We start from the raw sequence: 57,671 nt of genomic DNA, 5'->3' as shown, positions 1-57,671 counted from the left end.
TCGCGGGGTCTCTCATCATCGTGCCCCTGACTTACCTGCAGGTGTTCGCCGGCATCGCCCACGTTTATCTCGTCGCGGCGACGCTCGGGTTGTGGTTCCTGCAGTGCGTTGTTCCCCTCATCGTCGTCCGCAAGCCTGGCGCGAGCCTCATCGCATGCCTTGCCATGGGCGTCGTGTCCGCGGCGACCACCCCATTCGGCGTCGCCGCAATCGGGGCGCTGATTGTGGAAGGATTGCTCATCGAGCTTCCGTTCATGGTCACCCTGTACCGGCGGTGGACGCGTCCCCAGTTCGTGGCATCGGCGATGTTGTTCTCCGCGCTGATGGGAACGATGGCCCCGCGCGCAGTCGGCGTCGACTCGCTGACCACGCCCATGGCCCTGATCAGCTTCGCCGTAGCCTTGGCATCGAGCCTGGTGTTTTTGGTCCTGGGCTTTGCCGTCGCAAAGGGGCTTCGCAGCCGCGGGGTCACCCGGTGACCGCCGGAGCACCCGCGTGCGCCGGTGCGACACGCGGGACGGCCCCGGCCCGGTTACGGGTTAGTGGCGCGGGCGTGCGGCATGCCGATGGGCGATGGGCACCCGACATGGTGGATCTCTCCTTCGATTTCGGCACGATCAACGCCATCACGGGACCCGTGGGATGCGGAAAGACGAGCCTGGCCCACCTTATCGCTGGACTGATCCCCTCGCACATCCCCATCGACCATGCCGGATTCGTGCACATCGTCGATGCCGACGGCACCGAACGCCCCGTGGACGGGGATCGGGTCACCTTCGTCGGGCAAGACCCGGCGACGCAGGTGCTCACGCTCCGAGTCGTCGATGACGTGTCCATGGCCCTCGAGTTTTCCCTCGTGGAAGCCGGCATCGTCGCCAAGCGATCAGCCGAGGCCCTATCGGAGCTCGGGCTGTCAGAGCTCGCGGAGAAGGATCCGTGGGCTTTGTCGGGTGGGCAACGCCAGCGGATGGCCATCGCCGGTGCGGTGGCCAGGGCGCCGGAGGTCATGATCTTCGACGAGCCCGCGGCCCACGTCGACGAGGACGGTCGCCGGTCGCTGTTCGCCGCCATCCGTGATTTGCGGGCCCCGGGTCGCGTCATCCTGCTCATCGAGCACGACCTCCGCCCGTTCGACGGGTGGGTCGATACGGTGACAATCCTCGATGCGGACGGGAGCGTCGCCGCGCACGGAGCGCCGGAGGGCATCGGGGTGAAGGGCATTGCGACGTCGGCCGCGACCGCCGGAGCGCCGGACGCCAGTACGCCGGGCACGGGGGCACCGGACCGTCTCAGTCCGGACCGGCGGCGAAGGCCCCGGGGAGCCGGGGATGGCGCCGATCCGGAATCGGAGGCGGACGCCGTTCCACTGCTGGCCTTGACCGGAGCCCATGTGGCCCGGGGCAGGGAGCGGATCCTGAATGGGGCCGATCTGACACTGGAACGGGGCGAGATCCATGCCCTGGTCGGCACCAACGGAGCCGGTAAGTCCACCTTGCTGGCGGTGCTGTCGGGCCAGATGAAGGCGGGAGCGGACCTCCGGATCGACGGCGAGCCAGCCCGGCGCGCCCCCGACGCCTTCGCGTCGTGGGCGTTCCAGAACCCCGAGCACCAGTTCACCCGCGCGACCGTCGCCGCAGAAATCGACTCCGCGCTGGCCGGCACGGACCCGCACGGGCCACTCGGCGCCGATGAGCTGCGGAAACTGCGGGAAACCCTGTGCCCCCGGGCACTTGACCCCGTCTCGCCGTTCGTCCTGTCGGGCGGACAGAAAAGACGGTTGGGCATCTTCCTGGCGGTGGCGGCCAATCGCCGTTTGCTGCTTCTCGACGAGCCGTTGGCGCACCTGGATTCGCCGAGCTCGCGCATCGTGCTGGATGCGCTGGCGGAATACGCTGGGGCCGGCGGAACCGTTGTGTTCACGTGCCACGACCGCCGTGTCGCGCGAACGTGGGCGGATCGGGCGAGCATCGTCGCCGAAGGGAAGGTCGCCTGGTCCGGTCCCGCGACCGACGTGCCGGCTGCCCCGGAGTCGTCCCGGCGGGATCGCGCACTGCCCGCGGCCGGCGCACGGACGTCCGGGGACGAAAGCCCCTGGACCGGTGAATCCGACGCTCGGAGGCGCGCGGGGTTGAACGCCATCACGATCGTCGCGGCGGTGATGCTCGTTCTCGTCGCCGGGCTGCTCTCCGGCGGAGACGCCGTTCTCGCGCTGACGGGGGTTGCGTTCCTCGCACTCGCTGCGATCGCGGAACGCGACGTTCGGGCGACGGCGGGGAAGGTCCTCCTCGTCCTGTTGATCGGGGTGTTCTTCGGCCTGCTCGGGTGGCGCTCCGAGTTCTACGGCGGTGGGGATCCGGCGGAGGCCGTCCGCCACGGCATCCATCACGGACTGCTGCTGACGGCCGTGTTCGCGGGGACGGTCCTGGTCTCCGCGTGCATGCGCGTCGAGGAGCTTTTCGACGCCATGGTGCAACGCCTCCGGGTTCCCTACACATGGTGCACCATAGCGATTTCCGGGGTGAGCATCGCGGCGTTCCTGCGCAGCGAAATCCCCCATCTGACATGGGCGATTAGATTGCGCTCGATGCGACCGGGGCAGTCTTTCCGCTCCGGCTTCATTCGCGCGACGACGCCCGCGTGCATCGCCTTTCCCTTGTTCGTCAGCGCTGTGCGCTGCGCCGAAAAGCTGTCCATGACCCTGGCGATGCGCAACTTCGGCCGTCATCCGCGGCGCACCTTCCGCACCGATCACCCCTGGCGAGTGCGTGACGGGTTCGCGGCCGCAGCGTCCGCCGCGGCCTTCGTCGCCGCCCTGGTGTCCGCAGTGACTTGACGGGCACCCGGAACCGGCGGGTCCCGGGCCCCCGAGCGTTTCCGAGCTTGTGCGGAGACGCGCCCCACCCAGTTGCTTCACCCTTTCAACCCTTCAGACACATCCTCCGGGTCACGCCATGCGGGCCCGGTCCGCCCGGCACCGGCATGGCGCCGACAACCGAAAGAGGTACCAATGAACACGATCCGGACCATCAGCGACGTGCTTCGGGACAAGGCCGATGAGACGAAAAAGGGGATCACCTTCGTCGAGAATCGGCGGGACGTCTTCGTCCCGTATGGCCGGGTCCACGCGGAGGCGGTGGCGGCTGCGACTCGGTTGGCTGAAGCCGGCATCGGCCCCGGTGATCGCGTGATCTTCCAAGTTTCGGAGAACCGCGGGCTCATCCGGGCGTTCTGGGGCTGCGTCTACGCCGGCGCGGTTCCGGCGCTTGCGCCGCCGGTGTCGGGCCCGGTTGACGTCGACAGGGTGCGGACGCTCTCGGACATGATGCCCGGGGCCCCGATCCTGGTCGACGAACGCAGTCACACGCTGCTCACCGGCGCAAACGGTGCCGTGGTCGTGGGCGAGGACCGGCTGCTCGACGTGTCCATCGTCAATGACGCTGCCGCGGATCCGGGTGCGGCGATGCCGGGTGATGCTGAATCGGACTTCTCCCAGGCGGGGGACGTGGATTCCGGGGATGGCGACGGGGCGGTCCCTGCGTTCCCGGTGCGAGGTGGGACGGCCGGCGAAGCCCTCATCCAGTTTTCGTCCGGCTCCACGGGATCGCCAAAGGGCGTCATCGTAACCAACGAGTCCGTGCTGAACGGTCTGCGCGCGACGATCCCACGCCACGCGCACCGGTACGAGAACAAGATGCTCACGTGGCTGCCTTTGACCCACAACCTTTCGCTGATCGGTTTCCACGTCTACGCCCTTTTTCGTGGGTACGACCAGGTGTTGCTGCCGGTTTCCGAGGTGGTCGCCGATCCCCCGAGGTGGTTCGAGGCCGTGACCAGGCACCAGCCGACGGTGACAGTGTGCCCGAACTTCGCGTTCAAGCATTTCCTGCGCCATCTCGAGCGCCGGCCCCTCGGGGATGACCACGGTTACGACTTCTCCAACGTCCAGAAGCTGATGAGCGGTTCTGAACCCATCGACGCTCCATTGGCCCGGAAGTTCCTCGCGGCGATGTCCGCCATGGGCCTCCGGGAGGATGCCCTGACCTCCGCCTACGGAATGTCCGAAGCTTGCCTCCTGGTTACGACCCGGGACATCTACTCGGGTCTGTCCACGGTGCGACTTGACCGGACGGGCATCGCCACGGGGCAGCGTTTCGAGGACATCGAGAGCGAGTCCGGAGCTGAGTTCGTCGCCTTGGGCAAGGCCGTCCCGGGGATCTCGTTGACCATCCGCGATGACGGGGGCGGGGTCCTCGGCGACGGCACCGTCGGTGAAATCCACATCGCCGGCGCTCCGATGACCCGAGCCGCGATCACAGCAGAGGGGATCGTGGAGCACGAGCTCACCGATGACGGGGCGTTCGCAACGGGGGACATGGGCATTCTCCGCGACGGCGAGTTGTTCGTCCTCGGCCGGAAGAAGGACATCATCTTCGTCAACGGCCGGAACTACTATTCGGCTGATTTGGAAGCCGTGCTGGAGAATGCGCTTGACCGCGATGTTGCCGTTCTCGGCCGGAGCAACCCAGCCACGGGCGAAGAGGAGATCGCCGTGTTCTTGGCCAGGCGGACCCCGACCGATCGTAAGGCCGACGATGCGACCGGTGCCGGGCGATCGGACGGGGATGAACCTCCGATCTCTGAACAGGCGGTGGCCCGGTCCGCGACGACCGAACTGATGCGCGTCGCCGGGGTGCCCGTCTCCCGGGTTCTGTGGGTCGACGAGCTGCCCGTCGCGTCGAACGGCAAGAAGCTCCGTCGCAAGCTCGAGGCTTTGCTCTGAGGAGATGACGATGACCAATGAAACGATCGCGCCGGCCGTCGCATCTACCGCCGTGGGAGGAGCTCGCACCGGGGACCGAGTCGCCCCCGAACAGCTGTCGGAGTCCATCGCCGACGCCATCGGCGTGCACCTGGATTCGGCGGACGTGAAACTCCGCGACCACATCCCGAACTCCCTGACTTTCCTCCAGATGCTGCTGGCGCTGGAGGACGAGTACGGGGTGACCATCGATTACGCGGCGATGGACCCCGGGGTCACGGTCGCTGATTTGGCGGCCGTCATCGACGCCGCCCGGGGTGGCGCTGATGCCGGATCTGCCGCAGGCGCCGCTGCCGGGGCCGACCCCGCTGTAGCGACGGGTGAGTCGGATGACGGCTGTGCCGGCAAAAATGGGGCCGGTCCCGCGGATGCGGTCCCGCTCAATCCAATCCAGACCGCCTACCTGCTCGGCGCGGACGAGGACATCGAGCTTGGCGGCCAAGCGACGTACATTTACGCGGAATCCCGGCACGACTATTCGTTGCCGCAGGTGGAGGAGGCCGTGCGGGTGGTCTTCGGGCGTCACGACGTACTGTTCCATCGGCTCGACGTCGATGCCGGGGTCTTGAGCCCGACCGGCGCGTGCCTCGCCACCGTCGAGGTAGTCGGGTCCGGCGACGATGTCGACGCGGCGGTGGGGGAGAGCCGTCGGGACATGCGAACCGCGGCGCGATCGTCGAACGAGGACGGTCCCATGGTCGCCGCGAGGCTGCTCGCAGATGCGGGCGGGTGCAGGATGTTCATCTACTTCAACATGATCGTCATGGATGCGGGTTCGGTGTACCTGTTCTTCGACGAGCTCGAATCTCTGCTGGCCGGGGAGCCGCCGGCTCCGGCTTCCAAATATGGGGATGCCCTGGCGGCAATCTCTGCGCGCCGGCGCGAAGGGAAACGGGCCGAGGACCTCGCCTATTGGGAGAAGAAGGCCGCAGATCTGCCGCGGCGCCCGGAGTTCCCGGCGGCCGTGAGGGGTGACGACGATTGGTCGACCCGGCGCTTGGGCACGGTGCTCGACGCGGAGATCACCGCCAAGCTCGGCGAACGGGCCCGCCGCATTGGAGTTACCCTGTCGTCGCTGGTAATGGCCGTCAACGCCGCCGTCGTCTGCAGGTGGCTGCCCGAATCGGCGTTGACGGTCAACGTGACTGTCAGCGAACGCAGCGGCCTCGCCGCGGGCACGAGGGTGATGGGAGATTTCACTTCATCGATGCTCATCGGCGTCGACGCCGGGAGAGCCGCGGCCATCGACGGGTTGGCGGAGGCGATCGACCTGGACATCCGTGAAGGGCTGTCCCACCGCGGCGTTTCCGGTGTGGAGGTGCTACAGCGATTCCTCCGGGACGCGGCCAATCAGACCCAGGCCACTGCTCCGGTGGTGTTCACCAGCTACCTCGGCGGCGAGCGGGGCAGCGGGCGCAGCCCGGTCATCGAACGCATCTACACGCAAACCGCGCAGGTGTGCCTCGACATCCAAGTGATGCCGGCATCGGGCGGGATGACGTTGTCGTGGGACGTGGTCGACGATTACTTCCCTGCGGCAGATGCGATGTTCGGGGTCGTTGCGGAGGCCCTGGACGTGGTGGCGGAGGGGGGAGAGGCTCTGCCCATCCGTCATGCGGAGACGGAGGGGGCCGTCGCCCGCTACAACGACGCTGCGGGCCCGATCCACGATGACACCCTGGTTTCGCTTGTCGAAGCCGCATACGCGGCGACTCCGGACGCGCCGGCCGTGCGCCTCGCCGCCCGGGGCATCTCGTACACCTACGCCGAGGTCTGGGCCCGGGCCGGACGCATCGCCCGCCATCTCTCAGATTCCGGCGTCGGGGCGGGGGACGCGGTGATCGTGCGCTACACCAAGCATCCCGACGACATCGTTAACATGGTCGGCGCATTGCGTGCGGGAGCCGCATTCGTCCCCGTCGACGCGGGCATGCCGGCCCAGCGACAGGAATACGTCGTGGAAGCCTCAGGTGCGTCGGGCCCGATTCTGGACACCGGCGTGATCGATGAACTGGACCAAAGCGGAGTGGCGGGCGTCGGCAAGCCCGCAGCCGCGGAAGTCTGCGACCGCGCGGGCAGCGCGGGTGCGCACCCTTCGCTTGGCACTGCCCCTGACGACCTTGCCTACGTAATCTTCACCTCGGGGACGACGGGCCGGCCAAAGGGTGTGCGAATCAGTCACCGCAACTGCATCAACACCATCCTCGACGTGAACCGGCGGTATGGGGTCACCTCCGCCGATCGCATCATCGGATTATCGTCGCTGGGATTCGACCTGTCGGTCTACGACGTGTTCGGGGCGTTCGCGGCAGGCGCGACGGTGACGATGGTCAGAGACGAGCGCGACGCCGATGAAATCCTCGACGTCTTGCGGGAAGAGCGGGTCACGCTGTGGAACTCCGCGCCCGCCCTTTTGGAGCTCGCCCTGGTCCGGGCGGCGGACGACGACGTGTTCCCGGATGTGCGCACCGTATTGCTCAGCGGCGATCGCATCGCAGCGGGGCTTCCGGCGCGCGCCATGGACATGTTCCCGAACGCGTCGATCAATAGCCTCGGCGGTGCGACCGAAGGAAGCATTTGGTCCATCCACTGCCCGCTGCAACGCGACAGCCTGGAAAACCGCATTCCCTACGGGTACCCGCTGGCGAACCAGGGCATCCACGTGCTCGCGCCCGACGGGGTGCATTGCCCCGTCGGCGTGCCGGGGGAAATCCACATCAGCGGTCTCGGCGTCGCGCAGGGGTATGCGGCCGATCCGGAGCGGACCGCTGCCGCCTTCGGGGATGTCCCAGGCATCGGGCGCTGCTACCGGACCGGAGACGTGGGCATCTTCAACGCGGAGGGTTTCGTGGAATTTCTCGGCCGCCGCGATCGTCAGGTGAAAATCGCGGGCTTCCGCGTCGAACTCGGAGAAATCGAATCGGTCCTCGAGCGGTCCGGCCTGGTGACCGCGTCGATGGCGGCGGTCGTCGAATCGGGCGGTCGGGGACTCCTGGCGTGCCTTTACGTTCCGGCGGACGACATGACCGGCTCGCGGGATGCCGTCCGGGCCGAGCTCGCCCGCTGCTTGCCAGCGTACATGGTACCGACGGTCCTGCTGCCCGTGGCGCACCTGCCCGTCACCGTCAACGGGAAACTGGATCAGGAGGAAATTCGTAGGCACGTCGGTGCCGCGGGCGGCGGGGCAACGGCCGATGGCGAGGTCGCCGGGGCGGAGGCCGGAGCCGCGGGCGCGGCTGGTTCCGTCGCCGCCCCCGGGGCGATCGAGTTGGTGTCCGGAGTCTTCGACGAGATCCTCGGGGAAGCCCCGTCGACGAGTGGGGCGGATCCGGCGTGCGGCGCGGGAGAGTCCTTCTTCCGCCGCGGCGGCGATTCTCTGCAATTCCAGGTTATGATGCGCGCGATCCGGCAGAAGACGGGCGTCCGGCTCCGTTTCCGCGACGTCATAGCCGACCCGACCATCGCGCACATCGCCGGCCTTGTCTCGGAGGCCATGCGGGAGTCCGGTGCCGAGTCTGGAGCCGTCGCCGAGGCAGTGTCTTCCCTCGATTGTGCCGGCGGTGCCGGTTCAGCCGCAGGAGGTGCCCGAGAATCCTCCGCGAGTGCCCACGGGAAGGATCCGGTGGAACAATTCGGGGACGACCCCCACGCGCCGTTCCCCCTGACCGACATGCAGAAGGCCTACTACGTCGGCCGGAACTCCGGGTTCGAGCTGGGCGGCGTCACCGAGCACTACTACATCGAATCCGTCACCGAACCCGGTACCGACATCGACCGCCTGGAGGACGCCCTCGACAACCTCATCCGCAGGCATCCGATGCTGCGCGTCGTGTTCACCGCACAAGCCACGCAGCGGATTCTGCCGGAGGTTCCGCGCTACCGCATTGCCGTCGCCGACTACCGGGCCGCCGATGAGGCGACCGTGGTCGAGGCGGTGCGGCGCAAGCGCGATGAGCTGAGCCACCAGGTATTCGATCTGGGCAGCTGGCCCTTGTTTCATCTGTCGGCGTTCGCGCTCCCGGACGGGCGGCACCGCCTGTTCTTCAGCGTGGACATGATCATCGGAGACGGGGCGAGCCAACGGATTTTCATCGACGACCTGGACAAGCTGTACCGGGGAACGGAGCTTCCGCCCGTCACCGGCGACTACCGCACGTACGTCTTGGAGATGAAGCGCCGGGAGGCTTCGGCGGTCGGGCGCGGCGATGAGACGTTGACTCGGACGGTGGTCGAGGACTTCCCGCCCGGCAACACCCTTCCATCAATCGGTGCGGCCGCGGACGTGGATGTGCCGCGGATGCGTCGCCTGTCGCACACGTTCACCGCTGAGGAAACCGCACTGTTGCGGGAACGGGCCAGCGCCGCCGACGGCAGCGTGTCCGCACTGCTTCTCGCCTGCTATGCGACGAGCCTGTCGCTGTGGTCGAGGGGGGATTCGGTCGGCATCAACATCACCACGTACAACCGTGATCCCGAAATCGCCGACTTCGCCGGCGTCTTCGGTGATTTCACCGGCGTCATTCTGATGCCGGTGAAAGCGGCCGCCGACTATGACCTCCGTTGGTGGACGGCGGAACTGCGAGACCGGCTGCTCGGGCACATGGCGGCCGGGTACTCCGGGGTGTCGTTGCTCGGCGCCATCGCGCGCCACCGGGGTCTGCCCGTCGGACAGGCCATCGCGCCGTTCGTGTACACCTCGTTGCTGTTCGGCGAGGGTTCCGCGGCAGGCGATGGCTCGGGTAGGGATGCCCACGTCCTGGGTGACGTCGATTACGCCATCTCCCAGACCCCGCAGGTGCTGTTGGACAACCAAGTGATGGAGGTCGGCGGGCGTATCAACGTCGCCTGGGATTTCGTCGAGCAGATCCTGGAACCGGAACTGGTGGAGGACATCTTCGACCACTACATCAGGTCGGTGTCGGGCTTCGCCGGGGGCTGCCCCGAAGCGGCGCCGCTGAGCGTCGGCCAGGTTCGGCGCCTGCGCCTGGCGGTCGGGGGCACTTCTTCCAGCGGTGGGGCGATCGGCGACGGCGTCGCGGGTGCGTCATCGGCGGAGCGCGACAGGTCGGGCTCGATCTCGAGGATCGCATCCGGGGACCTGATGGGCCGAGTTCGCGAATACCTGACGGTCATCACCGGGATGGTCCGGGCCGACCTAGGCGGCGCTGAAGCCGGCGCGGACGACGACCTGTTCCTCCTCGGCTACGACTCCCTGGGATTCGTGAATCTGATGCAGCGGATCCAGGACATCACCGGGGCGTCGGTACCGCTCGCGGAAGCGCTGGCCAAGCCGACGCCACGTGGCGTGGCCGAGCTCGTCGGCCAGTCGACGGCCACGCCGACCGACCGGCGGGACGTGGATGACCCCGGCGCGTCGGCCGCGGACCATTCGCTGGTCCTATTGCGCAGCGGCGATGAGGCGCGCCCGATCTTCCTCGTCCACGGCGGATTCGGCACCGTCGACATCTACCGAGACCTGGCCCTCGCGATCCCCGGTGGCGGGCAGGTGTGGGGCGTCGGCTTCGCGGAGTTCGAGAGACCATTCCCCCACGCCATCGGCATCGGCGACATCGCGGCCCACTACTCGGGCCGGGTCCGCGAGGTGCTCGTCGACGGTGCCGCCCCGGCGATCGTCGGATGGAGCCTCGGCGGCACCATCGCGGCCGAGATGGTGCTCCGTTTGGCCGATCTTGATCCCGCGCTGGTGTTTCTCGACAGCCTGGCTCCGGGGATCGCGGTCGACGTCGGGGATTTCGGCGCGGAATCCGAAAAGGGGCTGCTGTCCCGGGTGGTGCCCTCGATTGCCGATCTCCCGCACGGAACGCCGGTTGCCCGCCTCTGGGCGGAGTTCGGCGGGGTCGACGAGACCGACGGGGAACGGGGGGCCCGTTTGCGTGCCCTGGCCGCAGCGGTCGCACCGACGCTCCTGGAGGACCTTGGGCTTTCCGGCGACCGGGTGACGGCGACGGAGTTCAACTCGCTGCGCTCGCTCATCGATGCCCGCACCCGGTACCGGCCCGGGGGGCGGGTGAGGGAGGCGCTGTTCGTTCTCCCCGATGACGGCGAGACTCACAACCACGACCAGTGGCGGGACCACCTCGTCGATGACCTCTGCGTCGCCGGCGTCGCGGGAAACCACTATTCGTTCGTCCTCGGAGAGGATGCCGCGTTGACCGGGGCCCTCATCGGGGAGTACATCGAACGCCGGCGCCGGGCGCCGGAAACGGACGACAGGGCAGCGGACCCGTCGTCCGAAGGAATCGACCGGTCGCGGGACCGGGGAAACGAGATGGAAAATGACTGACCGACGAAACGGCGGGGAAGCACGGGACCGCGACGCGGGCGAACCCGTGAAAGTGCTGGTGGCCGGAGGTACCGGCGTCACCGGACGGCTCGTCCGGGGGATGCTCGGCGTCGTCGACGGGATTGAGCTGGCCTACACTTCCCGGCAGAAGCCAGACGATGGCCCGGGGCGGCACTTCCCGCTGAGGATCGCCGCCGGCCACAACGAGATCTGCAGGGTCTTCCGAAAACACGATTGGGTGGTCAACTGCACCGGCCCGTTCGAGGTGCACGCAGACTCACTCGCCCGTGCTTGCATCGACTCAGGTACCGGGTACATCGACGTCAACGATTCGATCGACGCCCGCCGCGCAATCATGGCTCTCGACGGGGATGCCCGGCGGGAGGGGGTTCCCGTGCTCACCGGGTTCGGCCTGTGCCCAGGCTTGTCGACGGCACTGTTGATTCTCGGGGCCCGCGCTGCGGGGGTCGAAGAGGTCCGCGATGTGCGGGTCGATCTGCGAATCGGCGCCGACCAGGAATCCGGGGCCGCGTCGGTCGAGTCGATGTTCCGGACCATTCGCGGCGGATACCGCGCAATGCTCGGCGGCGCCATTGTCGAAGTGCGGCGCAACCCGGTGTCGTCGCAAAGCGGAATCGGCTATGAATGCCCGGACATCGACGTCGTACGCGAGGTGTGCCCCTCGATCCGCGGCTATTCCTACCACGTCGCCTTCGATGCTCTCCCCGATGAGTCGGTGGAGAAGATCTGCACGTCGAGACTGTACGCGATGCCCGTTGTCTCCGGTCTGCTCGCCCGTCTCGGGGCGGCCGTGACATCGCGGAAGGCGCGGGTGAAGGGCACTCCGCAACCCGCCGAGCTGGTCGTCGCACTGTCGTCCGCCGGCGCGGGCGATGCGGGGCCGACGGCCGAGACGACCGTCGTCCGGGCGACCGGCCCGGGTTCCTACAAAATGACCGCGGCGATTGCTGCCGCCACCGTTGTGGCGGTCGCGGGGAAGCCGGTCGCGCCGGGGTGCCGGGATCTCGTCGGCCACCCCCGGCTCCTCGAACCGGTCCTCGCCTTCGCCCGCGATGCGGGCATCCATATCGAGGTGCCGCATGACAACCCGACCACGGGGCCGCTGCCGACAGCGGCCCACTGCGATACCAAAGAAAAGGGGAAACGATGACGGATCAAGCTGAACGAGGTGCGGCGATCGTCGTCCGCGACCTCACGAAGAGCTACCCGATTGCGGGCAATGCGGGCACCCCGCCCGAAGGCGGGGCAGGTGCCCCGCCGGACGGCGGGCGCAAGGGAAAGCGCGGCGCCCGGATGCGCAAGCATGTGCTCGACGGCGTGAGTTTTACCGTGCCCGCCGGGGCGATCGTGTCGTTCCTCGGCCACAACGGTGCAGGCAAGACCACCCTCATCCGAATCCTGTCGACGCTCATCACCGCCGACTCCGGCGAGGTGAGCATCTTCTCGCGCGATGTGAAAGAGGACCCGGCGGGCGTGCGCGCCGACATTGCCACCACCGGCCAATTCGCGGCGATCGACGAGAACCTCACCGGCCGGGAGAACCTGGAGTTCTTCGGGCGGCTGCGCGGGCTCGACCGCGCCGCCGCGGCCGCCCGCGCGACGGAACTGCTCGCGCAATTCTCGCTCGCGGACAGTGCCTCGACGCTGGCGTCGGCCTATTCGGGTGGCATGCGGCGCCGTCTCGACATCGCCGCGTCGCTGTGCGTCGTGCCCAGGCTGCTGTTCCTCGACGAACCCACAACGGGGCTGGACCCTGTCAGCCGCGAAGAGCTGTGGGGCTTCATCCGGCAACTGCGCGACGACGGAATGACCCTGGTGCTGACCACCCAGTACCTGGAAGAGGCGGAGGCGCTGGCCGACCACGTCCATCTGCTCAAGGATCGCCGCATCGTCGCCAGCGGAACGCCGGAGGAATTGCGCCGCGACTTCGGGTCGCACGTGCTCCGCGTGTCCTTCGCGACCGCCGCCGAGGCGGAGGCGTTCGCCTGCTGCCTCGGGGGAACGTGCCTAGACGGCGCCCGCGTCGCGGGGAAGTCGGTGTCCCTCGACGTCGACCCCGGACCGCGGGTCCTCGAGGCGGCGGCGCAGGCGATGGAGGCCTCGGAAGCGTCGCCGGATTCGCTGAGCGTGTCGTCACCCACCCTCAACGAGGTGTTCATATCGATGAACGCGGGGGGTGCGGCGCGATGAGTGCGACGTCGGTCGCGGCGTTTCTCCGTCGGGATCTGCTGCTGTTGCGACGCAACACCGCGTCGCTGATCTCCATGTTCGTAGTTCCGCCCCTCTTCCTGCTGTGCCTGTACGCGGTGTTTGGATACTCGGCGGGGCAATCCGGCTTCGGGTACCTGCGTTTCGTGCTCGGCGGCTGCCTGTTCCAGGCGGCGATGTTCACCGCCGCGGCGTCGGCGATGGCGGTGGGACAGGACGTCGAATCCGGGCTCGTTGACCGCGTGCGCGTGTTGCCCGGGGCCACAGGCGGCTATGTCGCCGGCAGGCTCGCCACCGATGTGCTGCGGATGTCCGCGTCGATCGCGGCGCTGCTGGTCGTCGCGTGGGCCTGCGGCCTCGACATGGCTGTCGGTGACGTCGCGTGGACTGTCCTGTGGTCGCTGCTCGCCGCGGCGGTCCTGTCCCTGGTCACGGACGGGGTGATCCTGATGGTGCCCGCCCCGGTGTCGACGGCCTCATCGATCCAGGCGCTGGAAATGCTGCTGCTCATGTTCTCCACCGCGTTCATTCCGGCGACCGCTTTGGACGGCTACCTGCGCGACGTCGTACGTCACATGCCGTTTTCGCCGATGATCGAGGTGATCAGGGCGGCGTCCCCGGACGCCTTCCCGGATAGCGCCGGGGAAGAGGCAGCCCTGTGGCTCGGTGTCGCGGTGGTCGCCGGAATCGTCCTGTTCATCCGCCGGTTCACCTCGAGGAGCGAATCATGATCGGCGCCATCTTCGTGCATCTGCGGCGCATCGCCCACATTTGGCTGCGGCGCCCCGACTTCTGGTTCATGACGTTCATTGCTCCGCTCGTGTACCTGTTCATCGTCAACCGTATGTTCGGTGGCCTGGTCAGGCAGCTCACCGGAGAGTTCGAACTCCGGAACGCGGTCATCCTGGTCGTGACGGCGTGGGCGTTCATCCTGGCCATCACGGGATCGTCCACCGTGTTCGTTGAACGCAGCAATGGCTTCCACGAGCGGTTAATCACCATGCCGTCACCGTACGCGGCCGTGCCAGCCGCACGGATCATTGCCGAGTTCATCCGGATCATGGCGATGACGGCCGTCGTCGCGGCGGTGGCCGCCTTGCTTTCCGACGGCCCCCCGGAGGTGTCCTGGTGGTGGAGGATCGCGGTGACCGGGGCGATGGTTGCCGCGGCGGCCGCATGCACCGGCACGTACATCGCGTTCTCCATCACCAGCCCCCAGGGTTCCGTGGCCCTCATCCCGTTAATCATCGTTGCGATGTTCGTCAACACGGTGCTCATGCCCGCCGACCACTTCCGTCCCCTCCTGCGCGGAATCGCCGGGCACACCCCCGTATCCGCGGCAGGCGAGGCCGTCAACGGCACCGGGGCTGCGGGTCTGGTGGTCTGCGCGGCCTGGTTCTTAGGCATCGCCGTGCTCGCGGCGTGGGGCATCGCCGTGAAAACGAGGCCGGGGGAGTCTGCATGACGGGCACGTCCACGGGGGCGGCGCCGCCGACGACGGCCCGCGAACCCGAGCACCTAACCCGAAACCGCCGCGTGGACGCGGCCCACACACCCCGGAGACAGAACCAGATGAAGTCGATTGCCCAGATCGTCCAGAACAACCGCAGACTCCTCGCGGCCTACGAGGACAAGGTCCAGCCGAGGTTCCTCAGCCGCTATGCGCGTGAACCGATGGACGCCGCCGCCGTGTATCGGAAGCTCCGTGCGCTGGATCCCGGGCCGGATGCGCCGGCCCGGGTTCTCGACCTCGGTTGCGGAACCGGGTGGCTCGCCCGCATGCTCGCCGCCGAGCCTCGCTATCGCAGGGCGAACATCGTCGGCTACGACCTGTCGCCCAATGCGATCCGCATCGCCCGCGAACGCGCCGCCGTCGAAAGGCTCGGGGCCCGGACGGAATTCCACGTCGCCGACGTCCTCGCGCCGCTCGCGGGAGAGCCCGGCAGGACCGATGAAATCTGGGTGTGCGGCGCGCTCCACCAAATGAAGGATGCGGGTGCCGCGCTCGGCAGGGTCGCCGGTCTGCTCGCCGACGGCGGCATCGCTTACGTGCAGACGTTCGCCGAGGATCCCGACGTGAACGAGCGGGTCGACATGGCCGTCATGGCGAAGATGGGCCACCGGGTGTTCCGGGGCAGCGAGCTCGAGGACCTCGCCGAAGCCAACGGGCTGAAGCTGGGCGGAGCCTCACACGCCGGCATGGTGTACTTCTGCACTCTCACGAAGAAAAGCGCGATCGGGGAGGCGGGCAAGTGAGCGCCGTGGACGGGACCGTAGGCCCGTGGTCGCTGCTCGCCCCGATCCGGACGCGGATGCGTGCGGTGGTCGCGTTATCCGTCCTGTCGTCGGTGGCTACCGTCGCTTCGCTGGTCGGCATCATCGACATCGCGATGACGTACCCGGAGGCCCCGGAGCATCGGACGTGGTTGGCCGTGGCTGTCATCGTCGTCGCCGCAACGGTGCGCATGGCCGCGGACGGCGCCGCCGGCATGCTCTCGCACCGGGCGGATAACGACCTGCAGCTCCACCTCCGGCGCCGGCTGGTCGCCCAAATCCGGAAGTTGCCGCTGGGCTGGCTGGACGCCCGGCGCTCGTCGGGAATCATCGGGTCGGTTGAGAAGGACGTCGCGGCTGTCCACCAGCTCATGGGCCACACCGTCGGTGAGACCGTGGTGGCGGTGCTGGTTCCCCTGCTTTCCCTCATCGCGCTCGTCGCGGTGGATTGGCGGATCGCGGCGGTGGCGATCGTCCCGGTGCTGGTCACCTTCGCCCTGATGGGCGTGATGATTTCGCGCGGAGCCGGTCTTCAGCGCGACTACGAGCGAGCCTCCGAAGGAGTGACGGCCGCGGTCATCGAGTTGGTGCGCGGTATCCCGGTGATGAAGTCCTTCGGACGCGCCAACCAGGGCGCGGGTCGCTACGATGCCGCGGCGTTGTCGTTCGTCCGCGCGTGGTCCGCCTGGTCCCGGCAGTCGAACATCTATCTCGGGTTCATCGACGTGGTGACGTCCCCGATCACAGTCCTCGCAGTGGTGTGCTGGGCCGGCCTCGCTCTGAGGGACGCCGCGGGCGGCATACCGGAGGGTCTCGTCGCCGGGCTGGTTCTCAGCCTTGGACTCTCCGCGGCGATCGTGCGGGTGGCCATGAACTCCGAACCCATCATCGCGGGGATTGCCGCCCTGAAGTCCATCGCGGAGGTGCTGGGCACGCCGCCAATCGCCGTGCCCGCCGATCCGGTGCCCGTGCGCGGAGGCGCGCTCGAGGTCCGGAACCTGGTCTTCTCCTACGGCGATGGGCCGCGGGTCCTCGACGGGATGTCCGCGACGTTCGAACCGGGGACCCTCACTGCGCTGGTGGGGTCCTCCGGTTCCGGAAAGTCCACCGTCGCCCGGCTGTTGGCGCGTTTCCACGACCCCGTTGAAGGCTCGGTGCTGCTGGGCGGCGCCGATCTTCGCGACATCGCCGTGCGCGACGTGCACCGCTCGGTGTCGGTGGTGTTCCAAGATCCGCAGTTGCTCACGCTGCCGTTGCGGGAGAACATCCGGCTAGCCAGGAGAGACGCCACCGACGGCGAAATCATGGCGGCCGCGAAGCTCGCGAACCTCGATGCGGTCATCGCGGCGCTGCCGAAGCGTCTGGATTCGGTGGTCAACGTCGACGTGACCTTTTCCGGCGGTGAGGCGCAGCGCGTGGCCATCGCGAGGTCGATCGTCACGGACGCGCCGGTGCTCATCTTCGATGAGGCAACCGCTTATGCGGATCCGGCTTCCGAGGTCCTCATCCAGTCCGCAATCGAGCGTTTGGCCCGTTCGCGGACGGTGATTGTGATCGCGCACAGGTTGAGCACGATCCGCAACGCCGACCGCATCCTCGTTCTCGATGGGGGAGCGGTCGCGGAGGCGGGTACCCACGACGAGTTGCTTGCGCGCGGTGGCCGCTACCGGGATTTGTGGCGCGCGTTCGCGCTCGACGACGAACCATCCGCTCCGCGGGGCACTGAATCAGACGATGAAAAGGCGGGGAACCGATGATTCGAGACTTGTGGTCGATGACGGATCGGCGCTCGAGAATGACGCTGGCGTGGCTCATTGCGTTGGCCGCGCTTGCCTCGCTGGCCCAGGGAGCGGCGTTCGTCGCGCTGCTGCCGCTGCTGTCGGCTCTGGCCGAGGGAGATGATGTGACGGCGTGGCGTTTCACCGGCGTCATCGCCGGCCTCGCGGTCGCCCATGCGGTGCTGTCCCTCGCCGCGGGGACGGTCGGCAGGGCGAATTCCGCAGCGGTGCTGTCGTCCCTGCTGCGTTCCCTGGGCAAACGCGTGCTGACGTTGCCACTCGGGTACGTCACCAAGTCCACGGCCGGCCGCTTTTCGGAGATGGCGTCGTCGGGTATCGCGTTCGCGGCGTCCGTGCCGCACGTGATCCTGCGGCCCGTCATCGCCGCGGTGGTTGCGCCGACCGTCATCGCCTTCGGAATTCTGGCGGTGGATTGGCGCGTCGGTTTGGTTCTCGTCGCGTCGGCGCCGGTGCTCTTCTTCGCCTACCGGGCCATTGGCCGGGTCGGCGGGGAGTCGGACGAAGCGCATGCTGACGCCGTCGCTGCCGTCTCCGGCAGGCTGATCGAGTTCACCCGCTGCCAGCAGGCGATTCGCGCCGCGAGCGACGGTTCGGCGGCGGACGCGATGGTGGATGAGGCGATCCGGGCCCAACACGATACGTTCGCGAAGGCGACGTCGACGCAGGGGGCGGCCATCGGACGGTTGAGTTCGGTCGTCCATGCGGTGTTCACGGCGGCGGTAATCGTCGCCGTAGCAGTCGCTGCGACGGGCGGGATGGCGCCGGCGCAGTTGGCGCCAATGCTCATCGTGGTCGTCCAGTTCACCGGACCGATCACCACGGCGGGAGCGTTGTCCGGCGGTTTCGGTGCGGGCCGCAACACGTTGGCTGCGTTGCGTGACCTGCGGGCGATCCCCGCCCTTCCCGAACCGACCGCACCGGAGCTGCCCAACGGGCATGACGTGGAGTTCCGCGGCGTGAGCTTCGGGTACGGGGATAAGAAGGTTCTCGACGGCGTTAGCTTCCGTGCACCTCAGGGAGCGCTGGTTGCTGTAGTGGGACCGTCGGGGGCGGGCAAGACGACGGTCATGCGGCTGCTGTCGCGTTTTCATGATCCGGACTCGGGGGAGATCCTCATCGGCGGGGTGCCCTTGCCTCGGATCGGCACCGACGGCGTGAACTCGCTGGTGACCCCGGTGTTCCAGGAGACGTTCCTTTTCGACGCGTCCGTGCGGGACAACGTGGTCTTCGCCGACCCCGAATTCGGTTCCGGGCCCGGTGACGGGGACCGCTTGCGCGAGGCCGCTCGGCGTTCCGGGGTGGACCGCATCGTGGAGCTGCTGCCTTCCGGGTGGGATACCCCGGTGGGGGAGGAGGGGACGCTGCTGTCGGGAGGCGAGCGGCAGCGCCTCGCCATCGCCCGGGCGCTTCTGAAGGATTCCCCGGTGGTGCTTCTCGACGAGCCGACGTCCTCGCTGGATGCGGCCACTGAGCGGGCGATCGTCGGCACGATGGAGGCGTTGCGCGGCGATCGCACCGTGATCGTCGTCGCCCATCGCCTGCACACCGTCCGCGATGCCGACCTCATCGTCGTGCTTTCGGAGGACGGGACGGTCGCAGAACGGGGCACGCACGATGAATTGCTGGCGAAGGGCGGCCGCTACGCCGAGTCGTGGGCGTGTCGGACGGGGAGCTCCTCGGGCGCCTGATCCTCATCACCTGGTCGATGCCCTCACGGGCGCCCTGCCGCAGCTTCCCGAATCCCACCGCCAGGCGCTCGGTGGGCAGAGCGAAACCGCCGACGAAAACGCCGAGCAGCACGAACACCGACGAGCTGTAAGGCTGAAGCTTCCTAGAAAGCGAAAATAGCCCTCTTCCTCATCCCCCCGTGAAAGCTGGGAGGGAAGGGGGCTCTTTGCTGCCTTGCCGCTAGCTACTACCGCCCGTGCACCTGGTTTTGAGCAATTTCCAGCCCGTGGCTGGCGATTAGCTCCACTGCCTCCGCCGCGGTGGGCAGGGTGAAAGCGAGTTCCTCGCGCTCCTTGGCATTGAAGTTGCGCAGCACATAATCAGCTGGATCCTGGCGGCTCGGAGGACGACCAATGCCAATGCGCACGCGCATGTAGTCCTTCGTGCCCAATGACTTCGATGTCGAACGCAGGCCATTGTGGCCATTCTCGCCCCCGCCGCGCTTAAGGCGCACCACACCCGGGTCTAGGTCCAGCTCATCGTGGACCACCACGACGTCGGTAGGTGCGACATTGAAGAACTTCGCCAGCGCCGCGACCGGCCCACCCGACAGATTCATGTACGTCCGGGGCTTAGCCAGAATCACCTGTCGCTCGCCACCATCGGAGGTTTTAAACCGAGTCTGCACAATCTCAGCATTCGATTTCTTGTGCACGCTAAACGACGAAGGCATCGGAGAAGTCCGGCTGGCTAGTTCATCTAGCACCAGATGTCCGACGTTATGGCGGGTGAGTTCATATTTGGGCCCAGGGTTGCCGAGCCCCACGACAAGCAGAGGCGTGGTGGAGGCGTTTATGAGTTCAATCTTGGCACACCGTGCACGGTCTTATGATTTTTCTGCGGGTGACTCTTCACGTTGATTGACTTTGAAAACGCCCCGTACTCGTCAAACAAAACTACAAGGAGCCGCGGCTCGTACACCTTGCCCGAGATAGCTGCGGCTTTTTGCTGCGCGTAGCGGTGTTCCATCTCCGCATGCACCCACTGGATAAGGCGGACATGCTCCGCGTCGGTTGACGTGTACATCACCACATTGGGTAGGTGCTGCACCAGGGGAACGTAGTCCGAGCTACCTTTACCGTCGGTAATCATTGCATCGGCACCCGCGAGCACGCAGCTAGTCAGCAGCCATGAGGCCCAAAACGACTTACCGCTACCAGTGCCGCCGCCGACCAGTGCGTGCGGTGAGCGCGCCATAGCAGCCGACAGCACTTCGCCGTCCGCCGTGCGGCCCTGCACCCACGCCAGGCGCGGATACGCGGCAACAGATGACGCGCAAAACTCTTCCAACGAGTCGGTGCCAGTTACATGGAGTTGCTCGTCTGCGCCAGGCACCCAGGGGTCATGCGGGCAGCCCTCGGCGGGGTGACGATTGCCACTCGGTCAGCGGCCAAACGGCGCAGTTCAACGTCGCATTTCACGACACCGCGCAGCTTTTCAACAGTCCGGTTCCAAACGTCGAACCCAACAGTCGGCGGGGTTTTCACTGACAGGTAACCGCGACCGTCACCTGTCACACCCCACCCCTGCGGAGTAGGGCAGAGGTAGGAGGTCACCCCGTCCGCGCGTTTAGTGACGTAGGCGAGACCCAGCTTGTGCATGGTGTGGTTCCAGTGTGCCAGCAGTCGTGGACTGCACCAGCTCCCAGAGGCCGCGCGCGTCGCGCTTGACGAGCTGATAGCCGCGGGTGGCTTGCATGTCGTGACCCGCGACCTGCGCCGTGAGGCCATTGCCGGTTACGTCGTAGAAACCGGCGGAGCGCAGGGCTTCCACCGCGTCGCCGGTGTCGAGTTCCAGTGTCAGGCCTACGCTGTCCGGCTCAAACCGCACCACGTGCTCGTGCCACGGCTGCGGGGAAAACACCGCGCCGTAGATACGCAGCAGCTCGTGCACAGAGTCAGCGGGCAGCTTGCCGACCCCCGGCTCATGGAACGAGCCGCCCTTTACGTGCTGGGCAAGCTGTGAGTAGCGTTCGCGGTAGCTGGCGAGGTCAGCGACTGCCTCGTTGATAAGTGCGGGGTCGCAAAACCCTCGTCCACGGTGCCCGTCTCTGCTACTTGCTCCGTGTCACCGGGAACCTGCGGCAGGGTGTCGTCGCCGAGTCCGGCGAAAAAATCTTTAGCCATTTTCTTACTCCTAAACGTTTGTCCATGACTCCGTTGCGACCTCCGCGTCCGGCCGGTCAGCGGTCGTCATGGTGAACACAAAATTGCCGTTTGACTGGTCGATATGAAAATCAAAAAGGTCTTTCACATTGAGGCGGCGACGAATGCGCTCCTCATTCTTTTCCAAGTCAGCGAGGCGGTACTGCGACGGCGCGGACACTCGCGCCTCCACGTCGCCAGTTTCCGCTAGTGGGGTCAGCGACACGGTGCAGCAGCCCGTGTGGAAAGCCTTGCCATTCTCGTCGTAGGTGGTCTTCGCCAGGCCGCCAGCCTCTAAAGCGTCGTCCAAATCAGCGAAGCGCCCGCGCCCTGTCTTCTGGTCGAACACGACCGTCACGGCACTGCGTGGCGGTACCCGCACCTCGTACCGGCGACCCCTGAACCATGCGGCGAGCCACAGGGCAATGGCGGCGACCGCCGTGTACCCGGCAGCAGCATTGTGCAGCAGCACCGAGACCAGATACAGCGCGGCGAGCACGGCGAGCCAGCGGAGCCACCGCCTGCGCCAGGTGGGCTGCCACAGCCACCGCGGAGTGTCGATGTGCGGCAGGCTCCACTGCGGGCGGGGAAGCCCCAGCCTGTCGAGCAGCCCGGCGCGGTTGTCCGTCTCCTGTGGCGGGGCGAAGTCAATGTCGGGGTCGCCGAGCGGCTGCATGATGGTCGTCTCGTCGTTATCTACTGGGTAGAAGGCGCGGGTTTCGTCATTCATCGTTACCTCCGCAAATCATGGTGTAGGCGAGGAGATAGGTGGCATAGGGCTGCTTCACGCGCCCCTCGTCCAGTGCCTCGCCGCATACCCACGCTTCCTGTGGCAGCTCCTCGCGCCAGCCGGAGTCACAGCCGTCGGGCACCAGGTAGGTGTCCGCGTCCGGGTCAGAGTTCACTTGGAAAGCGGGCGGGGTGCCAGTGCCGACCCACTGGAAGCAGGCCTTTAATATGTCGGGACGGTAGGGGCGGACTTGGCCGAGGTGGTCCACAAGCTTCTGCCCGCGCTCGTACGGCGACGATGTAGTGGACGGCGTAGGCGACGGAGTAGAGGTGGCTGTCGAGGTCGGACTAGCTGTCACCGTCTCACCACTGCCACTGGTGCCGTGCGGCAGCCACAGCCACACGGTCAGCAGTGCCAGTGTAGTGCAGGCTGCATACGCTAGACGCGACACATCACGCGGGTGCGGGCGGCCGCCGCCATATTTCGCGGTAATTAGCTCCGGGCCGGGAAGTGTGGAAGAAAATTCTTCGAACTCTCTTTGCGCGCCGTCGCTGTGAAACGGCGGCACGTCGAGGATTACCGATTTCATGCCGCTACCTCCAATCTAAGCGTCACTGTGACGTTTTCCCGTGTACTCACAAGCAGACCTCCTAATAGGTGGAGTAGCTGGCTGGGGTCGATTTCCGCAGCGGCTCCGCCGCCACCGGCCAGCAGGAAGCCGAGGACGACGTAGCCCAATTTCTTTTTCATGCTCCTGCTCATTTCCCGGTCACCAGCCCCAGCGCCTCGCGCAGCGGGCGGGCAGGCCACCGCAGCACACGACCCACCTGGACGGCAACAATTTCCTGGTCTCCCACGACGACATCGTCAAGCGTGCTTCGCTGCTGCGCCGTGACTCTGTCCCCGGTGCATTCGACGGCACTATCTCGGTTGACCGCGAAAACAACATTATTTGGGCAAACGGCACCCCGATCCAGGTCATCTACTCCAATGACCCGGCTACTGTTGACTACACCGCGTACGACCTCAACGATGCGATTGTCATCGACAACACCGGCCGCTGGCGTGACCGTGAGGGGCTGTCACAGCACCTGCAGTCCAAGGGCGTTTCCAAGGTTCTGCTCACCGCGCCGGGCAAGGGCGATGTGAAGAACATCGTCTACGGAATTAACCACAGCATTATCGAGGAGTCTGACAGCATTTTGTCGGCAGCCTCCTGTACTACCAACGACATCACCCCAGTGCTCAAGGTCATCAATGACCGCTACGGCGTAGCCCACGGCCACGTGGAAACCGCGCACTCGTTTACCAATGACCAAAACCTCATTGATAACTACCACAAGGGCGAGCGCCGTGGCCGCGCCGCTGGCCTGAACATGGTGCTCGCCGCCACCGGTGCCGCCAAGGCTGTGGCTAAGGCACTGCCTGAGTTCGAAGGCAAGCTGACCGGTAACACCATCCGCGTTCCCACTCCGGACGTATCTATGGCGGTGCTTAACTTGGAGCTGGAGCAAGAGGTCGACCGCGATGAGGTCAATGACTTCCTGCGCAATGTCTCCCTGCATTCGGATCTGCGCCAGCAGATTTCCTACATTGCCTCCCCAGAGGTCGTCTCTAGCGACTTCGTGGGTAATACTAATGTCGGCATCGTTGATGGTATCGCCACCATCGCTTCCGGCAAGCACTTGGTGCTCTATGTCTGGTACGACAACGAGTTTGGCTACTCCAACCAGGTCATCCGCGTGGTGGAGGGCCTTTCTAATGCCCGCCCGGTGGTCCTGCCCAAGCGCTTATCTCCCTCTGAGCTTTAAGCTCGCATAATTTAAGGCCCGCGGAGTCCCCGCGGGCCTTAGTTATTTAATCGGTAGGGCGAAGTGCCCGTGTGCGCAGCAATCGCCTGGCGGCCCACGAAGTAATGGCGGCGAAAAGCAGCGTCATTATCGCAGCACAGGCGTAGCGGCCAGGAGAATCCGCATTCATCGGCCAGGCGGGGAAGGCAATGAGCCAAAGTACAGTCTTCGCGAGGACATCGCCGCCTACCGTCACCGAGACAATGGTGCCAATGATGGTCAGAGCAAGTGAGTTCCAAATACCAAAGCGGATCACTACGATGAGCGATACCACCGAAAGCACGTACCCGACGCCGATGGCCAGCGGCAGTTGGGTGAGCACAGCTAGGGTGGCTTCACCGGCGAAGATAATCGCGACTGAAGCACACGTGCACACCGCTGTGATGATGCCCAGTAACCACAGGAGAAGGGCAGTAGAACAGTGGCGAGATTCTGTATAAACAATTGGCCACGCGCCCGAGAACCCCGGCCAGACCAGTACAGGAAGGACACCGGCACCCACGGGGAGAAGCAGAAATACGAAGAATCCCTGTACATAACGTGGTGGGTAGATAAAGGCAATAAAGATCAGAGCTAAGGCGCTTGATACCAAGCACGTAATGACCGCTGGTGTCATTATGGCCCGGTGAAAACCCCGGAGCGCATCGGCACGGCGCGAGCGGGCAGCGGCACGAGAGACAGTGGCAGGCTGCCATCCCTGAGCCGGAGTGGCGGCGGTACTGACCGTGGGCGCCGTCACGCGCCGGGGTCGGGAGAGCGGCCGTATTCGGCGAGGCGTCATGGTCGCGGTCAAAGAGCCTGCTACAGCGAGGATGAGGCACAACGCCAATGCCGGAAGCGGGCTTTCCTGCAGGAGTGGATCGCCAGGTTCGAGCGGAACCGAATTCTGGTGGATGCGCAGCGCAGGCAATAGTAACCGTAGCGGCCAGGCGGGCGGAAAGGCCCACCATAGCGGCCCCTCGACAACGCGAGGAAGCACACTAATGACCTGCCAGATAACCGCGAGGATAAGCGTGACGGCAAGGCCCAGCCTGCGGGCGCCTGCGGTCGCAAGCCCCGCGATGCCAATAGCCCCGATCAAAGAATAAGCCCCAGCGATGATGAGCAGCTGGTGGTCTGTCCGTGCTTGTATTGCAACCGCCGCCCAGGACAGACCGAAATTAAGTAGGTGAAATACTGCGAGGCTTGCCAAGACGATGAGGAACCGGGAGGCATGCTCGTAGCGAGGATGAAGCCGGCGCCATAGGGTGCCGCCGCTACGGCTGAGTGCCTCGCGGCGCTCAGGAATGCCAGCAAAAAGCGCTATGAGTGGAGCGTACATGCCGGTGATAAACATGGACTGCCAGCCAAGAAACCCGGTAGCGTCCTCAGCGGAGGAGGTGAACGCAGAAAAGAATACCGTCATTATCACTAGGGGCAGGGCGAGTAATGGTAGCCACTGCAGGGCGCTGCCGCGGCTGCGCAGTAGTTCTGCTGAGAGATACCGTCGATACTGGTTACTCATCGGTCTCACCATCTGCAGAAGTCAGGCGGAAGAATTCGGCTTCCAATTCACCGCTGGGGGCGAGTTCTTGCAGGGAGCCGGAATACCGGATGGTGCCTTGGGACAGGATAGTGATGTCATGGGCTAGGTGAAGGACCTCACCGAGTTGATGGGAGCTGACCACGACTGTGTGCCCAGCGGCGGCGAGCTGCTGGAGGAGCTGGCGCAGCTCCGCGATGCCCTGTGGATCGAGTCCATTTTGCGGTTCATCAAGCAATAAGATTTCTGGATCACCGAGTAGGGCCTGGGCTAAGGCCAAGCGGGCTTTCATTCCGGTGGAAAAAGACTTTGCCTTCTTTGCACCAGCCCCGGCTAGACCAGCAATGTGCAAGACACGGTCGATCTCAGAGTCGGGCAATCCGAGAAGGCGGGTATGCACGCGGAGGTTATCCGTCGCGGATAGGTGCCCGTAGAAGGCTGGTCCGTTGACTGAGGCGCCAACATGGTCGAGAACTTCCCGTGACCATGGCTTGCCAGCCACGCGCACCGTTCCCGAATCGGCGGGTAGCAGACCGAGGAAAATGGAAAACAAGGTGGACTTGCCGGCGCCATTTCTCCCGAGCACAGCGTGTACGCGGCCAGGTGAAACACGAAAACTTATATCCCGCAGTACTGCCTGGGAGCCGAAAGACTTTGTGATGTGTTCGAAAGAAACCTCATAGCTCATACGAAAAGTATGAGCCGCGTTACTGCCTTAATCTTCAGCCCTCGAGACGGTCTTCGCGCCGGGGTAGTCCTACCACAGTAGGAGACTAGGCAATGCCAGCTTTGTGCGCCAGCAGCACCAAAGCCACGCGGTCGCGTGCAGCTAGCTTGGACATCAGCGCGGAGACATGCGTTTTTACCGTGGTATCTGCGATAGACATGTGGCCGGCAATCTCGCTATTTGTAGCACCGCGCGCGATGAGCGCGAGCACCTCCATCTCACGCCGAGTAACTAGGCTCAGTCCTTGGCGCTCGTGCGGACTGAGCTGGCTGTGCGTTAGCGCCTTGCGGTAGCCCTCTAAAACAGGGCCCGTTACCTGGGCGGCGAGGACAGACTCGCCCTTGGCGACGTCGCGTACGGCGTGTACCAGAACCTCTGGGTCGGCGTCTTTTAGCAAGAATCCATGCGCACCGGCGGCAATAGATTGGGATACCAGATCTTCTTCATTGAATGTGGTGAGCATGATAATCCGGCAGTTAGGGGTGCGGGAAAGAATGGCTTGGGCCGCGGCAATTCCATCCATGCCAGGCATGCGTATATCCAAAATGGCCACATCAATGCGGAATCGAAGTGCCAAGGAGACGGCGTCGCCTCCGGAGGCTGCGGTAGCCACCACCTCAATATCTTCCTGCGCGTTCAAGATGGTCGATAAGGCAGCGACGAGCATCGCTTGATCGTCTGCAAGCATGACGCGAATCTTAGGCATGGTTGTCCTTGTGTAATGGAAGTTCCGCATCCAGTGTAAATTTCTGGGCATCACCATTGCTGGTTAAGTGTCCGCCTAACGCTTGGGCGCGTTCCTTAACTCCCACCAAACCCACACCGCTGCCGGATACCTCACTGGGCGTAGGCGACGTAGCGGTGGAGGTGAGGGTGACTCGTGCGGCATCGGAAAGCGTAAGTTTTAGCCGCACATGCGTGCCGGGGCCTTGATGGCGCAGGGCATTGGTCAGCCCTTCAGAAATGATGCGCACTAGGGCTAGCTGAGTCAGCGCGGAAACCTCGTAGGAGGAAGGCAATTCCGCGTCAATCTTCAGGCCAGCGGTGCGAAAGCCATCGATGATGCTCTGTACATGCTCGAGCTGCTGCGCGGGTTCTAACGCCGTGGGCCCCGTACTGCGTAGCGCCGTGACGATGCCGCGCACTTCCTCCAGCGCGGAATCCGCACCATCGCGAATGCTCTTCAAAGTGGACTCTGCGGCGGTGGTATCCGTGCGCGCGGCGATAATCCCGGCATTAGCCTGAACCTTGATCAAAGTGAGGGAATGGGCCAAGACATCGTGCAATTCCCGCGCAATGAGTAAGCGCTCTTCCTCCTGCGCTTGGTGGAACCGTTCTTGAGCTAAGCGCTCGCGTTGCCTATCCAGATCAAAATAGCGTGCGGCGATGAAATAGGCGCTGCCGAGCACTGCCCAATGCACCACCAGCAAGGCGATGTAGCGGCGATCTAGCTGGAAAGATAATAAAAAGGACTCGGGGTCAATGCGCCACATAGCAGGCGATACAAAGGAACCCAGAAACGCGGCGATAAGCACCGCGCGGGGAATTGAGCGGCGTTCCACGTAGCGGGAGGTGGCGTAGACGGCCATCGGCGCGGTCAATGCCCATGGGGTGACCCCGAGGTTTGCTGGTAGCTGGCTTATCCACGCCGCGGCCCACGCACCAAGGAGGACGATAAAGCCAGCTGCGCTGAGTACCGGTTTGGTACGCCAGACCCAGATGAAGGGTAAAAATAAAAGCGATAGCGCTGCTTGGATGAGTTCGATAGCACCGGGATTCGCCCATGCACTAATGAGATAAAACACCGCGATGAGCGCTGCCACCGCGGTGAGGATTTTATCCCCCAAGCGTGTTCTGGCGACGGTGTCAGTGCTCATAGTCGGACATAGTAGTACGCCTTCGGGGGACTACTTCTTTTTGTCCTTCTTCTTGCTTTTCTTCTTACCCTTCTTTTTAGACGAGTCCTCTAGCTTGGCGGCTACATCCGGCACATAGCGGAACTCTTCGCGGTCTGGGCGCTCGTAGGTCTTGCCATCGGAATCGGGACGGTGTGGGATTTCCGGCAGCTCGCGCTCGATCTTTTCGTAAGGGATGGTATTGAGCAGGTGCGAAATGACGTTGATGTGCGAGCGCTTTTTATCCTCAGACTCCACGGTGTACCACGGCGCGGTCGGGGTATCGGTGTGGATGAACATGGCATCCTTGGCGCGGGAATAGTCTTCCCAGCGGGTAATGGATTGGAGATCCATGGGGGAGAGCTTCCAGCGGCGCAGCGGATCATTGCGGCGGGATTCAAAGCGCTTAATCTGCTCTTCATCAGAGACGGAGAACCAGTACTTGCGCAGGATAATGCCGTCTTCAACAAGCATCTGCTCAAAGGTGGGAGCCTGGTGCAAGAAACGGACGTATTCTTGGTCGGTGCAAAAGCCCATGACGCGCTCAACGCCGGCGCGGTTGTACCAGGAGCGGTCAAAGATGACGATTTCGCCCTTGGTCGGCAGCTTTTCCACGTAGCGCTGGAAATACCACTGGCCCTGTTCGCGCGAGTTCGGGGCCGGAAGAGCCTCGATCCGGCAGGTGCGGGGGTTGAGATACTGCGTGATGCGCTTGATGGCAGAACCCTTGCCGGCGGCGTCGCGGCCTTCCATGATGATGACCACGCGGGCGCCGGTTTCAACGACCCACTGCTGCATATCAACGAGCTCTGCTTGCAACCGCTCGAGCTCTTTTTCGTAGGCCTTCTTATTCAGCTTCTTAGGGGATTTGCTGCTTTTGGTGCTCATTCTTCCAGCTTAACGGCTTGGTGGCCCTATCTAGAAAACTGGTGTGCCCTCGTTGGAGTGAGAACCCAGCCACAGCTTGTGCGGCGCGATTGCGGCAGGCTTAGAGGCCGGGTTCGCCGTAGTGGGTGGTATTAGAAATATGACCGAGGCCTTCGATGTCAATGGCGACCGTATCGCCGTCTTGGAGGAATCGCTGCGGGTCGCGAGCAAAACCAACTCCTTCGGGCATGCCGGTCACGATGACGTCACCGGGGTTGAGGGGATAGAGCTGTGAGCAAAATTCGATGAGCTCAGCGATGGAAAAGATGAGATCATCGGTATTGTCCTGCTGGCGCACCTCGCCATTAACCGTGGTGGTCAGTCGCGCGCTTTTGCCCGGCGCCCATTCATCAGGGGTGGTCAGCCAAGGCCCAAAGCCTGCGGTGCGATAAAAAGACTTGCCCGCGTGGAATTGGCTGGTCTGACGCTGAAAATCGCGCAGGGTGTAGTCATTCATGATGGAATACCCCGCCGCGTAATCTAATGCGTCTGCGCGGGTTACGCGGTGCGCGCGCTCGCCGATGACCACCGCTAGCTCACCCTCATAGTCCAGCTTCTGGGTTGCGTACTCGGGGATATAGACGTCATCGTAGGGGCCAGTCAGAGCATCGGCGAACTTGATAAATAGCGTGGGGTGCTCGGGAAAGTCGCGGCCCATTTCCCGGATATGCTTGGCGTAATTAAGGCCTACGCAGATGATCTTTCCTGGCGTTGGGACGACTGCTTCTAAATCATGCTGCTCAAAGACTATCGGCTCGCCGGATAGTTGTGCGGCCTTGCGCCAATCTTCGCTGCGCAGCAGCGCGCCTACGTCCTCGTAGTCCAGCTCCACTCCCACATTATCGCCTTCAATGCGGATTGCAGAGGTGCCGAACGCGGTGCGAAGAGTAGCCAATTTCATGCCAGCTAGTCTAGCGCACTCCTTATTTCTGCTACTGCGTCAGCGCAGAGGATGGGGATCTCCACCTTTTCTTGTTTGGACCACGGCTTGAGCACAAACGATGCCGGATCCATCCGGCCTGGCGGCCTTCCGATGCCGATAGAAAGGCGCTGATAGTCCTTAGTACCGAGCGACTTCGTAGTAGAGCGCAGACCGTTGTGCCCGTGATCGCCACCGCCTTGGCGCAATTTCACGGTCCCGAAGTCGAGTTCTAATTCATCGTGCATCACCACAATATCTGCGGGTGCCAGATGGAAGTACTGGGCGAGTGCCTTGATCGGCCCGCCAGACATGTTCATAAAGGACCGCGGTTTAGCGCAGATTACCTTGCGTCCGGATAGCATTCCTTCCGCGACCTCGGTATTCGTCTTCTTATGCACCGAAAAGCTGCTCATTAATTCACCGGCGAGCTCATCGGCAACGTCAAAGCCGATATTGTGCCGCGTGCCGGAATATTTCGGGCCAGGATTGCCAAGGCCTACTACGAGTAGTGGAGTCACTGCATTATTGTCGCATAGATTGAAATTCTATTGGAAATACAAGTCTATGCTCCATAGAATATGCCGCCGAGTATCACTGCTGCTTGGGTGCTAAAAATACCTCTTACAGCGGTGGACTTGGGGAAGTATCGTAGTGATTAAGGAGGTGCGCCCCATGCCCGAAAAATCACCTGAAGTTGATCGCGAAACCGAAAAGATTCCTAGTAGCAAAGTTGCTGCTGCGCGGCTCATTATCAAGCGCGCTAAGGAAGGCAAGGGCAAGATCGAAATCACGCCTAGAATTCGTGAACTTGCCGGACAAGATTTATAAACCATCTATAAAACTGCGATATCGCCGTGAGCGTTGCTGCTCACGGCGATATGCGTTTGGGGGAGTGGGAAATTACTCCTCGGAGTCGTCGGACTCGGAGGACTCGCCTTCGCCCTCTTCGTCGACGGAGTCGGCACCAGCGTCGGCGCCGCCTTCCTCAGCAGCCTCAGCGGCCTCTTCGAGCTCCTCGTCAACCTCAGGCAGGGAGATGGAGAGGATAACGGTCTCTGGGTCTGCCACCAGGGTGGTGCCTTCCGGCATGGTGATGTCGGCGGCGGTGATGACCTCGCCGTCCTCGAGGCCCTCGATGGACAGCTCGATCTCTTCCGGAATGCTCAGTACGTCAGCCTCAACCATGAGGACGTCTGCATCCTGGATGTGCATGGTGCCCGGTGCGGACTCGCCGGTCAGGGTAATCGGAACCTCAACCTCGACCTTCTCGCCGCGCTTAATCAGCAGCAAGTCAACGTGGTCGATGTCCATGGTAAGCACGTTCTGGTCAACGTTCTTGACCATGGTCAGGTACTGCTCGCCCTCAAGCTCGAGCTCCAGAACGGCGTTGACACCGTTGTTGCGAACGAGGGACTGGATGTCCAGCAGTGGCACTGCGAAGTGTACGGGCTCCTGGTCGCTACCGTAGATTACGCCGGGAACCTTCCAGTCGCGGCGCAGGCGGCGGGCGTAGCCCTTGCCAAAGACGGTACGTGGTTCTGCTTTAATAATTGGGCGCTCTGCCATGATGCAATCTCCTTTGTCAGTGTAGTGCGGCGAGGCTATCGAAGGTATAAAAACGACGAAAGCCTGCCGATGAACGTCTTGGACGAGTCATCGCAGGCGTCAATAAAAGCAACATGCTCTAACTTCAATCGCGTCGATAACGGCTTCCCAATTTTTGAGTCGCCCTCGCCGAGACTGAGTTAGATTAGCATCTTTCGGCCGACGAAACCAAAACCCACCCCGTTAATCTTCCTTCGCGCCCTTTCCTCTGATTGCGCCCTTCGCGCTCACCGGCGGCGCGTATGTCTGTAACTCGGGTTACGCAGTGAGCGCGAAGGGCGGGTGGGAGAACGGCAGGCTGTGGTGCTTGCGTGTACCTGCGACGCCCTTGGCGCTCACGGGGATGGAAAACACCGGCACCCCGCCGTTCACGGTGAGCGCGAAGGGCGGGGTGTGAGGTGTAGTGCGACCGGCTAAACGCTTATGCGCGGTCGAAAAGGGTAGTCACGGAACCGTTTTCGAAGATCTCGTGGATGGTCCGAGCCAGCAGTGGGGCGATGGACAGGACCTTGAGGTTGGACCAGCCTTCGGTGGACTGCGGAAGGGTATCGGTGGTGATGACTTCCTCGGCACCGCACTCGGACAGGCGCTCGCGGGCAGGGTCAGAGAAGACGCCGTGGGTACAGGCGATGATGACCTTCTTTGCGCCCGCTTCCTTGAGGACGCGCACGGCGCCGGCGATGGTGCCACCGGTATCAATCATGTCATCGAGAAGCACGCAATCCTTGCCCTCAACTTCACCCACCACGCGGTTGGAGACCGTCTTATTGGCCTCGGTATTGGAACGGGTCTTGTGGACGAAGGCCAGCGGGGCATCGCCCAGGTCGTGGGCCCACTTTTCGGCGACCTTCACGCGGCCGGCATCGGGGGAGACTACGGCGATGTTATCGGTGGCGTACTTGGACTTGATGTAGTCGGTCAAGATGGGCTGGGCGTGCATGTGGTCCACCGGGCCGTCGAAGAAGCCTTGAATCTGGTCCGTGTGCAGGTCTACCGAGACGATGCGGTCCGCGCCGGCTGCCTGCAGGAGATCTGCGACCAGGCGAGCGGAAATGGGCTCGCGGCCCAAGTGCTTTTTATCCTGACGCGCATATGGGTAGAACGGCAAAATCGCAGTGATGCGCTTAGCGGAACCACGCTTCAGTGCATCGATCATGATGAGCTGTTCCATCAGCCACTTATTGAGCGGTTGGGAATGCGATTGCATAACGAAGCAGTCAGCGCCGCGCACGGACTCTTCGAAGCGGATAAAGATTTCGCCATTGGCGAAGTCCCGGGCGGTGGTAGGAACCAGATCAGTCTTGAGTTCCTTTGCCACTGCCTCTGCCAATTCTGGGTGTGCGCGCCCAGAAAAGAGCTTCATGTTCTTGCTACTACCAGTTACTTTGCCAGTCATAGGAGAATATGCCCCTTTACTTTTCGTTGTCCTGTGCACGGGCTGCGGCTTCTGCCGCTGGGGTGCCCGGACGCTTCTTTTCAACCCAGCCTTCGATATTGCGCTGTTTGCCACCGGAGACTACGAGTGCTCCCGCGGGAACATCGTCTTTAATTACTGTACCCGCACCGGAGTACGCGCCATCACCGACATTGACTGGAGCGATAAACATCGTATCTGAGCCGGTGCGCACGTGGCTGCCAATGGTGGTGTGGTGCTTGTTCACACCGTCGTAATTGACGAAAACGGAGGACGCGCCAATATTTGATTCCTCGCCCACGGTGGCATCACCAATATAGGTAAGGTGCGGCACCTTGGTACCGCGGCCGAGCTCGGCATTCTTCGCCTCGACGAAGCCGCCGAGCTTGCCGTCTTCGCCCACGATGGTATTCGGGCGAATATAGGTAAATGGCCCGATCTTGGCGTTGACGCCGATGACGGAATCACTGCCGTGCGTGCGGACCACGGACGCGCCGGTACCGATCTGCATATTCGTCAACGTGGAATCCGGGCCGACCTCGGCATTATCCGCGATGCTCGTTGCACCCCACAGCTGGGTGCCGGGGTGGATGGTGACATCGGTGCCGATGGTGACATTGACACCAATCCAGGTGGTTTCCGGATCGACGATGGTGGCGCCGCCGCGCATGGCTTTTTCCACCATGCGGCGATTGAGCTCGCGGCCGGCGGCGGCCAGCTGCACGCGGTCATTGACCCCGGCGAGTTCCTGCGGATCGGCGGCCACGTGCGCACCCACGCCATGTCCGGCGGTGCGGGCGATTTCGAGGACATCGGTAATGTAGAGCTCGCCCTGCGCATTATTGGTATCAAGCTTGGTCAGGGCATCCCGCAATGCTGCCGCATCGAAAGCGAAAACGCCGGAGTTGACCTCATTAACTAGGCGCTGTTCTTCGGTGGCATCCTTGTGCTCCACGATGGCGGACACAGACCCGTCTGTGTCGCGAATGATGCGGCCATAACCGGTGGGATCTGCAATGCGCATGGATAACACCGTGACCGCATTGCCTTGAGCGGTGTGGGTATCGCGCAACCCCTTGATGGTTTCTGGGGTCAAAAGCGGCACGTCACCGTTGGTGACGATGATGGTGCCTTCGAAATCCGAAATCGGGGAAATACCGCAGGACACGGCATGGCCGGTACCGCGCTGTTCTTCCTGCACGGCCTGCACAACCTCGCGGTCCAGCTCATTCGCAATTTTTTCTACGACGGGTGAGACCTGATCGCGCTGGTGGCCCACGACGGTTACGAGGTGATCCGGGTTAATACCTGCTGCGGCGTGCAGCGCGTGTCCAAGCAGCGGGCGACCGCCAATTTCGTGCAAAGTCTTTTGCTTTGTGGATTTCATGCGCGTGCCGGCGCCCGCCGCAAGGACGACGACGGCACTTGGGGTAGTTGCTTCCACGGTCAACAAAACTCCTGGGGGTTGAGTTTGATTAGTTCTTCGGGCTTTATCTTATAGTCCATATTTAAACTATGTGCGAGAAACCTCCTTAAGGCTGCCCGCGCGCCACACTCCAACAAAGCCGACGAGCGCCAAGAAAATCAACGCTGCCTCTGGCCCCGCGAGAGCGATAACGGAAGAAATACCACCCACGATGAGCAAAATAATGCCCATCATGGTGTTAGCCGCACCCACGTACTGCGTCCTTTTATCCCCACCGGCCATATCCACTACGTAGGTCTTTCGCGCCACGCGAACAGACGTATGCGCGAGATTGACGGCAAAGAAGCCGAGCGGCATGACCCAAGCATTCATAGCGTCTGGGGCCCAGTGGGAACTAGCCACGATGAGCAGGATGATAACGGAGGAGGCGGCAGCACCAGCCGCCATGGTGTTTTTGGAGGATTTATCCGAAAATATGCCAGAAACTCGCCCACCGATAAGCGAGGCCAAACCAGAGGCAATCACGAAGCCGAAGACACCAGATAGGTCATCGTGTAGCAGCACGATAAAAGCGGTAGAAAGCGCCGAGACCAGCAGCAGTGCGCGTACGATGACGAAGTTGCGGAATTGGGCATCGTCAGTGAAAAGCTTCCACGTATCTGACCACCAGCTCTTATCGATGCCCTCTTGTTCCCCCTCCGGCACTGGTTCTTCCACGTGCGAAAATACCCACGTGGCAATGGCCCAGGTAGAAGCGCCGACCAATAAAACGATGCCCATTGTAGAGATCGTGAGATCCCCCAAGAGGAATAAGATGACACCGGCAAGCAGGGTGGCCCCGCCGCCCAAGGCCGTTGCGGATCCGGTGACTTGACCGCGCTGGCCCTTGGAAATCGTGCGCGCTTGGACGTCTTTGCCAGCGATGGAACACAACGCGCGGAACAGGGAAAGCGCCGCCAATGCAAGAAGTACGATCACGCCCAACCATGCGCCGCGTATAAAGAAAGCTGCAAGGGCAATCACGGCGGCGGAGATAGCTTGGCCGGTCGAGCCGATCATCCACAAGCGCTTGCGGGCGCGGTGCGTGGTCACCCAGGGGGTAAGAGCGGCCTGCGGCAGCATGGAGCCAGATTCCCGGATAGGGGTAAGCAGGCCGGTGAAGAAGGCGGGGACGCCTGCCGCATTAAAGAGCGCCGGCAGCACCGTTTTGGAGGCAACGATCTGGTCGCCTAAATTTTGTAGGCCATTGGACCAGATGAAGTACCTGGCATTTGAGTTAGACATGAAAGAACTTTCGAGATAACCGAGACAAAGCGGGATAACACTGTAATCCGGTCAGAAGAGACCGTCTATCAACTTTACTCACTTCCTACCCCTAGAAAGGGCGAAACCGCTGCGATCGGCTATGTTCAGTAGTTGTTATGCACGACGTGGATCCCCTCATCAACACGATGTACCAGGCCTTCGATCTGATCGGAGTGGCCTTGAATGGCATCATCGGTGGCACGATTGCCCGCCGCCGCGAATTCGACATCGTCGGGTTTATTTTCCTCGCCTTATTTTCCGGCTTGGCTGGCGGTATGATCCGCGACATGCTTATCGATGACGGCCCCGCCGCCGCCATTTCAGATCCCTGGTACTTGGGCCTTGCCTGCGCCGGGGCGCTGACCGCCTTTCTCATGGAGCTGAAGGGAAAGGCGTGGGAGATTTTTCGCGAGCACGGCGATGCCATCATTTTGGGTATGTGGTCTACCACCGGTTGCGTGAAGGCACTGGCTGCGGGCATGCCTATGATCCCGTGCGTGTTTTTAGGTGTCTTAACCGCCGTCGGCGGGGGAATGGTCCGCGATGTCGCCTCCGGTCAGATCCCTTCCATTTTCGGCGGCAGCCCCCTCTATGCAGTGCCGTCTATCGTGACCGGCATCGTCATGGTGACCTTTGCATCCTATGACCAATTCGCCTTGGGCATGGTGGTTTCCCCAATCGTCGGCAGCGGCATGGCCATTATTTCTTACTGGAGGGGATGGGTCTTGCCCCGCGCCGGGGTTGCGCCAGTGAACTACACCGCGGCACAGGTGGCCGCGATTGCCAAGAAGGCGGAGCTAAAAGGCTTTCGCCGCGGCCGGCGCAAGCGCTAGCGGCTTAGACTGGTCATCGGCCTACAGCGTCGCCAGCTTTAAGGCAGGTTGGTGACGATGGCGATGATGGTAAGGATAATCAGGACAAGAACGCTCCACCTGAGGAATGGATCCTTGGTCAGGGGCAATGACTCCTGGGAATCGTCATCATTAGGTTCCGGGGCAGACGTGGAGTGTGGAGCGGGCATGGCAGGAATCCTTTCGAGTGTAACGTTGCCGCAATGCTAGTGAGAGCGACTATAAGCGCCGCCCTCGAGCAAGAACAAGGTACCTCGACGGAGCTGCGCGAGTTCCTTGTGGGGTACAACTACAGATTATCCATGGCGTACTGTGCTTCTTCTTCGGTGAACTTATCGCCGTATTCACTGATGAGCTGGTCATAGATGGCATTGGGGGACATGCTCATCATATCTTCATAGACGCGGGCCGATTCCAGGGCGTTATCCCGGTAGTCCGCCTCCAAATTATCAATTGCGTATTGGGCTGCTTCTGGGCTGAATTTATCGCCATATTCGCTGCTGAGCTGGTCATACAGGCCCTGCTTAGACATGTGCATGGAATCTGAGTAGAACTTGGCACTCTTCAGAGCGTTCTTGAATTCGCGCGGGACATCCTGGTCTTCGCTTCGTTCTTCTGGCTGATTGTCTTGTTCATCGCGAGCATCGTCGTCCGCATTGATTTCTTGGGCCTCTTCCTCTGGGGCGGCCTCTACAGTGCTTTGCGGGGTGGTCTGGTCCGTGGAGCTTCCGCTAGTTTCATCATCGCTGCCGCCCAAACTGGCGATGATGGCGATAACGATGAGGACACCGATGATGATTGCGCCCCACTTAAGGCAGCCGCCCTTTTTCTTTTGGGGATGCTCAGGAGCCGGCTGCCCAGCTGGTTGACCAGCCGGTTGGGAATTATCGGAATAAGGGGATGAGGAGGTCATGGTGTGGATACCTTTCAAAGTGAGTGAGAGGGAAAGAGGGAAGTTTTCCGACATTGGCTGCAAGAGCGCAGCAGTGGTCGAGAACGGTTAGCGCAGCGGATCTTTGGCAACGTGAACGGTACTGTCTTGAATATCGCCCAAATCAACGACAATGGTGCAGGAATAGAACTCTCGGACTGGAGTGCCAAATCCATTGGGGAAATCAACGTGGCCAAAGGCGTAGTACCTGCGCGGCGAATCAGTTATTGAATCTGATGACTGAATGTCAATGTCTTCTGGAAAACTGACTCCTCCGGGATACTTGGCACGGCTGGTTACATCCTCGCGGCATTTATCTAAAGCGGCCTCAGTGTCTTGGGCTTCGCTTATTTTCAGCATGGAAAAAATAAAGGCTGCAAACACGACTAGGGCGGCCCCAATGAGTAATAACCAGAACCACCACCGCTTTAAAAGCGACTTTTTCACGTTTGCTGATGGAAGTGGCACCGAAGTTTCACGGGAGGGAGACGGGTGAGGAGAGTTGTCCAACGCTTTGGTCTTTCGGAAGAGAGATAACGAGTGATTATTGCCGATGCACACCCCGGCAACGGCTGTGGTGTGAAGTAGCAATGGTTTAACTAAATCAACCGGTCTGGACATAAGTATGCAAGCGAGCAAGGAAAATCGCCTATGTGTACGAAAGTTGTAGATTGCCTCGACTTTCCTTGACTTAAAATTGACTTAAAATAAGGTAAGGAAATTGCGATTATTGATGACTCACCAGTGGGGTAGGGAAAAGATTTCTATGGGAGTGGACGTAGTAATTATTGGTGGCGGATTCGCGGGCACTTCTGCGGCTATTACCTTGGCTCGCGCGAATCGGTCTGTCGCGTTAGTGGACTCACATCAACCACGCAATAGGTTTAGCGAGCATTCCCACGGGGTTTTGGGATTTGATTCAGCCTCACCTATTCAAATGCTGGAAAGTGGCCGCCAAGAATTTCAATCGTTTGGCGGAGAGGTTATCCCTGAAACTGCGAAGTCGCTTATGCCTGCTGAGGGCCACTCGCATAGGTGGACAACCGAATTGGAAAGCGACGAGGTGGTCTACTCGCGTCATGTAATCGTAGCTACAGGTATCACTGACAAATTGCCAGACATCCCCGGGCTTGAACAGTTGTGGGGTAACCGGGTCTTTCACTGCCCTTATTGCCATGGTTATGAGGCTAAAAATAAGAACCTGGCCGTTATTGGTGGGAAGAACCCTCCATTTACTTTCCGCATAGCGAAGTTGCTCACTAAGTGGACGGATCGAGTGACTTTCTATCCACATGGGCTGGAGCTTTCCCAGGAAGAAAAACGCCTTATGGAATCGCTAGGAATCACAATTGAACCTAATTTGGTGCAAGGGGTTAGAGAATCTGAACGCTTTGATGGCGGCGTGGTACTTGACGTTGGGCACGAAAAGAAAGAATATGAAGCTTGTTTTACCGGTCCGGAATTTGTTCCCAATGACTCAATACTTAAACAAGCCGGATGCGCTGTAGAACACGGTTGGGTTAAAGAGGACTCTGGGATGACGTCGCTGGAAGGCATTTGGGCTGCAGGAAATGTCATAAGCTCCCCAGACCAAATGCCGCAAGCCATGGGTGCTGGAGCCGCCGTTGCCATTAAGGTGGATCAGAAGATGTTTGACGAGGATATTTCCTGCTAATGGATTTACACTTTCGTTGCTCATACCGGAGATTGGATAGTGGTGGCTTCCCCACAATGAGCTAATGAAGGCGTACCGAGACGCATTGAGAGTCCTTGCTGCCCGATTTTTCGAGGGGCTATCTTATGAGGGGCATTTTTCGCTAGCATGTGATGATGCGCTTTTCCTACCTAACTGTCCCTTCCGTGGCAGCGTGTTTGTTATTAGCGGCCTGCTCGAACCCAGATAGTGGTGACACGAATCAGGCTGCGAATGATTCCCATTCGGCGTCGACCTCCAGTGCCGCCGCGCAGTCAAAGGCGGCGAGCGCACAGCACACGGAGATTCCGACCGCAGATAGCGATGCGTCGCAGCTTTTAGCGGGGATGACGATGAGCAATCTCGTCGATAAGCAATCGCAAGAGGTGGCCCGCACTGCGCTTGCCGATGCCGGAGTGCCACAAGAAAGCATCGATGGCTTTTTTGAGCTGGTAGACGAATACAACACTGCCGTACCGACGGACAGCATGGTGGCCGAAGGCTTCGCGGATTACGGGACGCAAGACCCGGAATACGATGTAGAGGCCATTTCAAAGGCGTGGAATGACCACCACGCGGATTATGTGGGTACCAATTGCCGCATCAATACCTTCACCCTGGCGGATTCGCTCTTTTCCGTTGATGACCAGGACAATCCCGATGACTCCTTGTTGTTCCTAGACCAACAGTCCCTAGATAATGCGCCGGATCAAATCTTTGATGAAACCGAGCGCGCCAAGTTCGAGGCCTTCTATGGGAATGTGGAAACTACCATGGAGCAAGATCCCGGGCAGCACATCGCCGATATCAAGGCTTATTTTAAAGACCGCGGCATCGAGTTCGCGGATACCGATGCTCGGGTGGTGTCGGTATTCTCGCACGATACTTTGACTGAACCGGCCACGCTTTTCATCGGGCATACCGGCGTTGCCGTGCCGTATGAGGATGGCTATCTATTCTTGGAGAAGCTTGCCTTCGACATGCCTTATCAGGCGGTGACTGTGAAGGATATGCAGCAGCTTAATGATTACTTGATGCATAAATACGATGACGGCCCCGATTTGGAATATGGCCAACCCGTCATTTTTGACAATGATGACGTGATAGAAGGAATGCGCTACGCCAAGAAGTGAAAGGGCAGTTTAATCCTGTGTGACAATAATGAACTGTTTCCCACCAGGAGGCTCGTGACGTTTAATAGCCAAACCACGGCGGAATAGTTCGAACATTCGCGGCGGGGAGTACTTTCCCGCCTATCCGAACATTAGCTGCATGTTCAGGTCTCAGTAGGTGATATAGGAACCCTGGCAGCTCAATTCCTTTTTGTAAGCGATGCGTGGTCTAAACGACAGGATGTGTTGTTGCGGTTGCATCGTCACGGGGAAGTAAGCCATCAACCAAATGGCCGTGGCTTATCCCGATTCGTACAAAAACCACTTGACACGGTCTTAGCGCATTCTGCGGGGACATCCGCTTTCAAAGGCTTGCCTAATTGCTTTAAGGCAAGCATAACCATCGTCACGCCGTATGCTACTGTGATATATGCCTCACATTTTAGGCGTACGATAGCTAATGGATATGCCACTATAGGTATACTCACTAACCGTGTCGAGCTGGAGTTCTCAGAGGCTGGACACCGCCTCCCCAGCAAACGCTGGGAAAACTCACAAGACTCATAAGAAGGGTTGAAGACATGAAATCAAATAATTTCCGCCGCGTTTCCATCGCAGCTGCAACCGCCGCTCTGGGCCTGACCCTGGTAGCCTGCAGCGATGACGGCAGCTCCTCCCCGGTGACCGTCACCGAGACTGCTACACCAGCGGAACAGGGCAACCAGAACAACCAGGATGGTGGCAAGGAAACCGTCACCGTCACCTCTGGTGCTGACGCTAATGCGAATGGTGGCAATGATGGTCAGGGCGGTGGCAACGCTGCTACCAACGACCTGCCCACCGAAATTACCGGTTACTCCGGTGAAGCAGAGCGTGACCTGAACGAAGAGGGTCTGACTAAGGATGAAGTGGCTCAGGTTTTGCAGCGTGCCCACAACGGCGAAGGCAAGGTCAAGTGGGATAATGACGGCTACTGGGAAGTCGAAGTTGGTGGCGTTGACGTTGACATCGACAAGAACGGCCTGGTCCTTGACGTCGACCGCTAAATAGGTCATTCCGCTTCTGTATTGGCTTTGTGGCTATACAGAGCACTCAATAATTGGTTCTTTTGGGGACCCAGCGAAACCGTCCAATGCGCACGTAGCGCACTGGACGGTTTTCTTTTGATCCTTAACCCGAGACCGCCGAAAGGTGAAAACTAAAAAATCCCTCTCGCTGGCGTTTATGCCTTTAGAGAGGGGTACAAAAATGCTTCCCCACCAGGACTCGAACCTAGAATGGCGGTACCAAAAACCGCAGTGTTGCCGATTACACCATGGGGAACCACAGCGATTGCTGTAGCTATAGCGTACCTGACGCCCCCGGGTAAATAACAAATTACTAGGTAAGGGTGGGGCAAAGGATAGGGTAGAAGGCATGGTTCGACAGAGAATGACCGGACGCGAGCGCCGCGAGCAATTGATTTCCATTGGACGCGCCGCTTTTGCGGAATTGGGGTTTGAAGGCACCAGCGTTGAAGAGATTGCGTCGCGCGCCGGAGTTTCGAAGCCGGTGGTCTACGAGCATTTTGGGGGCAAAGAAGGCCTGTATGCGGTAGTCGTGGATCGGGAGATGTTGGCGCTAGAAAAAGTCATCAAGGATTCTTTAGAAGAGGGCAGCTGGCGCGAGCGCATCGAGCAGGCCGTGATGGCGCTGCTGAATTACGTTGAGGAAGAAACCGATGGTTTCATCATCTTGGTGCGCGATTCGAAGCCGGGCGAGGAGCGCAGTTTTTCTACGCTGCTCAATGCAGCGGTGGGGCAGGTGGCCTATATCTTGGGTGAGGCCTTTGAGCACCGCGGTATTAATCCGGAGTTAGCCAATATTTACGGGCAGGCCCTCGTGGGCATGGTCTCTACTACGGCGCAGTGGTGGTTGGATGAGCGCAGCCCGGAGAAACCGGATAAGGAAGTCGTCGCTACGCATATAGTCAATCTATGCTGGAATGGTTTGTCCGGTATGGAAATTAAGCCCAAATTAGGAGGCAGGAAGTAAATGGCGACGCCAATGCTGGCAGGTCTGCTTAAGGTCGCGGCCACAGACCCGAAGCTTAAGGGGCTCGTGGCCAATGTGGGCCAGGACCTGCACATTACGGGTATCGATCAGGCGCGCCCTTGGGCTCTTGGCACCTTGGCCCACCATGCGCCGGTGCTGGCGGTCACGGCCACCAGCCGCGAGGCCGAGGATCTCACCGCGGAGCTTACCGCCATGATGGGCGATAAGGTCGCAATGTTTCCTTCTTGGGAGACGCTACCGCACGAGCGCCTGAGCCCGGGCGTGGATATCATCGGCAAGCGCGCGCAGGTGCTGCACAACATTGATGACCTGCGCATTATCGTTACGGCCGCGCGCGGGCTCTCCCAGCCCATCCTGCAAGAAATTGAAGGCCGCGCCCCAGTGCACCTGGAAGAAGACCACGAGTATAACTTCGACGATGTGGTGCGCAGCCTGGAATTTAGGGCATATAAACACGTGGATATGGTGGCCAAGCGCGGTGAGTTTGCCACCCGCGGTGGCATCATCGATGTCTTTCCCACCACCTTGGATTACCCGGTGCGCGTGGAATTTTGGGGCGATGAGGTTACCGATATCCGCCAGTTCTCTGTTGCTGACCAGCGCACCATCCCGGAAATCGAGGTCGGCCGCGTCGATATCTTCACCGCCCGCGAGCTGCCGATTACGGATGCGGTGGCGCAGCGCGCGGCCACATTGGCAGCGACGCATACCGGAAACCCGGCGCTGGTGGAGCTGCTCACCAAGGTCAGCGAACATATTCCGGCTGAAGGCATGGAGGCGGTTTTGCCTGTGCTTTCCGATGCCCCACTGATCACCCTTTCCGAGTTCCTCCCCGCCGCCACGCACGTGGTGATGGTGGCGCCGGAAAAGATCAGGCGCCGCGTGGAAGACCTGGAAAAGACCGACGCGGAATTCCTCGCTGCCGGCTGGGAGGCCGCCGCCATGGGCGCGGATGGCCCCTTGTCCACGGAAGGGCTCGATACCGAAGGTTCGAGTTACCGCTCCTTTGAGTCTTTGGAGGTCTCTATTCGCGAGGCTGGCCAGCCGTTGTGGACATTTTCCCCACCGGGCATGTTGGCCGGGCCAGAGGAGGAAACCCTGCCGCTCGAGTTTGAGCCTGGGCCCACCCCGCGCGGTGATATCAAAGAAATCGACGCCATGATGGCCCAGCTGCTGGCGCATACAAACGCTGGCGGGCGTGCGGCATTTATCGCGCCTGCCCAGGGTGCTATCAAGCGCATGGTGGAGCGTTTTGCCGAGCAGGGCATTCGCACCAAGGTGGCCACCCCAGGCTGGGAACCCAGCGCGGGCGAGGTCACCCTGTATCAGGCCCTCAGCCATGCGGGCTTGGTCTTTCCCAAGGTGCGCAAGCTCAAAGACGCCGAGGCACTGCCGCTCGTCGTGGTGACGGAAACGGACCTGACCGGTAACCGCGTCGGCGATATTGCGGACGCCAAGCGGCGGCCGGCCAAGCGCCGCAATAAGGTGGACCCGCTGGCGCTCAAGCAGGGCGATTTTGTGGTGCATGAAACGCACGGCATCGGCAAGTTTTTGAAGATGGCCGAGCGCACCATCCAATCCGGCGATGAGACCAGCCGGCGCGAATATATCGTGCTGGAATATGCGCCCTCCAAGCGCGGGCAGCCGGCGGACCAACTGTGGGTGCCGATGGATTCGCTGGATCTGCTCAGCAAATACACCGGCGGCGAATCGCCCCACCTATCCAAGATGGGCGGCTCGGACTGGAAGAACACCAAAAAGAAGGCGCGCGCCGCCGTGCGCGAGATCGCCGGCGAATTGGTGGATCTCTATGCCAAGCGCCAGGCCGCACCGGGACACCAGTTCGCGCCCGATAATCCCTGGCAGGCGGAGATGGAGGACAATTTCCCCTTCGTCGAAACCGAGGACCAGATGCTGGCCATCGACGCAGTGAAAGAGGATATGGAATCCACGGTGCCGATGGACCGCGTGGTCGTCGGTGACGTGGGCTATGGCAAGACCGAGGTCGCCATTCGCGCCGCCTTCAAGGCCGTGCAAGATGGTACCCAGGTCGCCGTCCTAGTACCCACCACGCTGCTGGCGCAGCAGCACTACGATACCTTTAGCGAGCGCATGGCCGGGTTCCCTGTCAAGATGGCGGTCCTATCGCGCTTTACCTCAAAGAAGGAAGCCACGGAGATCTTTAAGGGGCTTGCCGATGGCTCGATTGACATCGTCGTCGGTACGCACCGCCTGCTGCAAACCGGCGTGCATTGGAAGAACTTGGGTCTCATCGTGGTCGATGAGGAGCAGCGCTTCGGCGTGGAGCACAAGGAACACATCAAGGCGCTGAAAGCCAGCGTCGACGTGCTAACCATGTCCGCGACGCCGATTCCCCGCACGCTGGAGATGTCCATGGCGGGTATCCGCGAAATGTCGACCATCCTCACCCCGCCAGAGGATCGCCACCCGGTGCTGACCTATGTCGGCGCCTACGAGGATAAGCAGGTCGCGGCCGCCATTCGGCGCGAGCTTTTGCGCGATGGCCAGACCTTCTTTATCCACAATAAGGTCTCCGATATTGAAAAGAAGGCGCGCGAGCTGCGCGACTTGGTGCCAGAAGCGCGCATCGTCGTTGCCCACGGCCAGATGAATGAGGACCTGCTAGAAAAGACCGTCCAAGGATTCTGGGACCGCGAGTATGACGTTTTGGTGTGTACCACCATCGTGGAAACCGGTCTGGATATCGCCAATGCGAATACGCTCATTGTGGAAAATGCCCACCACATGGGCTTGTCGCAGTTGCACCAGCTGCGCGGGCGCGTGGGCCGTTCCCGCGAGCGCGGTTACGCCTACTTCCTGTACCCCAAGGGCGCCACGCTGACTGAGACCTCCTATGACCGCCTGGCTACCATCGCCCAGAATAATGATCTGGGCGCAGGCATGGCCGTGGCCATGAAGGACTTGGAGATGCGCGGTGCCGGTAACGTGCTGGGTGCGCAGCAATCCGGCCATATCGCGGGCGTGGGTTTCGATCTCTACGTGCGCTTGGTCGGCGAGGCCGTCGAGGCCTTCAAGTCCTTGGCCCGCGGCGAGGCACCCGCGGTGACGGACGAAGGCCCGAAGGAAATCCGTATCGATCTCCCGGTGGATGCCCACATTCCAGAGTCCTATATCGATTCCGAACGCCTGCGCCTCGAGGTCTACCGCAAGCTCGCAGCCTCGCAGGATAATAAGGCTCTCGCGGCGGCGCGGGAAGAAATGGAAGACCGCTTCGGCACCTTGCCCAAGGAGGTCGAGCGCTTGCTCGCCGTGGCGCGCCTGCGCCACCAAGCCCGCCGCGCCGGGGTGGCTGACATTACCGTGCAGGGCACCCGCGTGAAATTCCACCCGGTCGAGCTGCCGGATTCCAAGCAGGTGCGCTTGAAGCGCCTCTACCCGGGCTCGAGCTTCCGGGCTGCGGCCAAGGCCATCAACGTGCCTTTCCCCAAAGCCGGGCGCAATGTCACCTCGCCCAAGCTGCGCGATGAAGAGCTCATCCAGTGGGCGGCGGACTTTTTGAGCGCGCTTTTTGATGTCCAACCCATCAACGTCTCCGGCGAGAAAGCCGGCGCCGGATCAGTCATCAGCGTAGGCGAGTAGCCGATGGGCGCGTAGCCCCTCGGCACATAGCCGATCGGCGCTTAGGAGAAGTCCAGGCCGATATCCAGCACGCGCACCGAGTGGGTGAGGGCGCCGACGGCGATATAGTCCACGCCCGAGGTGCCGTACTCACCGGCGTTCTCCAGCTGCAACCCACCGGAGGCCTCCAGCGCCGTGGTTGGGCTGAGGGCTTGCCGGCGATGGACGGCGGTGTGGACATCGGCAAGCGCGAAGTTATCCAGCAGCACCATATCCGGATGCAGCGGGAGCACCTCGTCGAGCTGATCCAAGGTATCGACCTCGACCTCGCAGGCGATGTCCGGGGCGTGCTCACGCACGCGACGCAGGGCCGTGGCCACGCTGCCGCCCACGGCGAGCACGTGATTGTCCTTAATCATGGCGGCATCGCCCAAGCCCATCCGGTGGTTCGCCCCGCCGCCGGCGCGGACGGCGTATTTCTGCAGCGCGCGCAGGCCAGGCAGGGTCTTGCGGGTATCGCGCACCTGGGCCTGTTTAACGCTGTCCGGCGTCCCCGTGTCTTCGGCTGCTGCTGCGATGGCATCGACCCAACGCCGGGTCTGCGTCGCGATGGCGCTTGCGTGCGAGACCATATTGAGCATGGTGCGTTCAGCTGCCAGCACGAGGAGGGTAGGTGCCTGCACCGTGGCGATGACCTGGCCTGGGGTTACACGGTCGCCGTCGGTGGAGTGGAGGGTGATGGTGGGGGTCGGGGCATCGGCAAGCGTGGAGCCGGTATCCACGCCCCAGTGGCTTAAGCGCTGGGCGGTAGCGTCAAGAACCTGCTCGATAAGGCCCAAGCCTGCGATGGTGCCGGCCTCGCGCGCGGTGAACTCCGCCGTGCAACGGGCCTCACCCGGCACCGTGGCAAGCGAGGTGTAATCCGGCCCGTAAGCGAAATCCTCATCCAAGGCCGTGGAAATGAGCGCGGAGCAATCCGGCAGGCGCAGGTCTTCCATTTACTCGCCCCCGCCGGGGTTGCCAATCGAAATCATGGCCTCGAGGGACTTGCGCGCTGCATTCGCGATGTCTTCTGGAACCGTAACTTCATCGGTTTCTTCCATCAGGCAGCGCTCCAGGGCCTCTGGGGTGATCATCTTCATGTATTTGCACTCGGCGTGGTCATTGACGGCCTGGAAATCGACGTCTGGGGCGGCCTGGCGCAGCTGGTGCAGCATGCCGGTCTCCGTGGCAACGAGCACCTTATTCTGCGGCTGCTTCTGGGACTGGGTGATCATCTGCCCGGTAGAGAGCATGTGCACGCGCTCTTGCGGCACTAAACCTTCGTTGGCCAGGTACAACGCGGAATTGGAGCAGCCGCACTCCGGGTGGATATACAGGTCCGCGTCCGGGTTATCTTGGGTCTGCTGGGTCAGCTGCTGGGCGCTAATGCCGGCATGCACGTGGCACTCACCGGCCCAGATGCGGATATTTTCCCGGCCGGTCTCGCGCTTGACGTAGGCGCCCAAGAACTGGTCTGGGCAAAAGAGGATCTCTTTATCCGCCGGTAGCGAGTTGACCACGTCGACGGCATTGGAGGACGTACAACAGACATCGGTCAGCGCCTTGACCTCTGCGGTGGTATTGACGTAGCTGACCACCAGCGCATCGGGGTGCTCGGACTTCCACTGGCGCAGCTCATCAGCGGTGATGGAATCTGCCAGGGAACACCCAGCGCGCTCATCGGGGATGAGGACCTTCTTATTCGGAGAAAGAATCTTCGCGGATTCCGCCATGAAGTGCACGCCGCAAAAGACGATGATATCTGCATCAGTTTCCGCCGCCTTGCGGGACAGCGCCAGGGAATCGCCAGTGTGGTGGGCAACGTCTTGGATCTCCGGGATCTGGTAATTATGCGCCAGGATCACCGCATTGCGCTGTTCCGCCAACTCTTTGATCCGCTCCGCCCAGGCCTTTCCTGCCGCGGGGTCCGAACCAGCAGGAGTGGCAGAGGGCATGGCGCTAACATTGGTTTGAGTCACAAGTGCTCCAAAGGTGATAGTCACAGAAATTAGTGGGGTGTTATAACCGTACTAAACTGTCTGTGTTCAAGACCACTTGCGATGCCAGGTGAGTGCACCGACCCAGCCCTTTTGGTGGGGTAGGGGGGACTAGAGCTCCAGCGATCCTTGGGCGAGGCCGACCGCGGCGATGGTGGCGGCCACCAGTACCACGATGACGATTGACCACTCAAATCCATTAAAAAGCTTCTCGCGGCGCGATAGGCGGGTGAGCACGTACGGGATAAGCCCTGGCACTACGGCAAGGGCGCCAAAGAGAATATAAACTGGGTCGGCGGCATAAATTAGCCACAGAGAGTACACAAAGGCCACTAGCGCGATGCCAAAGTGGCGCCGGTTTTCGCGTCTGGGAATATCCGGCCCGGATAGATCGAACCGCGTTCCGGCGTGCGGGTGGGTCACGCCTTTGCCCCGTATCGCTAGCAGCAATAGGTACAGCGAGGAGAAGATATAGGGCAGGAGGTACATGATGGTGGCGAGCTGCACCATCGCGGCATAAGAAGCTTCATTGACGTAAAAGACGACGATGAAGATCTGGATGGCAGTTGTAGAAATCAGCTGGGCTACCCACGGGGCGCCGGCCACATTGATGGTGCCGATGCGGCGGGGGATAAGGCCATCGATGGCCATCATGACGATGGGCTCAGCACACAGCATTTGCCAGGAAACGTAGGCGCCGAGGACCGAAAGGCACAGACCGATGGAAATCAGCGCCCCGCCCCACGGGCCGACGACCTCCGTGAGCACCGAGGCCATGGAATTATCCGGCAGCGCGGCTAGCTCTTCTTTCGTCATCACACCAAAACTCAAGGTGGAGACGGAAACCAAGAGTGCAAGCACGGAGAAGAAACCAATGACGGTGGCGCGGCCAACATCGGTGCGCTTAGTGGCCTGCTTGGAATAGACGGAGGCGCCTTCTACGCCGATAAAGACCCAGACGGTAAAGAGCATGATGCCCTGGACCTGCTCAAAGACGCTGGCATTGGAATTTCGGCCCCAGAAATCCAAGGTGAATTTATCCCAGCTAAAGCCGATGAACGCGACTAAGACGATGAAGGCCAGGATGGGGACGATCTTGGCAATCGTGGTCACCAGGTTCATGAATGCGGCTTGCTGCACCCCGCGGGCCAAAACGGCGAAGATGCCCCACGATAGAAGGGAGACGGCGATGGCAGAGGGCCATTGGTGGTCGGCATCGAAAAGCGGCAGGTAATGCCCAATCGTATTGAAAAATAAGGTGGCATAGCCCACCTGCGCCATCACCGAGCCCAGCCAGTAGCCCCAGCCTGAGGTAAAGCCGATGAAATCGCCCAAGCCGGCGCGTACGTAGGAATAGACGCCGGAATCCAAGTGGGGCTTGCGATACGCCAAAATCTGGAAGACAAAGGCAACCGACAGCATGCCGATTCCCGCCACCAACCAACCGATGAGCATGGCACCTGGGCCCGCCACGGAGGAAATATTTTGGGGTAGCGAAAAGATGCCCGCGCCGACGGTGGATCCGATAATCAGCGCGACAAGCGTCCACAATGACACCGAGTGGGACTTATTTTGGCTGGAGGTCATTGGCCTAAAGTACCGCGCCCGCCCCGTTAAAGGGAACTTGAGAAAATACACGGGATAGACTTTGTAGCTATGACAGTCCTGTTGCTCGATGAACGCTGGCCCACCATGATTCCCATGCGCGCCTATGGCAGGTTATACGGACCCGTTCAGTTCACCGGGGAAGTGCCGGTATCAGTGCGGTGGAACTTCTCGGATCTACTTAGCGGCGATGATGCCACCGGCACCTTGGTGACCACCGATGAACACGATCCAGAAACCCAGGCGCGCATTGCCACCGGCGAGCAGGTCATTAGGGCTGAGTCGCTTGACGATCCCGTGATGCAGGCACGAAGCGCTATGGAAACGGCCCGCCGCATCGGCGAATGGGAACGCGAACAGACCCATGAATCCCTCCTGCCGTACTTAGAAGAGGAGGCAGGCGAATTTGCGGCGGCCGTGCGCCAGCGCGCGCCCGAGGAGGATTTGCTCAAAGAGCTAGGGGATATCTTCCTGCAGGTGCTTTTTCACGCCGAGATTTCCACTTTCTCGCTAGACGATGTCGCCGACAGCTTCGTGCGCAAGATGCGCTCCCGCGCGCCATATCTCTTTGACGGAACGGCGGACATAGTAGGCGTAGAAGAACAAAACCGCCTCTGGGCGGAGGGGAAATCGCGGGAGTAAAAGCGACGTCAAAGTCTCAGGGACTTTTACGCTTGGCGGGCGCGTGTAGTTATCCGGCGGGGTGAATTTCACTTAGTAGGATGGCTACTCATGAACAGGCTGCTGCGAACAATCGGGGGCTGCGGACTAGCCGTAGTAATCATCATTGCGCTGGTAATGGGGCTATTTGTGTCAAATTCCGCCGATGATTCTTCGGTTCCCAATGCCACCCCGCCCGTGGGTGGAAAAGAGGTGGCAAATATCGATGTCAACGCGCCGGGACGCACGGCCGATAAGCTAACGCACTGGGCATCGGATTTGGCAGAAACGACCGATATTCCGCCGCAAGCGCTGCGCGCCTATGGCAACGCGGAACTTATCGCACGGCAGCAGCACCCGGGCTGCAATTTGCGGTGGAATACCCTTGCGGGTCTGGGCTTTGTAGAAACCCGGCACGGTACCTATAACGGCAACTGGTTTAAGTCCTCCAAGTTGGATGACAACGGCTACCCGCAGCCGCCGATCGTCGGCATTACCCTGGATGGCACGAATAACACCGCGCACACCCCGGATACCGATAACGGCGAAATCGACGGAGATACGGAATTTGACCGCGCGGTGGGGCCATTGCAGTTCATCCCCACCTCGTGGGAGTCCGTGGGCGGCGATGCCAATGGCGATGGCAAGGCCGACCCGAACCAGATCGACGATGCCGCCCTGGGCGCGGCGAACCTCTTGTGCTTTGGTGATAGGGATCTCAGTGACCCGGATCAGTGGGAAGAGGCCATCTTAAATTACAACCAGTCCAGGGAATATCTGGACAAGGTAGCCCACGCGGCCAATGCCTACTCGGTACCGCAACCGGCTCGCTAGCCTCACGCGTGGCGGTTTTCTGGAACAATTGGGCGTGTAACTGAACTAAGTGGCTCAGCGACGAACATCATCTATAAGGAGTGAGTTACAGCATGGCTGGTATCATCCACGCATTTGGACGCGAGATTCTGGATTCCCGCGGTAACCCGACCGTAGAGGCCGAGGTCTTCTTGGAGGACGGCGCCCACGGCGTTGCCGGCGTTCCTTCCGGTGCATCGACCGGTGTGCACGAGGCGCACGAGCTGCGCGACGGCGGCGACCGCTACCTGGGCAAGGGTGTGCAGAAGGCCGTAGAGAACATCAACGAGGAAATCGGCGATGAAATCGCTGGCCTCGAAGCCGATGACCAGCGCCTCATTGACCAGGCGCTCATCAAGCTGGACGGCACGGATAATAAGTCTCGCCTCGGCGCCAATGCCATCCTCGGTGTGTCCATCGCTACCGCTAAGGCCGCGGCCGAGTCCGCCGCGCTGCCGCTCTACCGCTACATCGGCGGCCCAAACGCTCACGTTCTTCCCGTTCCCATGATGAACATCCTGAACGGCGGTTCCCACGCTGACTCTGGCGTGGACGTGCAGGAGTTCATGATTGCCCCCATCGGCGCAGAGACCTTCACCGAGGCGCTCAGCGTTGGTGCTGGCGTGTACCACTCCCTGAAGGCCGTGCTGAAGGACAAGGGCCTGTCCACCGGTTTGGGCGATGAGGGCGGCTTTGCTCCTTCCGTTGATTCTACCCGCGCTGCGCTCGACGTCATCGTTGAGGCCATCAAGAAAGCAGGATTCGAGCCGGGCAAGGACGTTGCCTTGGCCCTTGACGTTGCTTCCTCCGAGTTCTACGAGGACGGTAAGTACCACTTCGAAGGCGGCGAGCACACCGCCGAGGAGATGTCCAAGGTCTACGAGGAGCTCATCAACGAGTACCCTATCGTTTCCATCGAGGACCCGCTGCAGGAAGATGACTGGGAAGGCTACACCACCCTGACCGCCGCCATTGGCGATAAGGTCCAGATCGTCGGCGATGACTTCTTCGTCACCAACCCGGCTCGCCTGCAGGAGGGCATCGACAAGAAGGCAGCCAACGCGCTGCTGGTAAAGGTTAACCAGATTGGTACCTTGACCGAGACCTTCGATGCCGTAGAGCTCGCGCACCGCAACGGCTACCGCACCATGATGTCCCACCGCTCCGGCGAGACCGAGGACACCACCATTGCGGACTTGGCTGTCGCCCTTAACTGCGGCCAGATCAAGACCGGTGCCCCGGCCCGCTCCGAGCGCGTGGCTAAGTACAACCAGCTGCTGCGCATTGAGCAGGAGCTTGGCGATGCCGCCGTCTACGCCGGCCGTTCCGCCTTCCCACGCTTCAACGCTTAAGGCCTTGGGATCTAGCCTAGAAGCTGGACGCCGCTAGGAATTTAGTCCCCGCGGCACCCCGGGAAGGTGTGGCGGGGACGTCCTCGTTGTGTCACTATTTTCTGCGCAGTGTGGCCGCGAAAAGCCTATTGCGCAGCACATGTTCCGAGCGCTGAAACCGCCTGAGAAAGTTGGTGAATTTCCGCGCGTGCCACGCCCGTGTTACTGGTGTGGCGGCGCTAGGATAGTAATCCTATGGCACGTGAGAAGAAGACGGAGCGCCGCCGGAGCCGCACCAGGGTTCCGGTGGCCTCGCGTGCTGCGGATATCCGCAAATCCCAGCGGGCGCAGGAAAAGAAGAACCGCAAGCCCGATCGCATGAGCATCGTTGGCATGACCGTCATCGTTGTTTTCGTGCTGGTGGTGCTCGTTATCATTGCGGTGCCGCTGCGCAATTACTATCACGGCCGCTCTGAAATCGCCCGGCTGAATGAATCGATTGCGGCGAAGCAGGATGAAAAAGACGCCCTATTAGAAGAGATCGATAAATATAAATCCGAGGACTATATCAAGCAGGAAGCCCGGCGGCGCTTCGGCGTGGTAGAGCAGGGCGAGACCGCGTACCGCATCCTCGATCCTAATATTCATCCCGATAACCAGGTCACTACCGATAGTCAGGCGCAGGAAGATTCGCGCCCGTGGTTTGAGGTGCTGTGGGATTCGGTGGCGCAGCCGCCGGAAGAAGAAGCCCCAGCGGGCGAGTCGCAGCACCTGCCGATCGAGCCAGCGCCTGAGGAAAGCGGCGATATGCGATAATTGTTCGCATGACCGTCACTGATGCAGATTTAGCCATCGTCTCCGAGCAATTGGGCCGCACCCCACGCGGCGTGCTGGAGGTATCTTTCCGCACGCCGGACGGCCAACCGGCCGTGATTAAGACTTCCCCCAAGCTGCCGGATGGCACCCCATTTCCTACGCTGTATTACCTCACCGATCCCCGCCTCACAGCGGAGGCCTCCCGGTTGGAGGTCGCTCACGTAATGAAGTGGATGGAGTCCCGCCTGTCCGAGGACAAGGAGCTCGCCGCGGACTATCACCAGGCCCACGAGCATTTCTTAGCCAAGCGCAATGAGATTGAGGACCTGGGCACGGACTTTTCCGGCGGCGGCATGCCGGAGCGAGTGAAGTGCCTGCACGTGCTCATTGCCTATGCGCTTGCCGAAGGCCCTCAACACTTCCGTCTCGGCACCGAGGCCGTGGCCATGGCGGCCGACCACGGTAAGCTGCGCGGTACGACGATTCCACAGGATTGGCCCACGGTGGAAGAGCTGGGCATTGACCTGGCGGAGTTCGATTTTTCCAACGCGGAATAGGAGTAAGACATGACTCGCGTGGCAGCGATTGACTGCGGTACCAATTCCATTCGTCTGCTCATTTCTGAGATTGATGAAGACGGCAAGGTGCGCGATATCACCCGCACCATGGAAATCATTCGCCTGGGCCAAGGCGTGGATGCAACGGGTGAAATCGCGTCCGATGCCTTAGAGCGCGCCCGCGTGGCCTTGGAAGGCTATGTGCGCCAGATGAAGTTCGAGAAGGTCACCCGCGTGCGCATGGTGGCAACCAGTGCCACCCGCGATGCAAAGAACCAGCAGGAATTTTTCGATATGACTGCTGAACTTTTGGGCCAGATTGAATCCGGTGCCAAGGCGGAGGTTATCTCCGGCGACGAAGAAGCACTCCTGTCCTTCAACGGCGCGGTAGCCGATATGGAGCCTGACCGCGGCCCCTTCTGCGTCATTGACTTGGGCGGCGGTTCTACCGAATTTGTCGTGGGCACCGCTGATGAAGAGATTTTAGGTTCGCACTCTGCGTACATGGGCTGTGTGCGCCTGACAGAACGCATCATGCGCACCGACCCGCCCACGGAATCAGAGGTTGAAATCGCCTCTGAATACGTAGCAGAGCGCATGGGCGAGGTGGAAAAGATCGTGCCCATGTCCAAGGCGCGCACCATTGTGGGCTGTGCCGGCACGTTCACCACGCTATCCGCCTTGGCACAGGGCCTAGAGCGCTATGATGCCGATGCGATCCACGGCTCGGAGCTGCGTTTTGATGCCCTGCGGGTGCTGCTCAAGCAACTCGTCAGCATTCCCTCGGAAGAACGCGCCCTCAATCCGGTCATTCACCCAGGCCGCGCCGATGTCATCGGCGGTGGGGCAGTAGCAGTTGAGGGAATCATGCAGCTTATCGAGCGCACTAGTGATGCGCGCAGCTTTTTCATCAGTGAAAAAGACATCCTAGACGGCATCATTGCAGGTCTGGTTAGTGAATCTACCCCTCATTAACTCTTTTTAGGAATAGTGTCCTACACTATTCCTTGCGCCCCGCCCCCATAGCCCAATCGGCAGAGGCAGTCGACTTAAAATCGATTCAGTGTGGGTTCGAGTCCCACTGGGGGCACGCTGTGAAGTCTCGAGACATCGTTCCTATGGTGTCTCGAGACTTTTCGTATGGCTCAGTAATTGAGCCACGCCGCGTAGCGTACGCCGATACGATCAGTGCAGTCCCCGCCGGTCCGCAGCTCTTTGCCTGTATCTGCGTCAAGGACTCTAGGCTGCACGGTTTTTCCGGTTGTTGCTGTCGATAGCAATTCCGACTGCAATGAATGCTGGGATGAAAAACGCGCTAGCTCCCGCCAGCGTCATGATGATTGCTGTGCTGGTGGATATGAGTGTAAATCGCAAGATGTTCCTTTAATCTCGACCGAAGTATGACTGTCTAGGTACTTGAGGATTAGCTCATGAAGTAGGTACCTTTTTAAGCTTATATCGAAGCTACGGATAGTGAATCCTCGGTGTACCTGACTGCAGGTGATGGGCGCCGAAGACTCGATAAAAGGGCAGCAGGAATCAAGGTCGGTAACGTCCTGGCGGGGGTCGTTCGCCATAGTTAGTCGTCTCATAGTCAGATGTTCCTTTGCAATCTGTTGGCCTTCTTATATCGAGGCTCTTTCCCGCGGCTCATAAGGCGTGAGAGCAAGTTTCTAGCAACAAAACTCGGGATACGTCAGCGGAGGGACCGGTCCAGCAATAAATTTCCGAGAATCTTGAACAAATTATTCCAAATGAGGAACTTTGTGGGGCGTGATGACGTTGATCTACATGAGAAAGATGATTTGTACATCACTGAGAAAGGACAACCGTGCGTTCAAGCAATCCGGTTATGACCTCGCTGACTGAAAGTAGCCAGCAGCAGAACCCCAGCTACGCGGGCGAAGCCCCTCGCCCCATGACCGTGGATGACGTCGTCACCAAGACGGGAATTACCCTCGGCATCATTATCGTGGCCGCTGCTATCAACTTCTACTTGGGCACCATGAACCCTGGCACCGCCATGATGCTTATGCTGGTCGGCGGCATCGGCGGATTCATTACCGTACTTGTGGCTTCCTTTGGTCGGAAGTGGGGTTCACCGGCCGCAACCCTAATCTATGCGGTATTCGAGGGCTTCTTCGTTGGTGGCTTCTCCTTCGTATTCGCTAATAGCACCATCGGTGGTTCTAATGGCATGGCGCTGATTGGCCAAGCAATCGTCGGTACCATCGGCGTATTCATCGGTATGCTCATTGTCTACAAGACTGGTGCAGTAAAGGTCACTCCAAAGTTCACCAAGATTTTGGTCGGCCTCATTGCAGGTGTCGCGGTCATGGCTCTTGCAAACTTTTTGGGTGCCCTGTTCTTCGATTTCAACCCACTGCGCGATGGTGGCCCCCTCGCCATCATCTTCTCCCTGGTCTGCATTGTCTTGGCTGCGCTGTCCTTCCTGACCGACTTTGACCAAGCAGATCGCCTTATCCGTGCTGGTGCTCCTGCCAAGCAGGCATGGGGCGTTGCCCTCGGTTTGGCCGTGACCTTGGTCTGGCTCTACACCGAAATTCTTCGCCTGTTGAGCTACGTTCAGCGCAACTAAGTCTTTTTCATGCTTCCGGCCCGCACTACGGTGCGGGCCATTTTTGTGTCCGCGTTTGGCTTACAGGCCTGTAATTATTGGGGTAATTCAGGGGGTATTAAGTCGTTCTTTAGCCTTTAAGCGGGTAGGAGAGGACATTCAGGCTTAAGACAGCTAATGAGCAGCAAATTTCACCATTTGGAAAGTTATAAATGTGGTGTGTGAGATAAATGAAATAGTTAAATAGTGATTAAATTGCGGGCTCGGCAAGAAATTTTTACGCGATTCATGCATGCTATGTGGCGGGAACGGGAAACCGGAAGGTAGAGAGTTCTCTCCTCTATTTTCTCCTCGTTCCAGCTCGTCTAGAAGGAGTAACCGAAGGATTGTTGTGAAACGTCAGGCAACCGTAGCAGCGCTGGTAGTCAGCTCGGTCGCGCTGAGTGGCTGCGTTGCGGAAGTCGGCTCGAGGAGCGCATCAGAAGATGCCGCGATGACGGCAGAAGCTGATGGCACTAGTTCGGTCGATGGCGCGGGTGATGCCAACGGAAACCAGGGGGATGACGTGGAAGACAACGTGGGGGATTCGGAGCACTCCAAAGACGAGGACACGAGTGCTGGCGCCGGTCTTCGGGGGGGAGACCGGCGCCACGGCAGATGGGGATTCCGGGGTACTACCGTCGCCGGGAGAATTTGATCCAGCTGATCCAGATTTCGAGCTATTCGACCCATGTACGGAGATTCCAACGGACAGACTAAAAGCTGCGGGAATCGGGTCTCCTATTGGGGATACTCGGAGAATCTCCGGTTCCGTCATATGTACCTTTGAGTTCCAAGGTGACCAAAATCGGGGAGGAGTGGTTGGATTATCTGGAATGATTAGTTCCAGCCCGCTTGATGATTCATTGAATCGGGAAGAAAATCCAAAAGGAAAGTCTTCAAAGTTTGGGGACGTTGAAGAAAATGAACTTTTTGGAGATATGTTTTGCACTGTAATCCAAGAAACCGTTCGAGGGGTTATACGAGTCAATTACTCAGGATTCAGTCCTGACGAAAGTTACGAAGAAAAGTGTTCAATTGCTAGCGGAGTACTAGCGAATCTTTAGGATAAAAATCGGGGGAATTATGAAAATCAGTAGTGAAAGTCTACTAAACACAGCCATGGAAACAGAGTTTCTAGGAACGGAACTTATGGGGGCGGTTGAGAATGCCCAATCACCGTTGGATTCGGCGTTTTCACCTGTCAGCGGAATCGACCATGTAGGGGCGATTCATCAGCGAATCCTTGAAACAGTGACGCGGGCTTGTTTTAGGGACCGGTAAGGCGGTACCAGGTACCGGGGTGGCGGTAGCCGCCCGGTAGCCGGTTTT

Annotated in this window: 50 protein-coding genes, 1 tRNA gene and 1 pseudogene (1 of these 52 running past the window's edge); 29 read left to right on the top strand and 23 right to left on the bottom strand. The window is 61.2% G+C overall.

From position 1 onward, the window contains the following. The 11 genes from ABRP88_RS04795 to ABRP88_RS04745 all read left to right on the top strand — a co-directional run. A protein-coding gene (locus ABRP88_RS04795) for an ECF transporter S component (protein ID WP_070732999.1) crosses the window boundary here: on the top strand, positions 1 to 479 show its 3' portion. The gene continues 163 nt to the left of window position 1, outside the view; the window shows 479 of its 642 coding nt (coding positions 164-642); the start codon falls outside the window, past its left edge; the stop codon is at positions 477 to 479. Positions 480 to 586: 107 nt separating this feature from the next. Further along, positions 587 to 2,833, top strand: coding sequence for an ATP-binding cassette domain-containing protein (locus ABRP88_RS11450; protein WP_502879859.1), 2,247 nt, complete (start codon positions 587 to 589; stop codon positions 2,831 to 2,833). Positions 2,834 to 3,007: 174 nt separating this feature from the next. Next, entirely contained in the window at positions 3,008 to 4,780 is a 1,773-nt protein-coding gene (locus ABRP88_RS04785) for an AMP-binding protein (protein ID WP_349836415.1), read from the top strand. A gap of 10 nt (positions 4,781 to 4,790) precedes the next feature. Beyond that, complete coding sequence (locus tag ABRP88_RS04780; RefSeq protein ID WP_349836413.1) at positions 4,791 to 11,123, top strand: non-ribosomal peptide synthetase; 6,333 nt, start codon at positions 4,791 to 4,793, stop codon at positions 11,121 to 11,123. Continuing rightward, positions 11,116 to 12,294 carry a saccharopine dehydrogenase family protein gene (locus ABRP88_RS04775; RefSeq protein WP_284783407.1) on the top strand — a complete coding sequence of 393 codons (1,179 nt, stop codon included), beginning with the start codon at positions 11,116 to 11,118 and terminating at the stop codon, positions 12,292 to 12,294. Before ABRP88_RS04780 ends, ABRP88_RS04775 begins: the two co-directional genes overlap by 8 nt. After that, a complete protein-coding gene (locus ABRP88_RS04770; RefSeq protein WP_349836411.1) occupies positions 12,291 to 13,334 on the top strand; it encodes an ABC transporter ATP-binding protein in 1,044 nt (347 codons plus the stop codon). The genes ABRP88_RS04775 and ABRP88_RS04770 overlap by 4 nt, the downstream gene beginning before the upstream one ends. Continuing rightward, positions 13,331 to 14,083 carry an ABC transporter permease gene (locus ABRP88_RS04765; RefSeq protein WP_349836409.1) on the top strand — a complete coding sequence of 251 codons (753 nt, stop codon included), beginning with the start codon at positions 13,331 to 13,333 and terminating at the stop codon, positions 14,081 to 14,083. Before ABRP88_RS04770 ends, ABRP88_RS04765 begins: the two co-directional genes overlap by 4 nt. Beyond that, positions 14,080 to 14,817, top strand: a complete 738-nt coding sequence (locus tag ABRP88_RS04760; protein WP_062041717.1) for an ABC transporter permease — start codon at positions 14,080 to 14,082, stop codon at positions 14,815 to 14,817. Before ABRP88_RS04765 ends, ABRP88_RS04760 begins: the two co-directional genes overlap by 4 nt. Beyond that, positions 14,814 to 15,608 (top strand): class I SAM-dependent methyltransferase, encoded by a 795-nt coding sequence (locus tag ABRP88_RS04755; RefSeq protein WP_284785440.1) that lies wholly within the window; start codon positions 14,814 to 14,816, stop codon positions 15,606 to 15,608. The genes ABRP88_RS04760 and ABRP88_RS04755 overlap by 4 nt, the downstream gene beginning before the upstream one ends. Then, positions 15,605 to 17,383 (top strand): ABC transporter ATP-binding protein, encoded by a 1,779-nt coding sequence (locus ABRP88_RS04750; RefSeq protein WP_349836408.1) that lies wholly within the window; start codon positions 15,605 to 15,607, stop codon positions 17,381 to 17,383. Before ABRP88_RS04755 ends, ABRP88_RS04750 begins: the two co-directional genes overlap by 4 nt. After that, the gene (locus tag ABRP88_RS04745) at positions 17,380 to 19,113 is read left to right on the top strand and encodes an ABC transporter ATP-binding protein (protein ID WP_349836407.1); all 1,734 of its coding nucleotides are present in this window, start codon (positions 17,380 to 17,382) and stop codon (positions 19,111 to 19,113) included. Before ABRP88_RS04750 ends, ABRP88_RS04745 begins: the two co-directional genes overlap by 4 nt. 227 nt (positions 19,114 to 19,340) lie before the next feature. Here the strand turns inward: ABRP88_RS04745 and pth (ABRP88_RS04740) are convergent, their stop codons facing one another. From pth (ABRP88_RS04740) to ABRP88_RS04715, 6 genes are all read right to left on the bottom strand, one after another. After that, a complete protein-coding gene (gene pth / locus ABRP88_RS04740; RefSeq protein WP_349836521.1) occupies positions 19,341 to 19,949 on the bottom strand; it encodes an aminoacyl-tRNA hydrolase in 609 nt (202 codons plus the stop codon). After that, positions 19,946 to 20,488 carry an FtsK/SpoIIIE domain-containing protein gene (locus ABRP88_RS04735; protein WP_349836405.1) on the bottom strand — a complete coding sequence of 181 codons (543 nt, stop codon included), beginning with the start codon at positions 20,486 to 20,488 and terminating at the stop codon, positions 19,946 to 19,948. The genes pth (ABRP88_RS04740) and ABRP88_RS04735 overlap by 4 nt, the downstream gene beginning before the upstream one ends. 234 nt (positions 20,489 to 20,722) lie before the next feature. Then, on the bottom strand, positions 20,723 to 21,046 hold the full coding sequence (locus ABRP88_RS04730; RefSeq protein WP_349836403.1) for a hypothetical protein: 324 nt from the start codon (positions 21,044 to 21,046) through the stop codon (positions 20,723 to 20,725). A 50-nt stretch (positions 21,047 to 21,096) separates the two neighbouring features. Further along, complete coding sequence (locus tag ABRP88_RS04725) at positions 21,097 to 21,279, bottom strand: hypothetical protein (protein WP_349836401.1); 183 nt, start codon at positions 21,277 to 21,279, stop codon at positions 21,097 to 21,099. Positions 21,280 to 21,289: 10 nt separating this feature from the next. Beyond that, entirely contained in the window at positions 21,290 to 22,027 is a 738-nt protein-coding gene (locus ABRP88_RS04720; RefSeq protein ID WP_284771100.1) for a hypothetical protein, read from the bottom strand. Beyond that, positions 22,020 to 22,616, bottom strand: coding sequence for a hypothetical protein (locus ABRP88_RS04715; protein WP_349836399.1), 597 nt, complete (start codon positions 22,614 to 22,616; stop codon positions 22,020 to 22,022). The genes ABRP88_RS04720 and ABRP88_RS04715 overlap by 8 nt, the downstream gene beginning before the upstream one ends. Positions 22,617 to 22,884: 268 nt before the next feature. On the opposite strand from ABRP88_RS04715, the pseudogene ABRP88_RS04710 reads away from it, so the two are divergent. Further along, positions 22,885 to 23,838, top strand: a pseudogene (locus tag ABRP88_RS04710) (glyceraldehyde-3-phosphate dehydrogenase); the annotation flags it as partial. 46 nt (positions 23,839 to 23,884) lie between these two features. On the opposite strand, the gene ABRP88_RS04705 reads toward ABRP88_RS04710, so the two are convergent. From ABRP88_RS04705 to pth (ABRP88_RS04675), 7 genes are all read right to left on the bottom strand, one after another. Beyond that, on the bottom strand, positions 23,885 to 25,381 hold the full coding sequence (locus ABRP88_RS04705; RefSeq protein WP_349836398.1) for an ABC-2 family transporter permease: 1,497 nt from the start codon (positions 25,379 to 25,381) through the stop codon (positions 23,885 to 23,887). Continuing rightward, positions 25,374 to 26,087 carry an ATP-binding cassette domain-containing protein gene (locus tag ABRP88_RS04700; protein WP_349836396.1) on the bottom strand — a complete coding sequence of 238 codons (714 nt, stop codon included), beginning with the start codon at positions 26,085 to 26,087 and terminating at the stop codon, positions 25,374 to 25,376. Before ABRP88_RS04700 ends, ABRP88_RS04705 begins: the two co-directional genes overlap by 8 nt. An 85-nt stretch (positions 26,088 to 26,172) precedes the next feature. Further along, positions 26,173 to 26,832 carry a response regulator transcription factor gene (locus ABRP88_RS04695; RefSeq protein ID WP_349836395.1) on the bottom strand — a complete coding sequence of 220 codons (660 nt, stop codon included), beginning with the start codon at positions 26,830 to 26,832 and terminating at the stop codon, positions 26,173 to 26,175. Next, positions 26,825 to 28,003, bottom strand: a complete 1,179-nt coding sequence (locus tag ABRP88_RS04690; protein WP_349836393.1) for a sensor histidine kinase — start codon at positions 28,001 to 28,003, stop codon at positions 26,825 to 26,827. Before ABRP88_RS04690 ends, ABRP88_RS04695 begins: the two co-directional genes overlap by 8 nt. Before the next feature lie 30 nt (positions 28,004 to 28,033). Beyond that, complete coding sequence (gene ppk2, locus ABRP88_RS04685; protein WP_284854091.1) at positions 28,034 to 28,909, bottom strand: polyphosphate kinase 2; 876 nt, start codon at positions 28,907 to 28,909, stop codon at positions 28,034 to 28,036. Between the two features lie 100 nt (positions 28,910 to 29,009). After that, positions 29,010 to 29,849 (bottom strand): fumarylacetoacetate hydrolase family protein, encoded by an 840-nt coding sequence (locus tag ABRP88_RS04680; protein ID WP_349836391.1) that lies wholly within the window; start codon positions 29,847 to 29,849, stop codon positions 29,010 to 29,012. A 5-nt stretch (positions 29,850 to 29,854) separates the two neighbouring features. After that, the gene (gene pth / locus ABRP88_RS04675) at positions 29,855 to 30,388 is read right to left on the bottom strand and encodes an aminoacyl-tRNA hydrolase (RefSeq protein ID WP_284771307.1); all 534 of its coding nucleotides are present in this window, start codon (positions 30,386 to 30,388) and stop codon (positions 29,855 to 29,857) included. A gap of 154 nt (positions 30,389 to 30,542) precedes the next feature. Here pth (ABRP88_RS04675) and ABRP88_RS04670 point away from each other — a divergent pair, with 154 nt between their 5' ends. Then, positions 30,543 to 30,698 (top strand): RNA helicase, encoded by a 156-nt coding sequence (locus ABRP88_RS04670; RefSeq protein WP_349836388.1) that lies wholly within the window; start codon positions 30,543 to 30,545, stop codon positions 30,696 to 30,698. Positions 30,699 to 30,770: 72 nt separating this feature from the next. Here ABRP88_RS04670 and ABRP88_RS04665 read toward each other — a convergent pair whose 3' ends face one another. The 4 genes from ABRP88_RS04665 to ABRP88_RS04650 form a co-directional block, all read right to left on the bottom strand. Then, on the bottom strand, positions 30,771 to 31,436 hold the full coding sequence (locus ABRP88_RS04665; RefSeq protein WP_349836387.1) for a 50S ribosomal protein L25/general stress protein Ctc: 666 nt from the start codon (positions 31,434 to 31,436) through the stop codon (positions 30,771 to 30,773). 460 nt (positions 31,437 to 31,896) lie between these two features. Continuing rightward, positions 31,897 to 32,871, bottom strand: coding sequence for a ribose-phosphate diphosphokinase (locus ABRP88_RS04660; RefSeq protein WP_284771310.1), 975 nt, complete (start codon positions 32,869 to 32,871; stop codon positions 31,897 to 31,899). 16 nt (positions 32,872 to 32,887) lie between these two features. After that, positions 32,888 to 34,333 (bottom strand): bifunctional UDP-N-acetylglucosamine diphosphorylase/glucosamine-1-phosphate N-acetyltransferase GlmU, encoded by a 1,446-nt coding sequence (gene glmU, locus ABRP88_RS04655; protein ID WP_349836385.1) that lies wholly within the window; start codon positions 34,331 to 34,333, stop codon positions 32,888 to 32,890. Between the two features lie 69 nt (positions 34,334 to 34,402). Continuing rightward, positions 34,403 to 35,599 carry an MFS transporter gene (locus ABRP88_RS04650; protein ID WP_349836383.1) on the bottom strand — a complete coding sequence of 399 codons (1,197 nt, stop codon included), beginning with the start codon at positions 35,597 to 35,599 and terminating at the stop codon, positions 34,403 to 34,405. A gap of 137 nt (positions 35,600 to 35,736) precedes the next feature. On the opposite strand from ABRP88_RS04650, the gene ABRP88_RS04645 reads away from it, so the two are divergent. Beyond that, a complete protein-coding gene (locus ABRP88_RS04645; protein WP_284771312.1) occupies positions 35,737 to 36,453 on the top strand; it encodes a trimeric intracellular cation channel family protein in 717 nt (238 codons plus the stop codon). Between the two features lie 38 nt (positions 36,454 to 36,491). Here the strand turns inward: ABRP88_RS04645 and ABRP88_RS04640 are convergent, their stop codons facing one another. From ABRP88_RS04640 to ABRP88_RS04630, 3 genes are all read right to left on the bottom strand, one after another. After that, entirely contained in the window at positions 36,492 to 36,641 is a 150-nt protein-coding gene (locus ABRP88_RS04640) for a hypothetical protein (protein ID WP_349836381.1), read from the bottom strand. Positions 36,642 to 36,760: 119 nt separating this feature from the next. Further along, on the bottom strand, positions 36,761 to 37,384 hold the full coding sequence (locus ABRP88_RS04635; RefSeq protein ID WP_502879856.1) for an Ltp family lipoprotein: 624 nt from the start codon (positions 37,382 to 37,384) through the stop codon (positions 36,761 to 36,763). An 87-nt stretch (positions 37,385 to 37,471) separates the two neighbouring features. Next, positions 37,472 to 37,849: a hypothetical protein gene (locus ABRP88_RS04630; protein WP_349836380.1), complete on the bottom strand. Its 378-nt coding sequence runs from the start codon at positions 37,847 to 37,849 to the stop codon at positions 37,472 to 37,474. A 286-nt stretch (positions 37,850 to 38,135) separates the two neighbouring features. Between ABRP88_RS04630 and ABRP88_RS04625 the strand changes: the two genes are divergently transcribed. The 5 genes from ABRP88_RS04625 (at position 38,136) to mfd (ending at position 45,883) form a co-directional block, all read left to right on the top strand. Further along, the gene (locus ABRP88_RS04625) at positions 38,136 to 39,077 is read left to right on the top strand and encodes an NAD(P)/FAD-dependent oxidoreductase (protein ID WP_349836379.1); all 942 of its coding nucleotides are present in this window, start codon (positions 38,136 to 38,138) and stop codon (positions 39,075 to 39,077) included. A 185-nt stretch (positions 39,078 to 39,262) separates the two neighbouring features. Then, positions 39,263 to 40,228: a DUF4300 family protein gene (locus ABRP88_RS04620; protein WP_349836378.1), complete on the top strand. Its 966-nt coding sequence runs from the start codon at positions 39,263 to 39,265 to the stop codon at positions 40,226 to 40,228. A gap of 560 nt (positions 40,229 to 40,788) precedes the next feature. Then, positions 40,789 to 41,253 carry a hypothetical protein gene (locus tag ABRP88_RS04615; protein ID WP_349836376.1) on the top strand — a complete coding sequence of 155 codons (465 nt, stop codon included), beginning with the start codon at positions 40,789 to 40,791 and terminating at the stop codon, positions 41,251 to 41,253. A gap of 370 nt (positions 41,254 to 41,623) precedes the next feature. After that, the gene (locus tag ABRP88_RS04610) at positions 41,624 to 42,241 is read left to right on the top strand and encodes a TetR/AcrR family transcriptional regulator (protein WP_284769966.1); all 618 of its coding nucleotides are present in this window, start codon (positions 41,624 to 41,626) and stop codon (positions 42,239 to 42,241) included. Next, positions 42,242 to 45,883, top strand: a complete 3,642-nt coding sequence (gene mfd / locus ABRP88_RS04605; RefSeq protein ID WP_349836374.1) for a transcription-repair coupling factor — start codon at positions 42,242 to 42,244, stop codon at positions 45,881 to 45,883. Between the two features lie 41 nt (positions 45,884 to 45,924). Here the strand turns inward: mfd and nadC are convergent, their stop codons facing one another. From nadC to ABRP88_RS04590, 3 genes are all read right to left on the bottom strand, one after another. After that, entirely contained in the window at positions 45,925 to 46,860 is a 936-nt protein-coding gene (gene nadC, locus ABRP88_RS04600; protein WP_349836372.1) for a carboxylating nicotinate-nucleotide diphosphorylase, read from the bottom strand. Then, positions 46,861 to 47,883: a quinolinate synthase NadA gene (gene nadA, locus ABRP88_RS04595; protein ID WP_502879855.1), complete on the bottom strand. Its 1,023-nt coding sequence runs from the start codon at positions 47,881 to 47,883 to the stop codon at positions 46,861 to 46,863. It abuts the gene before it with no gap. Between the two features lie 129 nt (positions 47,884 to 48,012). Continuing rightward, on the bottom strand, positions 48,013 to 49,488 hold the full coding sequence (locus tag ABRP88_RS04590; RefSeq protein WP_284769963.1) for an amino acid permease: 1,476 nt from the start codon (positions 49,486 to 49,488) through the stop codon (positions 48,013 to 48,015). 69 nt (positions 49,489 to 49,557) lie between these two features. Between ABRP88_RS04590 and ABRP88_RS04585 the strand changes: the two genes are divergently transcribed. The 10 genes from ABRP88_RS04585 to ABRP88_RS04540 all read left to right on the top strand — a co-directional run bounded on the left by ABRP88_RS04585 (position 49,558) and on the right by ABRP88_RS04540 (position 57,406). Continuing rightward, on the top strand, positions 49,558 to 50,148 hold the full coding sequence (locus ABRP88_RS04585) for a MazG nucleotide pyrophosphohydrolase domain-containing protein (RefSeq protein WP_349836371.1): 591 nt from the start codon (positions 49,558 to 49,560) through the stop codon (positions 50,146 to 50,148). Between the two features lie 90 nt (positions 50,149 to 50,238). Beyond that, the gene (locus ABRP88_RS04580) at positions 50,239 to 51,000 is read left to right on the top strand and encodes a lytic transglycosylase domain-containing protein (protein ID WP_349836369.1); all 762 of its coding nucleotides are present in this window, start codon (positions 50,239 to 50,241) and stop codon (positions 50,998 to 51,000) included. A 92-nt stretch (positions 51,001 to 51,092) separates the two neighbouring features. Then, positions 51,093 to 52,370, top strand: coding sequence for a phosphopyruvate hydratase (eno, locus tag ABRP88_RS04575; RefSeq protein ID WP_284769960.1), 1,278 nt, complete (start codon positions 51,093 to 51,095; stop codon positions 52,368 to 52,370). A 234-nt stretch (positions 52,371 to 52,604) separates the two neighbouring features. After that, on the top strand, positions 52,605 to 53,165 hold the full coding sequence (locus ABRP88_RS04570) for a septum formation initiator family protein (RefSeq protein WP_349836367.1): 561 nt from the start codon (positions 52,605 to 52,607) through the stop codon (positions 53,163 to 53,165). Positions 53,166 to 53,173: 8 nt separating this feature from the next. Beyond that, complete coding sequence (locus ABRP88_RS04565) at positions 53,174 to 53,722, top strand: DUF501 domain-containing protein (protein ID WP_349836366.1); 549 nt, start codon at positions 53,174 to 53,176, stop codon at positions 53,720 to 53,722. Between the two features lie 9 nt (positions 53,723 to 53,731). Continuing rightward, positions 53,732 to 54,697, top strand: a complete 966-nt coding sequence (locus ABRP88_RS04560; RefSeq protein ID WP_349836365.1) for a Ppx/GppA phosphatase family protein — start codon at positions 53,732 to 53,734, stop codon at positions 54,695 to 54,697. Between the two features lie 41 nt (positions 54,698 to 54,738). After that, positions 54,739 to 54,812 (top strand) — tRNA-Leu (locus tag ABRP88_RS04555). 741 nt (positions 54,813 to 55,553) lie between these two features. Beyond that, the gene (locus ABRP88_RS04550) at positions 55,554 to 56,321 is read left to right on the top strand and encodes a Bax inhibitor-1/YccA family protein (RefSeq protein ID WP_284769956.1); all 768 of its coding nucleotides are present in this window, start codon (positions 55,554 to 55,556) and stop codon (positions 56,319 to 56,321) included. Positions 56,322 to 56,691: 370 nt separating this feature from the next. After that, positions 56,692 to 56,997, top strand: a complete 306-nt coding sequence (locus tag ABRP88_RS04545) for a hypothetical protein (protein WP_349836364.1) — start codon at positions 56,692 to 56,694, stop codon at positions 56,995 to 56,997. After that, positions 56,915 to 57,406: a DUF3558 family protein gene (locus ABRP88_RS04540; protein ID WP_349836363.1), complete on the top strand. Its 492-nt coding sequence runs from the start codon at positions 56,915 to 56,917 to the stop codon at positions 57,404 to 57,406. Before ABRP88_RS04545 ends, ABRP88_RS04540 begins: the two co-directional genes overlap by 83 nt. Positions 57,407 to 57,671 lie beyond the last annotated feature (265 nt).

The sequence above is a fragment of the Corynebacterium sp. KPL2734 genome (assembly GCF_040225595.1).
In the GTDB taxonomy this organism is placed as follows: Bacteria; Actinomycetota; Actinomycetes; order Mycobacteriales; family Mycobacteriaceae; genus Corynebacterium; species Corynebacterium rhinophilum.
Note: the sequence above shows the minus strand (reverse complement) of the source record. Positions and strands in the feature narration are given on the sequence as shown.

Bases quoted from the DNA above. Each gene is read 5' to 3' on its own strand.
- ABRP88_RS04560 (WP_349836365.1), top strand. From the start codon at position 53,732: ATGACTCGCGTGGCAGCGATTGACTGCGGTACCAATTCCATTCGTCTG.
- mfd (WP_349836374.1), top strand. From the start codon at position 42,242: ATGGCGACGCCAATGCTGGCAGGTCTGCTTAAGGTCGCGGCCACAGAC.
- ABRP88_RS04745 (WP_349836407.1), top strand. From the start codon at position 17,380: ATGATTCGAGACTTGTGGTCGATGACGGATCGGCGCTCGAGAATGACG.
- nadC (WP_349836372.1), bottom strand. From the start codon at position 46,860: ATGGAAGACCTGCGCCTGCCGGATTGCTCCGCGCTCATTTCCACGGCC.
- ppk2 (WP_284854091.1), bottom strand. From the start codon at position 28,909: ATGAGCACCAAAAGCAGCAAATCCCCTAAGAAGCTGAATAAGAAGGCC.
- ABRP88_RS04695 (WP_349836395.1), bottom strand. From the start codon at position 26,832: ATGCCTAAGATTCGCGTCATGCTTGCAGACGATCAAGCGATGCTCGTC.
- ABRP88_RS04570 (WP_349836367.1), top strand. From the start codon at position 52,605: ATGGCACGTGAGAAGAAGACGGAGCGCCGCCGGAGCCGCACCAGGGTT.
- eno (WP_284769960.1), top strand. From the start codon at position 51,093: ATGGCTGGTATCATCCACGCATTTGGACGCGAGATTCTGGATTCCCGC.
- ABRP88_RS04670 (WP_349836388.1), top strand. From the start codon at position 30,543: ATGCCCGAAAAATCACCTGAAGTTGATCGCGAAACCGAAAAGATTCCT.
- ABRP88_RS11450 (WP_502879859.1), top strand. From the start codon at position 587: ATGGTGGATCTCTCCTTCGATTTCGGCACGATCAACGCCATCACGGGA.
- ABRP88_RS04755 (WP_284785440.1), top strand. From the start codon at position 14,814: ATGACGGGCACGTCCACGGGGGCGGCGCCGCCGACGACGGCCCGCGAA.
- ABRP88_RS04760 (WP_062041717.1), top strand. From the start codon at position 14,080: ATGATCGGCGCCATCTTCGTGCATCTGCGGCGCATCGCCCACATTTGG.
- ABRP88_RS04585 (WP_349836371.1), top strand. From the start codon at position 49,558: ATGACAGTCCTGTTGCTCGATGAACGCTGGCCCACCATGATTCCCATG.
- ABRP88_RS04590 (WP_284769963.1), bottom strand. From the start codon at position 49,488: ATGACCTCCAGCCAAAATAAGTCCCACTCGGTGTCATTGTGGACGCTT.
- ABRP88_RS04725 (WP_349836401.1), bottom strand. From the start codon at position 21,279: ATGGCTAAAGATTTTTTCGCCGGACTCGGCGACGACACCCTGCCGCAG.
- ABRP88_RS04765 (WP_349836409.1), top strand. From the start codon at position 13,331: ATGAGTGCGACGTCGGTCGCGGCGTTTCTCCGTCGGGATCTGCTGCTG.
- ABRP88_RS04785 (WP_349836415.1), top strand. From the start codon at position 3,008: ATGAACACGATCCGGACCATCAGCGACGTGCTTCGGGACAAGGCCGAT.
- ABRP88_RS04775 (WP_284783407.1), top strand. From the start codon at position 11,116: ATGACTGACCGACGAAACGGCGGGGAAGCACGGGACCGCGACGCGGGC.
- ABRP88_RS04615 (WP_349836376.1), top strand. From the start codon at position 40,789: ATGAAATCAAATAATTTCCGCCGCGTTTCCATCGCAGCTGCAACCGCC.
- ABRP88_RS04610 (WP_284769966.1), top strand. From the start codon at position 41,624: ATGGTTCGACAGAGAATGACCGGACGCGAGCGCCGCGAGCAATTGATT.
- ABRP88_RS04680 (WP_349836391.1), bottom strand. From the start codon at position 29,849: ATGAAATTGGCTACTCTTCGCACCGCGTTCGGCACCTCTGCAATCCGC.
- ABRP88_RS04625 (WP_349836379.1), top strand. From the start codon at position 38,136: ATGACTCACCAGTGGGGTAGGGAAAAGATTTCTATGGGAGTGGACGTA.
- ABRP88_RS04720 (WP_284771100.1), bottom strand. From the start codon at position 22,027: ATGAATGACGAAACCCGCGCCTTCTACCCAGTAGATAACGACGAGACG.
- ABRP88_RS04565 (WP_349836366.1), top strand. From the start codon at position 53,174: ATGACCGTCACTGATGCAGATTTAGCCATCGTCTCCGAGCAATTGGGC.
- ABRP88_RS04665 (WP_349836387.1), bottom strand. From the start codon at position 31,436: ATGGCAGAGCGCCCAATTATTAAAGCAGAACCACGTACCGTCTTTGGC.
- ABRP88_RS04770 (WP_349836411.1), top strand. From the start codon at position 12,291: ATGACGGATCAAGCTGAACGAGGTGCGGCGATCGTCGTCCGCGACCTC.
- ABRP88_RS04640 (WP_349836381.1), bottom strand. From the start codon at position 36,641: ATGCCCGCTCCACACTCCACGTCTGCCCCGGAACCTAATGATGACGAT.
- ABRP88_RS04635 (WP_502879856.1), bottom strand. From the start codon at position 37,384: ATGACCTCCTCATCCCCTTATTCCGATAATTCCCAACCGGCTGGTCAA.
- ABRP88_RS04580 (WP_349836369.1), top strand. From the start codon at position 50,239: ATGAACAGGCTGCTGCGAACAATCGGGGGCTGCGGACTAGCCGTAGTA.
- ABRP88_RS04705 (WP_349836398.1), bottom strand. From the start codon at position 25,381: ATGAGTAACCAGTATCGACGGTATCTCTCAGCAGAACTACTGCGCAGC.
- ABRP88_RS04715 (WP_349836399.1), bottom strand. From the start codon at position 22,616: ATGAAATCGGTAATCCTCGACGTGCCGCCGTTTCACAGCGACGGCGCG.
- ABRP88_RS04780 (WP_349836413.1), top strand. From the start codon at position 4,791: ATGACCAATGAAACGATCGCGCCGGCCGTCGCATCTACCGCCGTGGGA.
- ABRP88_RS04650 (WP_349836383.1), bottom strand. From the start codon at position 35,599: ATGTCTAACTCAAATGCCAGGTACTTCATCTGGTCCAATGGCCTACAA.
- ABRP88_RS04660 (WP_284771310.1), bottom strand. From the start codon at position 32,871: ATGACTGGCAAAGTAACTGGTAGTAGCAAGAACATGAAGCTCTTTTCT.
- ABRP88_RS04690 (WP_349836393.1), bottom strand. From the start codon at position 28,003: ATGAGCACTGACACCGTCGCCAGAACACGCTTGGGGGATAAAATCCTC.
- ABRP88_RS04700 (WP_349836396.1), bottom strand. From the start codon at position 26,087: ATGAGCTATGAGGTTTCTTTCGAACACATCACAAAGTCTTTCGGCTCC.
- ABRP88_RS04645 (WP_284771312.1), top strand. From the start codon at position 35,737: ATGCACGACGTGGATCCCCTCATCAACACGATGTACCAGGCCTTCGAT.